The organism is Trueperaceae bacterium, assembly GCA_036381035.1.
GTDB lineage: Bacteria > Deinococcota > Deinococci > Deinococcales > Trueperaceae > DASRWD01.
This window is the reverse complement of sequence record DASVDQ010000065.1, coordinates 57,672-109,306: the sequence shown is the minus strand read 5'-3', so window position 1 is coordinate 109,306 and position 51,635 is coordinate 57,672. Positions and strand designations below refer to the sequence as shown.

Genomic DNA, 51,635 nt, shown 5'->3' with positions numbered 1-51,635 from the left:
TTGAACCAGTGACCCCTCGCGTGTGAAGCGAGTGCTCTCCCGCTGAGCTAACCGCCCACGTGGTCAGCATCCAGAAGTCTACTCGTTCCGGCGGGACCGGGTCAATCGACCTTTGGCGGCCGGTTCGTGCCGTTCTCACCGCTGCGACCGTCTCCGCGGGCGCAGCCACGGCTGCTCTCAACCCATCGCGCGCCCCGCGGGTCGGTTCCGAGGACGATATCAACCCTCACAGCGGGCTAGGCGCCGGCCCGCTAGGCTTGCCGCCTTCCCAGCAACCTGCAGTGCTTCCCTACCTGCGTCGCACCCGAAGCCCGCGGCCCGCTGGCGGCCGGCCACACGCCGCCGCCCACTGGAGGCATCACCGATGGCGACACTGACCCTGGGCAAGAGCGTCGGCGCCGGCGGCGCCAACGAGCCCGCCGACGTCACGGCGCTGAAGACCCACCTCGTGGCGCTGGGCCTCGACTGGCTCACCGTCGACGGCACGGCCGGGAATGACCTGACGCAGGCGATAAAGCTGCAGCAGTCGATCTTCCGCGGACGCAACGCGGTGAGCGGCGACGGCAGGGTGGACGTCGGCGGGCCCACGCTCGAGTACCTGAACTCGGCCGACGCGGCGCGGTGGCAGGAGATGCCGCCCGGCGGAGGCGCTGACGACGGCTTCGTGAACCTCGAGCTCCGCGACCTGGCCGACCACCACGACTTCGGTACCTCGTGGATGGCCGACACCCTCGCGGACGCCGGACGCTGGTACCACGACAACCACCTCGGCTCCACCCCCGGCGACGCGCCGATCACCGTCAACGACGTCAGCCTGCCCCGGGGCGGCCCGACGCCGGACCACGCGGGCCACGAGACGGGGCTCGAGGCCGACCTGCGCCTGCCGCGGACGGACGGCACGGCGCCGGGCGGCACCACGCACACGACGGCCACCTACGACCGCGACGCCACCAGGGCGCAGCTCAGGGCGCTCAGGCACCAACCGATGGTCAGCCGGATCTTCTTCAACGACCCCGTGCTGATCGGCGAGCACCTGTGCACGCGCGCGTCGGGCCACGACAACCACCTCCACGTCGAGATCAAGCCGCTGCCGGCCCTCGTGGGGTACGGCGACGACTACGAGTCGCTGCTGGACGCGGCGATAGCGAGTTTCGGAGGGACCGTCGTGGACCCCCGGGACCACGCCATGACGCCGGCGGGGTTCCAGGAGTACCTGACCGCCACGGGCGTCGCGCACTTCTCGGCGCGGGAGATGCTCACGCCGCACGACGCGCGCGTGGCTTCGGAGCTCGGCTACGAGACGTTCCTGCCGCCCCACGCCTGGTGGAAGCGCGGCGCCGCCCTGGCGCTGATCGCCGACGAGCTGCGACGCCTCGTCGGCGAGCCGGTGAAGATGCGCAACTGGTGGCGGCCGGTGGAGTACAACCGCCGCGTCGACGGAGCCGAGGGCAGCGACCACGTCACCGCCCACGGCGTGGACCTCGACTACCGCAGCGCCGACTCGCGTCGCCGGGCCGAGCGCCGGCTGCGAGAGCTGGACGCCGCCCACCCCGACCTCCAGTTCTCCATCGGCCTGGGCAACGTGACGACCCACGTCGGGGTCCTCTCCCCGGGCCGCCGACGCCAGTGGCGCTACGACAGCTACGTGGAGTGAGGGCTCCTCCGCCCATCGCCGTGGGACCACAGCTTCCTGAAGTCTCGGCCGGGGACGACCGGGCGCGCTCCGGTCGCATGGGAGGGTCGAGCGCCGCGGGCTCCTACCGGGGGCCCGCGGCGCTGCCAAGCCGACGGCGCGTCAGTCGACGATCTCGAAGGCGCCGAGGTAGGCGGTCTTGTCCAGATCGACGGTGCTGGCGGTCGGCGATGTCCCGTCCACGAGGTCGGCGGCCTGGACCACCATGAGCTCGCCGTCGTAGCCGATGGCCCAGAGGTCCCCGCGGGAGTCGAAGCCGATGGCCATGGCGTTGTGCGGTAGCCTCACGCCCTGGTCCGCGTCGCTGGACAGCGTCCCCGAGCCGCTCGCGTCCTCGGCCGGCACGTGCCCCACGAACGGGTTGCTGGGGCCGGTCGTGTACCACAGGTCGCCCGCGTCGTCGAAGGCGAGGTCGGAGACCGGCGTGATCAGGTTCACCGCCCTAGCGTTGATCGTCAGCGCGGGCTGGGGATCGGGCTCCGCGAGGTCGGCGGCGTCGTAGCGGTAGATGAGGTAGGGCGTACCGTTCGTCGCGTCGGCGCCGCTCACCCACAGGTTCCCGTGCGCGTCGAACGCGAGCCCGCTGACCTCGGGGACGTCGAGGGTCTGCTGCGGCGACTGCGAGCCGCCCTCGTCGAGCTGGTCCGCGGTGAACATCATGACCCGGCCCGCGGCCATCTCGGCGGTCCAGAGGTTGCCGTCAGGGTCGAAGGCGAGGTTGGACACCCAACCCCATCCGCCGCTGTAGGAGAACGGCGACGTGACCTGCGGGTCGGCCTCGTCGAGCTCGGTGGGGTCGACCCGCCAGACGTCGCCTTGGCCCGAGAGCCACAGCGCGCCGTCGGGTGCGCGGGCCACCGCCGACACGTCATCGCCCACGGGGTCGATCGCGGAGGTCGGGCTGCCGAGCCCGTCCCTCAGGGCGTCGTCGTCGAAGCTCCACACGAAGCCGCTGCCGCCGCTGTCTCGCAGGGGCAGCCACAGGCGGCCGCTGCCCGGCACCACCTGCAGGTCCAGCTCGACCACGGTCTCGCCCGGGCCGGCGACGGTCTGGATGACCTCGGGGGCGCGCAGCCTCCGGTTGATGTACCTGCCGGGCTCGATGAGCTCGGCGCTGAACGAGTACTCGCCGCTGCGCAGGGTCAGCACCTGGGCGCCGCTAGTGGACGCCACCAGCGACCCCCGTACCTCACCTCGACCGACGCCTCGGCGAGCACGCCGGCTCCGAGCCCCGGCGCCTCGAACCGCACCTCACCGCCTGCGAAGTCGACGGTGAACGGGACGCTCAGGCTCGCCCCGTGCGGGTCCGTGGCCGTCACCGTCACGTCCGCTGGTTCCCCGAAGCGCGACGGGAACCCCAGCGTCAACGTCGCGCCGCTCACGTCGGCCGTCACGTTGCCGGCGGGCGAGGTCACGCTCGCGGCGAACGTGAGCGAGGCCGCGCCGTCGTCGGGATCGTCGAAGGCGCCCGCCAGGTCGATGACGCGCGTGTCCTCGTCGCCGGCGACCGAGATGTCCGGCAGGCCGGTGCTGGTCGGCGCCTGGTTGGCCGGAGGTTGCCCGCCCCCGGTGCCCTGGAACTCGAACCTGCCGTCCCAGGTGGCCTTCTCCCCGCCGGGGTTCACGACCGCCACCACGCACTCGGCCGAGGCACCCAGGTCGGGAACCGTGCCGGTCAGCCGCGCCGTGCCGGGCGCCCCCGCGTCCGTCTCCAGGCTCACGCCCTCCAGGGCGACGCCGCACACCGTCGCCGTCGCGCCGGTCGCGAAGCCGGTGCCGGTGACCGTGAGGACGGTCCCCGGACCACCGCTCGTCGGCGACACGCTCGTTATCTCCAGCACCACCGGTTCGCTGCATGCGGCCAGGAAGAGGGCGGCGAGCGCCGCGAGACGCCCGCCGACGCGCGCACGGCGGCGCGCAGCCGAGACTTCTCCGAACTCCATCCCTTCTCCTCCCGTAGAGACTCGCCCCACCCGGCGACGACGGGCCCAACTGTGAGGCGCCGCCACGGAGCAGGACGGTGCGAACTTACCGCGCGTGCTGCTTCGAGTCACACGCAGGGGAACGCGGGCGACCGCGGGTGGGCAGGGGTCGCCTCGCGCCAGGCCCGCGCCTGGCCGCGGCCACCGGCGCGCCCGAGCCGTCTGGCCCGTTGGCCTCGCCCCACCGCGCACGGCCTCGGCCGTGCCCCTTGACACCCAGGGCCTCCCCGCCTACCCTTGGCATCCAAACTGGATACAGCCTGGATACGGGGGAGGACCGATGGCGACGACTACCGCGGAAGGCGGTGCGATGGCAGTCCTGGACACCACCAAGGCGACGGGCTCCGGCTCGCTGCAGGACGTCGCGCGCGAGGCGATCAAGGAGCGCATCCTGCTCGGCGAGCTGCCGGCCGGCAGCCCCCTCAGCGAGGAGGGCCTGGCGCGCGAGCTGAACATGAGCCGGACGCCGGTCCGGCACGCCCTGCAGGACCTCGTCGCGCAGGGGCTCCTCGAGCGCACTCCGGGGCGCGGGGCGGTCGTCAGGCGGATCGACATCAAGAAGATGCTCGACATCATCGACGTCCAGGAGTGCCTCCTGGTCTGGTGCGTCCCCCGCCTCTGCGACCTGCCCGACGTGGACCTGAGCGCGGTCAAGGACGCTTACGCGAAGCAGCTCGCGGGCCTCGCTAGCGGCGACAACCGCGCGGTCCTCCTCGAGTCGCGCCGGATGGACACGCACCTCGTCGGCCTGACGGGGAACCAGGAGATGGTCCGCTACATGCGCGAGATCTCCGACCTGCTCGTCCACGCGGCGTCGCAGATGGTGTCGTCGCGCGAGAAGCTCACGCAGGCCGTGAGCGAGCACGGCGAGATCATCGACGCCATCGAGGCCAGGGACAAGCGGAGGGCGAGGGAGGCCATCGAGGTGCACCTCGCCGGCGTCAAGCGTCGGTTCCTGGGGCTGGTCGAGTGAAGGGCGCTCCGGCCTGGGGACGAAGGGTAGCGGCGCGCGACGCGCCAGGGCCGGCGGCCGGACCGGGGCGGGCCGCTCCCAGTTCGCCGAACCTGGCGGTCCACCGAGCGGACAGGACGAGGAGGCGTAGCGGATGAGCGACGAGCGGGCCCACCTGGGCGCCAACCACGACGTGACCGTGATCAACGCCCGCGTCTGGGACGGCGTGAACCCGGGCTACCGGGAAGACGCCTTCGTCGCGGTCCGCCAGGGGCGCATCACCAGGCTCGGCGCGATGTCCGAGCTGCGCCGGGACGATTCCGCCGCGGTGCTCGACGCCGAGGGCCGCTGGGTGATCCCCGGCCTCATCGACTGCCACGTCCACCTGATCTACGACAGGTTCGGCACGTTGGGCGCCATCGACTCGCTGCCCCTCGAGTTCCACACGATCGTGGCGGCGCGCACGGCCCGCACGCTCCTCTCCTACGGCTACACCACCGTGAGGGACGTGGGGACGCGCGGGGCCATCGCGCCGGCCGTCCGCGACGCCGTCCGCGCCGGCATGGTCGACGGTCCGCGGATCCTGGCCGCCGGCCCCGTCATCTGCGGGACCGCGGGCCTGGCCGACTCCACGCCGCCGTGGATGACGAACTCCGCCAGCCTCGGCATGCCGGTGAACGGCGAGGCCGAGGTGCGCAAGGCCGTGCGCACGCAGGTCAAGCTGGGCGTCGACGTCGTCAAGGTCGGCCTCACGGGCGCCGAGGCGAGCGTCTACACCACGACCGAGCAGACCTCCTTCAGCCCCGAGGAGCTGCGCGTCCTCGTCGACGAGGCCAAGCGGTTCGGCAAGACCGTCGCCTGCCACGCGCAGTCGTACCTGAGCGCGAGGATGGCGCTCGACGCCGGCGTGACGACGATCGAGCACGGCACGCGCATGGACGACGAGACGGTCGAGCGCCTCGCCGCCGCCGAGGACGCCTACCTCGTCCCGACGCTGTGCACCCTCTACAGCGTGCTGGAGCTGGGCACGAACCCCAAGCAGGTCAGCGAGATGAAGGAGAACCGGGAGGTCTGGATCGACTCCTTCGAGCGCGCCCACCGCGCCGGCGTGAAGATCGCGGCCGGCAGCGACCTCGGCAACCGCTACCTGCAGGGCGAGCAGGCGAAGGAGCTCGAGCTGATGGTGCGGCACGGCATGTCGCACGAGGAGGCGCTGGTGTCCGCCACGCGCACGGCCGCCCAGGCCCTCCACCTGGGCGACAGGGTCGGCACCCTCGAGGAGGGCAAGTTCGGCGACCTGCTGGTGCTGGAGGCCGACCCCCTCGCCGACGTCACGGTCCTGCAGCGCCGCGCGACGATCCACCGCGTGGTGCAGGGCGGCCGCGTCCTCGTCCCCGGGGAGCTGGCGGAGGAGGTGAGCCGGTGACGCCCCACAAGACGCTCAGCCCCTACAACGACCGCTACACCTCGCTGGGCCCCGGCTCGCGCGTCGCGCTCAACGACTGCACGCTGCGCGAGGGCGAGCAGTCGCCCATCGTCAACTTCCGGCCCGAGCAGAAGCTCGAGGTCGCGCGCCGGCTCGTCGCGGCGGGCGTAGGCCGCATCCAGGTCGGCTACGCCGGCCTGTCGGAGTCCGACTGGAGGACGATCCGCCTCCTCCGCGACGAGGGCCTGCCCTGCGAGCTCGAGTCGGTCGTCCTGAGCTACCTCGACTCCTGGGAGGAGCAGGTCGAGGCCGCGGCCTCCGCGGGCGCGACCGTCGCGAACATCGTGCACGTGCCCTCCCCGCCGCGTCGCGAGCGGGTCTTCGGCGTCACGCCGGGCCAGATACGGGCGCGCACCGAGGAGGCGGTGCGCGCGGCCAAGGCCAGGGGTCTCTACGTCACGTACTCCCCCGCGGACACCACGCGCACCGAGCTCGAGCTGGCCCTCGACCTCGTGGCCGTCGCGGAGCGCGCCGGCGCCGACCGCATCGCCGTCGCCGACACGCTGGGGGCGGCGACACCCGGCGCGGTGAGGTTCGTCGTCGAGCAGGTCAGGGCCGCGACGTCATGCCAGGTCGCCTTCCACGGGCACAACGACTTCGGCCTGGGCGTCGCGAACGCCCTGGCGGCACTGGAGGCGGGCGCGGAGGTCGTCGACACGACCCTGAACGGCTGGGGCGACCGCACCGGCAACCCGCCCACCGAGGAGGTGGCCGCGTGCCTGCAGTTCCTCTACGGCGCGCTCCCCCAGGTGGACGTGGGGGCCCTCGCCCGGCTGGCGCGCGACGTCGCCGCGCTGCTCGGCGTCGACGTGCCGCCGACCAAGCCGATCACCGGCGAGGTCGCCTTCGCGCACAAGCTCGAGACCCACGTCAAGGCGGTGCTCAAGCACCCGCCGGCCTTCGAGGCCTTCGATCCCCAGCTCGTCGGCGCCAACCGGCAGGTCGCGATCGGCCAGTACAGCGGACCCGAGGCGATCCGCGCGCGGCTCCGGGCGCTCGGCATCGACTACGAGGGCGAGGCGCTCGCGCGGCTCACGTCCGCCGTGCAGGCGGCCGCCCGCGCGACGAACCGCGTGCTCACGAACGACGACCTGCGACGGATCGCCGCCGGCACGGGAGAGGGCTGACCGCCACGCCATGGACGCCCGCGGAGCCAGCCCAAAGGTAGAGGAGCCCGCCCCATGAACGAGACGGTCTTCCTCGCCGACCGCGTCATCGACGGGGTCTCCCCCGAGCCCGCCGAGGGGGTCGCCGTGGTGGTGCGGGGCGACGAGGTCGCCGAGGTCCTGCCCGCGGACCGGCTCCACGGCCGACGCCTCAGGGAGGCGACCGTGGTCGACGGGTCAGGAGCGACGCTGCTGCCCGGCCTCATCGACTGCCACGTGCACCTGGTCTTCGACAGGTACACGACCATGCAGGCGATCGACACGGGCTCCCTCGAGTCCGCCACGCTCGTGGCGGCGAGGAACGCCGCCCTCCTCCTCGAGCACGGGTACACGACCGTCCGCGACGTCGGCTCGCGCGGCTCGGCGAGCCTGGCCGTGTCCAGGGCCGTCCGCGAGGGGCTGCTCGAGGGACCGCGCGTGCTCGCCGGCGCCGAGCTCATCACGACGACGGCCGGCACCGCCGACTCCTACCAGCCGTGGATCACGAACGCGGCGGGCGTGGGCGTCGTCGTGGACGGCGTCGACGAGGTGAGGCGGGAGGTGCGGCGCCAGGCGAAGCTCGGGGCGACCCACGTGAAGCTCGGCCTGAGCGGCAGCGAGCCCAGCGTCTTCTCCTACACCTGGATGACGACGATGTCAGAGGAGGAGGTGGGCGCCGCCATAGCCGAGGCGCACCGCCTCGGCCTGCGCGTGGCCTGCCACTCGGAGGCCGAGGAGTCGTCGCTGTTCGCCGCGCGGCACGGCGCCGACACGATCGAGCACGGCACCCGCCTCACCGAGGAGGCGGCCGCGGCGATGCTGGCCGCCGGCAGCGTGCTGGTGCCGACGCTCTGCACCCTCCACAGCGTGCTGAGGCTGGGAGACGAGCTCCGACTGGGCGACAAGCAGCGCCTGGAGATGGAGGCGAACGAGGAACCGTGGCTGGACAGCGTGCGGTTGGCGCACGAGATGAAGGTCCCCATCGCAGCGGGAGGTGACGTGGGCAACCGATACAGGCAAGGCCAGAACGCCAAGGAGATCGGGTTCCTCAGGGACGCGGGGCTGAGCGCCATGGAGGCGCTGCAGGCGGCGACCTCCGTGGCGGCCAAGGCCCTAGGCCTGGAGGGCGAGGTCGGGCGGATAGCGCCGGGCCACCGGGCCGACCTCGTCCTCGTCCGCGGGAACCCGCTCGAGGACCTCTCCCTGCTCGAGGACGCCTCGCGGTTCGCGGCCGTCATGCGCGCGGGCCGCTGGAGCCCAGCGACTCGCGCCCGCCTCCGCGAGCGGACGCTCGCAGCGTGAAGGAAGGGACGAAGCGATGACCAGAAGCCACGAGACACGCCCCCGTGCCCAGCGAGCGGGATGGCGGGGCGGCCTGCTCGCCGCCCTGCTCCTCGCGCTCCTCGGGACCGCGGCGGCCCAGCCGGGCACCGTCCTGCGCCTCGCCATCCCCGCCGACCCGCTCATGAACCCCATCCTCGGCACCGACGCCGCGGCCGTGCCCATCAACAGGTTCTTCTTCAACGCCCTCACGCGGCCCGACCCCGAGACGTTCGAGCCGCGGCCCGACCTGGCGACGAGCTGGGAGGTGAGCGAGGACGGGCTGACGTGGACGTTCGAGCTCGTCGACAACGCGACCTGGCACGACGGCGAGCCGTTCACGGCCGAGGACGTCAAGTTCACCTACGACACGATCCTCGACCCGAACAACAACTCGCCCAGGCGCTCCGCCATCGCGGTCATCGAGAGCGTCGAGGTCGTCGACGACTACACGGTCAGGTTCCACCTCTCGAGCCCCCTCGGCTCGTTCCCGACGATCGCCTCCTACAACGTCGGCATCGTGCCGAGGCACGTGCTCGAGGGCCAGAACATCGCCGAGGCCACCGAGTTCAACACGCGCCACCCCATCTCGACAGGGCCGTATGAGATCGCCAGCGTCACTCCCGGCAGCCAGTACGAGTTCGTCGCTAACCCCGACTACTTCAAGGGCGCCCCGCCCATCGAGCGCGTGATCTTCAAGGTCCTGCCCGACGTGAACACGCAGGTCGCGCAGCTCCTCAGCGGCGAGCTCGACTACGCCGTCGTGCAGCCGACGAACCTGCCGGCGCTGCAGCGCTCGAACCGCGTGAAGATCCAGAGCGTGCCCTACCTGGGCTTCGAGCACATCTCGTTCAACTACGAGCACCCGCTGTTCTCCGACCCGCGGGTACGCCTGGCGATGATCTACGGCCTCGACCGCGAGGCGATCATCCAGAGCGTGATGGGCGGCGAGGCCGTCATCGGCGTGGGGCCGATCCCGCCGGTGTTCCCGTGGGCGTTCGACGACGAGCTCGAGCCCGTCCCGTACGACCCCGACCGCGCCAGGGAGCTGCTCGCGGAGGCCGGCTGGACGCCGGGTCCTGACGGCGTCCTCCAGAAGGACGGGGAGCGGTTCGCCTTCGAGATCGGCGTCGACCAGGGCAACCCGACGCGCGAGCGCACGACGCTCATCGCGCAGCAGGCCTACCAGGCGCTGGGCATGGACGTGGGCGTGCGGGTGGACGAGTGGCCCGTCTACGTGCAGAAGCTGCTCGGCGGCGAGTGGGTCGCGCACGCGGGCTTCTGGGTGCTGCCTCCCGACCCCGACCTCACGAACTACTACGCGCCCGGACAGGCGTTCAACACGGTCCACTACGACAACCCTCGCGTGACCGAGCTCCTCGAGGCGGGGCGCGCCACCTCCGACCAGGCCGAGAGGGCCGAGATCTACAAGGAGCTCCAGCAGGTGATGTACGAGGACCCGCCCGGCGTCGTCCTCTTCTACCCGCAGGACATCCAGGCGATGAACGCGCGGCTCACGACGACCCCCCTGCCGTTCCGCGAGGCGCTGCAGTGGGTCGAGCAGTGGCGGTACGAGGGCCAGTAGCTGAGGAGGGTCCAGCGGGTGGGGCGGAGGGCTAACCCCGACCGCCCCACCCGCGGCGTCCGGCGCTGTAGGGCATGGTCAGGTTCTTAATCCAACGGATCGTCGGCACGGTCGTGGTCCTGCTGCTCGTGTCGATCGGCACGTTCGTGCTGCTCCACACGGCGCCCGGCGGACCGACCGTGATGATCAACCCCAACCTCTCGCCAGAGGACGTCGAGAGGATCCGGGCGAACCTGGGCCTCGACCAGCCGCTGCCGGTGCAGTACGGTCGCTGGCTCACGACCCTGCTGCGGGGCGACCTGGGCACCAGCCTGCAGTTCGGGGCGTCGGTGCGGAGCCTGATCGGCGGGCGCCTGCCCAACACCGTCTACCTGGGCCTCGTCGCCTTCGTCGTGAGCGCGATCTTCGGCATCCTCCTGGGGGTGGTCAGCGCCCTCAGGCCGCGCTCGGCCCTCGACAACGTGATCACGGCCGTCGCCTTCGCGGGCTTCTCGCTGCCGCCCTTCTGGCTCGGCCTCACGCTGATCCTCCTGTTCTCCGTCACGCTCGGCGTGCTGCCCTCGTCGGGGATCAGGCCGTCCGACGGCAGCACCGGCTTCCTGGCCGTGGCGAAGCACTTCGTGATGCCCGTCATCGTGCTCGGGCTGCTGAACCTGGCCGAGATAACCCGCTACACGCGCAGCTCGATGATCGAGGCGCTGCGGGCGGACTTCGTGCGCACGGCGCGGGCCAAGGGCCTGCCCGCCGCGCGCGTCGTCTTCGTCCACGCGCTGCGCAACAGCCTGCTGCCGGTGCTGACGATCCTCGGCATCGTGCTCACCAGGCTCCTCGGCGGCACCGTCGTGACCGAGACCGTCTTCGGCTGGCCGGGCATAGGCCAGCTGGCGATCCAGGCGGCGAGCACGCGCGACTACCCGCTGATGATGGGCCTCACCCTCGTCGTCGCCTTCCTCGTCATCGTCCTGAACCTCGTCGTCGACCTCCTCTACGCCGTCGCCGACCCGCGCGTCAGGAGGACGTGAGGCCGTGGCGGCGTTCGCCAGGTTCCGTCGTCTGTGGATGGGGCCCCTCAGCGTGGCGGTCCTCGTGCTCATCGTCCTGTTCTCGTTCGCCGGCCCCCTCGTCGTGCCCCACGACCCGAACGCGATCGACGTGATCGACGCCTTCGCCCTGCCGTCGCGGGAGCACCCCCTCGGCACCGACGAGCTCGGCCGCGACGTCCTGGCCAGGCTGATGGTCGGCGGACGCATCACCCTGCAGGTGGGGTTCGTCGCCATGCTGGTGGCGCTCGTGATCGGCACGGCCGTCGGGCTGCTCAGCGGGTTCTTCGGCGGCTGGCTCGAGTACCTGATGATGCGCGTGACCGACATGTTCATGGCGGTGCCGGCGTTCTTCGTGATGCTGGCGATCCTGACGTTCTTCCCGCCCAGCCTGGTGACCCTGGTCGTGGCCATTGGCATCACGAGCTGGATGAACGTGGCGCGCGTCGTGCGCTCCGAGGTCCTGCGCATCACGAGGCTGGAGTACCTGGAGAGCGGCAGGGCGCTGGGCGCCGGGACCTCGCGGCTGATCCTGCGGCACGTCCTGCCCAACGCCGCCCCCACGGTGATCGTGGCCGCCACGCTCGGCGTGGCCTGGGCGATCCTCGTCGCCACCTCGCTGAGCTACCTCGGCATCGGCGTGCAGCCGCCCACGGCGAGCTGGGGCAACATGCTCACGAGCAGCCAGAACTACTTCTGGATCTCGCCCCTGCTGGTCCTGTGGCCGGGTCTCCTGATCGTCGTCACGATCCTGGCCGTCTACTTCCTCGGCGAGGCCCTCAAGGAGGCGCTGCAGCCCTGAGGCGTGCCGGCTCGCCAGGGGTCTGGGGCCCGGGGTCCGGCATGGGCCCTTGCTCCGCCGGTTCGCTAGGGACCCCAGCGCTGTCGACCCCTCGGGCGCGCTTGGAGAACACCGATTGCCCTAGCTTCCCTTCAGGCGCCTATGCTGGTTCAGGTCGGTCGAGGCAGGAGGCTCCTGGCGGCCGCGCGTCGACGACTCGCGTGCCCCCGACCCGGAGGCCCCCGACTCCGTAGGCACCGACCACGCGTCCCGCCCACCGACCAAGGCCGATGGGCGGGACGGAGAGCCGAGAGGACTGGACCGTCGGCTACTCCAGGTAGCTCGGGTCGTAGTACTTGCTCAGCTCGAACGGCGGCATCTCGCCGCCGTGCACGGCCTGCGAGATGACGAGGATGTTGCGCAGGCTGTCCTCGGGGACGGAGAGGTCGGGGCTTATCGCCTGCTGCTCGAGGACTATGAACTCGTACGCCTCCTGGACGATGTCCTCCTCGATGCCCGTGTACTCGCTGAGGATGCGCACGGCATCGTCGCGGTTCTCGGGCTCGTAGATCCACGCGGCCGCGTCGGCGAAGGCCCTGGTGACGCCCCTGGCGGCCTCGGGGTTCGCCTGCGCCCAATCGCGGTTCAGGATCAGGGGCGTCTCCAGCCAGTAGTCGGTGTAGACATCGAGCAGGTTGAAGCCCTCGCGCAGCGCCTGTATGTCGAACGGGGCGATGAGCAGACCGCCCTCGAGCTGGCCGTTCTGGAAGCCCACGAGACGGTCGCGGGAGTTCGGGATGCCCACGACCTGCACCTGGTCCGGCTGCACGCCGGCGTTCATCAGCATGTAGAGCAGCAGGTCCGAGGTGCCGCCGGTGACCGCGCCGCCGGTGACGCGCTTACCGGCCAGGTCCGCCGCCGTCTCGGTCGTGCCGATCAGCCTCAGGATGGGCTTGGCGAGGATCGCACCGGATATCACGAGCGGCGCGCCCTCGTCGATCGCCCGCATGACGTTGTCACCCAGCGCCACGCCGGCGTTCGCGCTGCCGCTGGCCACGGCCTGGGCGAGGGCGGCGCTGCTCTGCGCCTGCACCGTCGTCACCGACACGCCGTTCGCGGCGTAGAAGTCCTGGTCGACGGCGATGGCGTGGAGCCACAGCAGCGCGCTGGGCGCCAGGGTGGCGAGGGTGACCTCCTCGAGCTCGCCGTCTTGGGCTGCCGCCGGGGAACCCAAGACCAGCAGGACCGCTGCCACCGCTAGGAGAGACCTCTTCACGTGCTTCACGCTTGCCCCTTCCCTTCTAGGCCCGGTTCGTGGTCGCCGTCGGCCGAGCGCCGATGGGCGTCACTCCCATGCCTTGACGTACCTCCTGCTCGATCAGTCGCCAGATGTGGTCGACCAGCTCGAGGAACGCGGGTGTGCGCTTGACGCCCAGCTCGCGTGGCCGAGGGAGGTCGACCTCGACGACCTCGCGGACCGTGCCGGGGCGAGCGCTGAGGACGACCACCCGGTCGGACAGGTAGACGGCCTCGTCGATCTGGTGCGTGACGAACAGCACGGTCTTCCGCTGACCGCCCCAGATGCGCAGCAGCTCCGCCTGCATGATCTCGCGCGTCTGGGCGTCGAGCGCCGCGAAGGGCTCGTCTAGCAGGAGGATCTTCGGGTCCATCGCCAAGGCGCGCGCGACGTTGGCCCGCTGCCGCATGCCGCCCGAGACCTGGTGCGGGTAGTACGCCTCGAAGCCCGTCAGGCCGGTGAGGTCGATAAGCGCCTGCACGCGCGCGCGCACCTCGGCCTTCGGCCGGCCGGCGAGGTCCAGCCCGTACCCGACGTTGCCGGCGATCGTCCGCCAGGGCAGCAGGTTGTCCTGCTGGAAGACGAACGCGCGGTCGGGGCCGGGCCCGGTCACGGCCCTGCCGTCCACCTCTACCGTCCCCTGGCTGGGCGCCAGGAGCCCGTCGACGATGCGCAGGAGCGTGGACTTGCCGCTGCCACTGGCGCCCACGATGCCCACGAAGGCGCCGTGCTCCACCTCGAGGTTCACGTCCTCCAGGGCCGTGACGGTGCCGCCGCCGGGCGCCCTGAACACGCGTCCCAGGCCGCTCAGTCGCAGGGCGGGGGCCTGAGAGGCCTGCACGCCCGGGGCGGAGGAGGGCAGCGAGGGCTCGCTCACTCGCGCACCTCCCGCCACGGCGCCAGCCGGGCCTCCCACGCCCGCAGGGCGATGCTGCTGACCATCCCGAGTATCGCGAGCAGCACCACGTACCCCAGCAGGCGCGCCGTGGCGTACGTCTGGCTGGCCGAGAGGATCACGTAGCCGAAGCCGGCGAAGGCGCCGAAGAACTCGGCCACGACGACGCCGACGAGGGTGCGCGTGAAGGCCACGCGCATGCCGCCGATGATGAAGGGGATCGCGAACGGCAGCGACACCGTCCGGAACACCTGCCAGCGCGTGGCGTTGAACGACCGCGCGGCCTCGATGAGACCTGCGTCGGTCGAGCGGAGGCCCACCTCGGTGTTGATGACGATGGGGAACACGGCCACCAGCAGGATGATCGCGACCTTCGACTCGACGCCGAAGCCCAGCCAGGCCACGAACAGGGGGGCGAGCGCGACGATGGGCACCGAGTACGCGGCGGTCAAGAGGGGGTCGAGGACCTGCTGGACGACGCGGCTCGACGCGATGACGAGCCCCAGCGCCATGCCGATGACGACGGCCATGGGGAACGCGATCGCGATCTCCAGCAGCGTGACGCGAGCGTGGACCCATAGCTGGCCGGTCGTCACCTCCTGCACCAGCGCCGTGAGGACCTCGCTGAACGGCACGAGGATGAGCCTGTTGGTGACGAAGTAGCGCGCCACCACCTCCCAGACCGCGGCCGCCAGACCGAACGAGAGCACGAGGCGGAACGCCTTGGCAGACCACGAGGTGCCGCCGAACCAGTCGGCGAGCGAGGGCCTGTGCGGCGCGGTGGCCGCCTCTAGGCCGGGTCCTCTGCCTGGGTCTGCTTGCTTCGTCGCGGCCTCGCTCCGTTCGGGTTGGGCGGCCATCAGGCTCATACGGCTTGCCCCAACAGACCCTTCTCGTAGCTGGGCGTGTAGGCGACGGCCTGGGCGCCGTACCCTGGCTCCCCCGTCACCTCGCCGTCGAGGAAGACCGTCCTCCCGCGCAGCAAGGTGCGCCGCGGGACGCCCTTCACCCTCACGCCGGCGTACGGGGTCCAACCGTTCCGGCTGAGGACCTCCGCGTCGCTGATCTCGGACTCGGCCTCGAGGTCTGCCAGCACCAGGTCCGCGTCGGCCCCCACTTCGATGCGCCCCTTGTCCCGCAGCCTGAACAGCCGGGCCGGCCGCGTGGAGGTGGCGTCCACCACCCTCTCGTACGAGATCAGGCCCTTGTCGGCGGCATCGAGGAGGAGGCTCAGGTAGTGCTGCGTCGACGGCGTACCGGTGTGTGCCTTCCAGCCGTCCGTCCAGCCGACCTCCTTCTCCTCGCGGGTGTGCGGAGCGTGGTCGGTGGCGACGATGTCGATGGTCCCGTCGTTGAGCCCCTTCCACAGCGCCGGCGTGTTCTTCTCCGGGACGTAGTAGGAGAGGGCGTAGGAACCGAGGCGCTCGATGTTGGCCCAGTCGTTGCCCAGGAACAGCGCCCAGGGGTTGATCTCGGCGCTGACCCGCTGGCCCCTGCCCTTCGCCTCGCGCAGCAGCTCGACGCTGCCCTCGGTCTGGATGTGAAGCAGGTGCAGGTGGACTCCCGTGGCCCGTTGCAGCCGCAGCAGCAGCGCGATAGCGCTCTCCCAGATCAGCCCGTCGTGCGAGGCGTAGGCCTTGGCGTAGGCGAGGGCGTCCCTCTCACCGCGCGCCCAGAACCCCTCCTCGATGTGGCTCATCAGGGATTGGTCGTGGGGGTGCACCATCAGCGGGATATCCGCCGCCGCGCACGCCTCCATGATCGCCATGATCTTCCCGTGCTCGTGGACGCCGATCCCGGGCATGTGCGGGTAGTCGCGGCCGGTGTCCACGACCATGAAGATCTTCATCGCGGGCACGCCCGTGGCGGCCATGCGCGGGATCTGCTGCAGGTCCGTGCCCGCGGGGTTCACGTTCCAGTCCACGACCGCCTTCTGCCTGTAGAGCGCGAACATGGACTCGAGGCGCTCCAGCGTGGTGGGCGGCGGGTACACGTTCGGCATCGCGACCGTCGTGGTAACCCCTCCGGCCGCGCAGGCGCGGGTCGCCGACTCGATGTCCTCCTTGTGGGTGAACCCCGGTTCGCGGTGGTGGCTGTGCGTGTCCACGACCCCGGGTAGGACGGCGAGGCCGGTCGCGTCGATGACCTCGGCAGCGTCGGGCTCGCTGCCTGGCTGGTAGATGCCGGCGATCTTGCCGCCCCTGATACCGACGGACGCCGCGAAGCGCGACGTCGACGTGATGATGTGGCCGCCCTTGACGACCGTGTCCACAGCGCTCACCGATCGACTCTCCTAACCCTGTTCGCGTTGCGAGAACGATAGGACAGCTTGCGATGCTTGTCCAATATCACTATGGCATCCTGTGATATCGTTCTCGCATCATGAACCTGTCGGGCCTGCGGGCGTTCGTCGCGGTGGTGGACCACGGCGGGTTCAACGCCGCCGCCGACGCCCTCTCCGTCGCGCAGCCGTCCCTCACTCGGAAGGTCCAGCAGCTGGAGGCGGAGCTGGGGGTACGGCTCCTCGACCGTGGTCCGTGGGGGATCAGACCCACCAGCGCGGGCCGGACGCTTGTGGCGGGCGCGAAACGCATACTCGAGACGGTCGCCGAGGTCGAGGCCAGCGTGAGCGGACGGTGGACGGAGACCGTTCGGCTAGGCGCGGCCGCCACGGCCGCGGGCAGCTTCCTCGCCCGGCGCCTGTCGAGCTGGCTGCGCGCGCATCCCACGGCGCGGTTGGCGATGATCGAGGCCGGCGCTAGCCAGATGCGCTTCGTGCTCGAGAAGGGCGAGTGCGACCTCGGCATCGTCGCGGGACCCGTCCCTCCCCACTTCGACCACCGCTACGTCACCACGGTCACCGTGCAGGCTCTGCTGCCCCTGGGCCATCGGCTGGCGGACTCGGAACCGGGCGCGCCGCTCGACGTCACGGAGCTCCACCGCGAAGTCGTCGTGACGAACAGCGACGACTTCCTCTCGAACCAGCTTCTGAGGTCGGCCTGCCAGCTCGCCCGGGTGGAGCCCGACGTCGTCTACCAGTGCAGCGTGGGACAGACGTTGGCGGCCCTGGCCGAGAGCGGCCTGGGGATCGCGATCATGGGGGACTCGGTGGACCTGCGCGGCTACGACCTGCCGCGCCGACCCCTCCGCGGACACGACGGCAACCTGCTGAGCTTCACGCTGCACGTCGCGTGGCCCAGGCGCGCCGCCCTGTCCCCCGTCGCCATGTCGCTGGTCGAGACCCTGTGCGGCTAGTCGTCACGACCGACGGGCGAGGCACCCTCCCGCCGCATGTCGGCGAGGTCAGGCGGCGCCGGACGGCTCGCGCGCCAGCACCTCATGCCCGTCGGCTGTGATCGCCACCTCGTACTCGAACCTGGCGCCGTAGGAGCCGCGCTTGAGGATCCCCGGCTCCAGGCAGATCACGTCGCCCTCGACGAGGACCTCGTTCGAGGTCTGCATGACCAGCGGCGCCTCGACGGTCTCGAGGCCGATGCCGTGGCCGGTGAAGCGCGCGCGGTGCTCGAGGTGCCCGGCGCGCTCCAGCACGGCGTCGGCGGCGGCCACCACGTCCCTGACCGGCACGCCGGGTCCGCATGCGGCGATCGCGGCCTCGGTCGCTTCGCGCGCTACCCGCATCAGGTCGTGCAGCTCCCGCGTGCCCTCGCCGACGACCTGCGCGCGCAGGATGTCGAACTGGTAGCCGTTGACGGCGCCGATGTGGTCGATGCAGACGGTGTCGCCCTCGACCAGCACGCGGTCGGTGGCCGGCGGCCAGCGGTGCGGCCAGCCGGCGTACGGGCCGGAAAGGACCCTCATGTAGCGGACGAAGTCGGCGCCCGCGGCGATCGACGCGGCGATGCCCGCCGCCGCCACCTCCGACTCGGTACGCCCCGGCGCGATGGCCGCCAGCGCCGCAGCCATGCCGACCTCGGCGACCTCGGCGGCCCGGCGCAGCGCCTCCAGCTCGGCGGGGCTCTTCCTCCGCCTGGCCTCGCGGAGCACCGCGTCGGCGGGGACGAGCTCCACGCCGAGGCCGTCCGTCGCCTCCGCGACGAGCGCGTACGGCGCCACCTGCAGCCCGACGAACGCCAGCCGCTGGCCGGCCAGCCCTAGCCTCTGCAGGGTCCTGCGCAGCGCGGCGGGCACGTTCGAGGTCGCTACGACCTCGTCGGCGGCGATCCGCTCCGCCCGGTAGGCGACCGTGTCGACGATCAGGTGCGTGCCGCCGCTCACCGGCAGCACCACGGCCCCGTAGCCGAGGCCCCTGTGCTCGCCCTCGAAGTTCGAGGTCGGGAACGGCGGCTGGTGGCCGCTGAGGTAGAGGAGGTCGCCGGGGCGGTCGTAGAAGGGCCCTCCCACGACCACCAGGGCCCGGGCGCCGAGCGCGGACGCGCGCTCGCGGGCGTGCTCCTGCCGGCGCCTCAGCTCCTCGCGCGAGATGACTACGGGTGGGTTCACGCTGGCTCCTGTCGGTGTGAGCGTCGGGCAAGGCGGCGAAGGAACGTCGTTCCCGGCGCCACGAGGGCGGCCGGGAACGACCTAGCGGTGGCCTAGTAGTGCGCCAGCCAGAAGTACGGCATCTCGGTGCCGGGCAGCACCTTGATGTCCTGCAGCGCGGCGTCGTGGGCGAAGAAGATCGAGGCGCGGTAGGTGAACAGCCAGGGGGCTTCCTCCCAGACGATGCGCTGGATCTCCTCGTAGGCCTGCCGGCGGGCGTCGAGGTCGAACTCGGAGCCGCCCTCCTCGATGAGCCTGTCCACATCGGGGTTCGTATAGCCGCCCGGGTTCCAGAGCTGCCCGGCGTTGCTCGAGTGCAGCAGGCGGCGGAAGGCGTTGTCGGGGTCGCCGGTGGAGCCGCCCCAGCCGAGGAAGAACATGTCGAACTGACCGCGCTCGACGGTCTCGACGTAGGTCGGCCAGTCCTCGATGGCCTGCAGGTCGACGTCGAAGCCGGCGTCGCGCAGGTAGCCGGCGACGGCCTGGCTCACCTCGACGTCCGACGGGTACCGGGAGGTGGGCGAGAGCAGCGTGATCCTGGCGCCCACGGCGCCCGCCTCCTCGAGGAGCTGGCGCGCCCGCTCGGGGTCGTACTCGTAGAAGCCCACGGGTATCGACCACTGCACGGCCTCCACCAGCGAGCGCGAGGGCGTGCCGGCGCCGAACAGCACGCGGTCGATGATCGTCTGCTTGTCGACCGCGTAGTTGGCGGCCTGGCGGACGCGCGGGTCGCTGAAGGGCCCCTCGGTGACCTTCATCGGGTAGATCATGCTGCGGCCCACGACCTGGCCGATCGTCAGGTTCGGGTTCGCGGACAGGCGCTCGACGTCGGTCGGCAGGATGCGCAGGGCCACGTCGGCCTCGCCCGTGTCGATCGCCAGCGCGCGGCTGGTGTCGTCGGTGACGAACCTGAAGTCGATCGTCTCGAAGTACGGCTGTTCGCCGTAGTAGTCCTCGTTGCGGACCAGCGTGATGTGGTCGCCCGTCACCCACTCCTGGAACACGTACGGGCCCGAGCCGACGGGGTGCTGGCCCCAGTCGTCGCCGAGCTCCTGGTAGGACGTCGGGCTGATGATGGCGGCGTCGGGGTGGGCGAGGTTGTTGCGCAGCGCCGGGAAGAGGCCGTCGGTGACGAAGGTGATCGTGTGGTCGTCCACCACCCGCACCTCGGCGATCGGCTCGAACAGCGCGTACTGGCCGCAGCCCTCTGACCGCATGCGCTCGATCGTGAAGGCGACCGCCTCGGCGTTCACGGGCGTGCCGTCGTGGAACGTCACGCCCTCCCTGAGCTCGAACGTCCACTCGGTGCCGTCGTCGCTTATCGACTCTCCGACCACCAGGTCCGGCTCGGGCTCCATGCTCTCGTTGAACGTGAAGAGCCGGCTGAAGACGTGGTACTTGACCATGCTCTGGTCGCCGCTGACGGTCTCGCAGGTGTCGATGTCGGGGAACTCCGCGGGCACGAGGACGTCGAGCGTGGTGTCCTGCGACTGGGCCAGCGCCGTGCCGAACGGCAGCGCCAGCAGGAGCAGCGCGGCGCTCATGCCGGCGACGAACGCCGCTCCTCTGAACCTCGACCTTGTTGCCTCTGACTTGGACATCTGTTCCTCCCGGGGGGTAGAGGGAACGCCTTGACTGCTGCGACGTCTAGAGACCTGCCTGCACCTCCTTCGCGAGCGGGTTCAGCGGGCTGAGAACGGGTCGGCGCGGTCCCGCACGTAGTCGCCGACGAGGTTCAGGGCGAACATCACGAGCATCAGCGCCAGGCCGGGGATCACGATCAGCAGCGGCGCGCGCAGCATGTAGGGGCGGGCGGCGTTCATCATCGCGCCCCACTCGGGCAGCTCCGGCGAGATGCCGACGCCGAGGAACGTGAGCGTGGCGCCGATGAGGATGGCCGTGGCCATCTGCAGCGTGGCGATCACCATGAGCGCGCTGGCCAGGTTCGGGAAGACGTGGCGCCCCAGCACCCTAGCGGCACGGGACCCCAGCGCCCTCGCTCCCTGGACGTACTCGCGCTCCCTGAGCGCCAGCGTCTCCGCCCGCGCCACCCGGGCGAAGATCGGGAACGACCTGAGGCCGACGGCCAGCACCAGGCTGGAGAGGCCCGGGCCGAGGATCGCCACGATCACCAGGGCGAGGATGATGCCGGGGAAGGCGAGGAAAACGTCGATGACCCGCGTGACGACCTGGTCCAGCCAGCCGCGCTGGTAGCCGGCGAGCATGCCGAGGGGCACGCCCGTGAGCGCGCCCACGGCGATGGCGCCGAGGCCGATCACCAGCGAGTAGCGGCTGCCCGCGACGATCCGCGAGAGCATGTCGCGGCCGAGCTGGTCGGTGCCGAGGGGGTGGGCCCGCGAGGGGCCCTCGAGCGACTCGATGAGGCTCTGCGCGTAGGGGTCGGGCAGCCCGAAGAGGTGCCCGAACAGGGCCGTGACGACGAAGGCGACGAGGATGACGATGCTGACGGTGACGCCGAAGGGCGGCAGGCGGCGTCGCCGGCGGGTGCTCGCGGCGGCGGCCGGGACCGTGGTCATCGCAGGGCGATCCTCGGGTCGAGAGCGGCGTAGACGAGGTCGACGGCCAGGTTCACCAGGGCGAAGATCAGGGCGTAGACGAGCACCAGGCCCTGGATCACCGGGAAGTCACGGAACTGGATCGCGTTGACGAGGAGCCTGCCCGTGCCCGGCCAGGAGAAGATGATCTCGATGACGATGACGCCGGAGAGCAGGCGCCCGAACTCGAGCCCCGCGACGGTGATCGGGCTCATCAGCGCGTTGCGCAGCGCGTGCTTGAGGACCACGCGCGAGCCGGCCGTGCCCTTGGCGCGGGCCGTGCGCACGTAGTCCTGCGACAGCACCTCCAGCAGGCTCGCCCGGGTGAGCCGGCTGATGAACGCCACGCTGGTCAGGGAGACCGTCGCGGCCGGGAGCACGAGGTGCTCGAGGCCGCCGCGGCCCGAGATCGGGAACAGGCGCCAGTAGTAGGCGAAGGCCAGGATGAACAAGAGCCCCGTCCAGAACGTCGGAGACGACACGCCGAACAGCGAGACGAAGCGCGCGAGGGCGTCGACGGTCCCGCCCGGCCGCAGCGCGGCCAGCACGCCGAGCCCGACGCCGACGACGAGGCTGAGCAGCATGGCGGCGCCGGCGAGCTCGAGGGTCGCCGGCAGGCGCCGGCCGATCTCGGACCAGACCGGCTGCCTCGACCGTATCGACGTGCCGAGGTCGCCCGTCACCAGGCCCCTGAGGTACACGCCGTACTGGGCCAGGAGGGGCTCGTTGAGGCCCAGCGACTCCCGGATCTGGGCCATCAGCTCCGGCGTCGAGTCGGGCCCGGCGATGGCGGTCACCGGGTCGCCCGGTATCAGCCTGACCATCGCGAAGACGATGAACGAAACGATCAGCAGCGTCGGCAGGAGGTTCGCGAGGCGGCGGAGGGAGTAGATCAGCACGGCGCACCCCGGTTCCCCACCCCATCAGGGTGGGTACGGAACCGCTCGTGGACTGGCCGCCGCGACACCCGGTCTCCACCTGCCCTCTCTTCGCTCGTGCAGCGCTAGGCAGCCGCCACGGCTTCGCCCTCCGGCAGGACCTCGCGCAGCACGCGCAGGAGGTTCTCGCCGAGGATGTTCGCGATCGCCGTCTCCCCGAAGCCGCGCCCGCGGAGCGCCTCCTCGAGAAGAGGCAGCGACGCCGCGTCCGGGATGGGGTACGGCACTGCCAGGTCGACCTTGATGCCCTCGTACTTGCGCTGCCTGCGGTGCTCCTCGGCGACGGGTCCGTAGGAGAAGTCGGGGCCGATGCCGACGTGCTCGTCGCCCACCAGCCCGACCATGTGCTCGATGTGGTCCACGACCGTCGCCACGGTCGGCGTCCCGGCTGCGAGGAAGGCCGGCATGAAGGCGACGCCGACGACGCCGCCCGTCTGCGCCACCAGCTTTATCTGGTCGTCGGTGAGGTTCCTGGGGTGGTCGTGCAGGGCCTTGGCGTTGCTGTGCGTCGCCACCACGGTGCCGCCGTAGACGTCGATGGCCTGGTAGAAGCCCGCGGGCGCCAGGTGGGAGAGGTCGAGCACCATGCCGAGCCGGCGCATCTCCCGCACGACCTCACGGCCGAAGGTCGAGAGGCCGCCGGCGCTCTCGCCCTCGCCGACGCCGTCGGCCAGCTCGTTGCGGCCGTTCCAGGTGAGCAGCAGGCACCGCACCCCGAGGCGGAAGAACTGCCGCAGCACGGCGACGCTGCCCTCGAGCGGGCGGCCGCCCTCGAGCACGAGCAGGAAGCCGATCCGGTCTGGCGGCAGCGCCGCCACGTCCTCCCTCGTGCGCAGCACCGTGACCTCGGGCGTGGCCTCGATGGCCCCGAGCGCCACGTCCATCGAGGTGAGCGTGCCCCGCAGCGGCAGGTCGGAGCCGCTGGCGTGGCTGCGCGAGTCGCCGCCGACCGCGAAGAAGACGCCGCGCACGTTGCCCGCGCGCAGGCCAGGCAGGATGGACCGCGCCAGAGGCGCCTCCTCCCCGCTGCGCACGCGGTGGAGCAGCTCGTAGACGTCCCAGTGCCCCAGCACGGTCGGCGTGCCCACGACCCCTACCCTCTGACGTGCCGCAGGACGAACTCGTTCCTTATGGTCCCGATGCCCTCGATCTCGCACTCGACCACGTCGCCGTCCTCGAGGAAGACCGGGGGCTTCTGGATGATGCCGATGCCCAGGGAGGTGCCGGTGGTGATGAGGTCTCCCGGCTCCAGCGTGATGCGCGCCGAGATGTACTCGATGACCTGGGCGACGGTGTGCACCATGTCGCTGGAGTGGAAGTCCTGCTTCTGGACGCCGTTCACGCGGCACCTGATCCGCATGCCCTGCGGGTCGACGGAGTCGTCGGCGACCAAGATGGCCGGGCCGATGGGCGCGAACGTGTCGACGCCCTTGAGGGCGAGCACCACGCTGCCGCTCTCCGGCGGACGCGGGATGATCTTGGCCGTCACGTCGTCCATGACCGTGTAGCCGCCCACGTAGTCGAGGGCCTCGTGCTCCTCGACCTGGGAGCAGCGCCGGCCGATCACGACGGCCAGCTCGGCCTCGAAGTCCACCTTGTCGATGACCTTGGGGACGACCACGGGGTCGAACGGCCCGGTGATGGAGGTCGGCATCTTCACGAAGAGCTCGGGCTCGGGGCCCGGCGTGACGCCCTCGTTCTCGCACAGGGCGCGGTAGTTGTAGCCGAGCCCGATGACCTTGCTCGGCCGCCGGATCGGGGCCTCGAGGCGCACCTCGCTCAGAGGCGTCCGGCGGCCGGCGCCGTCCCGCGCCGCCTCGCCGAGGCGCCTGAGCGTCTCGCGGGGTAGCTGGATGAGGCGCTCCATGCTGGCCGCGTGCGCCGGGTCCTCGCCGACGCGCGCCAGCAGGCTGGCCGCGTCGACCACGTGCTCGTTCTCCAGCACCCCCACCGACGTCAGACCCGCGGCGTGGGAGCGGTAGTTGACCAGCCTCATGACGGCTCCTTCCCCGCGCCCTCCGTGCGCCGACGGGCGCGCTCGTGGGCGGCGATGGCGTTGTCGCGTACGCGCCTGATGTGCTTGTCCAGCTCCTCGTGCGCCTTGGCGAGGTCGTCCGCCAGCACGGCGTGGGCGATGGCCTCGTGCTCGGCGATGACGGCGTCGAGGTCCGGCGCGTTGAACAGGTCGAGCCGCGCCACCGTGAGCACGTTGGCCAGCCGCCCGGAGAACTCGCTCAGCCACCTGTTCCGGGAGGAGTCGACGAGGAAGCCGTGGAACCGCCTGTCGACCTCGAACAGGAAGCTCGCCGGCCGGCCCCTGGCCTCCTCGGTCCTCAGCGCGAGCTCGAGGAGGCGCTCCTTGTCGGCGCGGGACATGAGCGGGAAGGCCTCCTCGAGCGCGAGGTGCTCGATCGCGGCCCTCACGGAGAACGCCTGCCTGATCTGCCGCTCGGCGATCTCGATGACGCGCACGCCCCTGCGGTCGGCGTACTCGACCAGGCCGTCGCCGTGCAGCAGGCGCATCGCCTCCCTCACGGGCGTCGGGCTGACCCCGTAGCGCTCGGCTATGGAGAGCTCGTTGAGGCGGTCCCCCGGCTTGAGCCGACCCGTGAGGATCTCGTCCCGCAGGCGCAGGGCGACGCGGGAAGCGAGGGTCTCGCGGCTGATGGTGGGGCTCTCCGACATCTATGGCCGCCTCTCGAGGTGGTCGTCCGCGAGCCCGGTTCCCGGTCGCTCGAGGCAGGCCCGCAGCGGTGGGCTCGCACCCCACGTGCGCCGTCGCCGGTCCAGCGCCTGCGGTCGCAGGTCCTACACCCCGGGCCTCGGGTCTGAGGTCAGGAGGTTTCTATAGAATGTAGATTATTGAGGCCGGCGACGGCTGTCAACCGCGCGGTCGGGTCGAGGGGCGCGTGCCGTGAAGCCTTCGCGCGCAGCGGGAGGGCCCCCTGAGCGGTCCTCGTCGGGGCCGGCGGGAACCTCTCCTCCGCAAGGCGCCGCGCCCTCCAGCGGTATAAGTGCGTGAGGCCGCGGGCGGCACGGCTACGTGGGGAGACCGCGCCCGGGCCGGCGGGAGCCCGGACATGTTCGACGCGATAGCCGAGCTCAGGGAGCGCTGGAGCCGGGGCGAGACGACGACCAACTGCTGGCTGACCATCCCGCAGCCGTTCGTCGCCGAGATCGCCGGCCGTAGCGGGTTCGACTCGCTGTGCATCGACATGCAGCACGGCCTCGTCGACTTCGACGCCCTGCCCGGCATGCTGCAGGCCACCACGGCCGCGGGAAGGCCGACCCTGGTCCGCGTACCTTGGAACGAGCCGAGCATCATCATGCGGGTCCTCGACATGGGCGCCGCCGGCGTCATCGTGCCGCTCGTCGAGTCGGCCGAGGAGGCGAGGCGCGCCGTGGCGGCCTGCCTCTACCCGCCGCGCGGGAACCGCAGCTTCGGTCCCGCGCGGGCGGCCGTAGTCGTACCTGACTACTTCCGGCGGGCCCAGGAGGGCCTCCTCGTCTTCGCGATGATCGAGACGAGGAAGGGGCTGGAGAACCTCGACGACATCCTGGACACGCCCGGCCTGAGCGGCGCCTACATCGGGCCCGCCGACCTCAGCCTCTCGCTGGGGTTCCCTCCCGAGACCGACAGCGTCAGGACCGCGCACCAGGACGCCGTCAAGAGGGTCGTCGCGGCGTGCCACGAGCGGGGCCTCGTGATCGGGCTGCACACCAACGGCCCCGAGTTCGCCGCCGTGGCGGCCGGCTGGGGCGTCGACCTCGTGACCATCGCCAGCGACTCGAAGGTACTGGCGAGCGCGCTGGCCGTCCGGGTGGAGGAGTTCGGCAGGTTCAGGGAGCGGAGCGCGGCGCGGGAGGCTTAGGGCCAGGTCTCCGAGCGGGCGCAGGGCGGGCCCCAGCGGTCCGCGCCGGTCGGGCCCGGAGCCCGGCTCGCGGCTCCCGCCCTCAGCGCCCACCTAGCTGTCGCGCTCCTCGCCGACGCTAGGCGGCGTCGGCCCGTCGAACGCCGCCAGCAGCGCGATCCGCTCGTCCTCCGCGAGGACGACGACGTCCATGCCGCTCGCCACCGTCTGTCCGTCGGCGGCGAAGGCCCACGTCCAGCTCAGGACGTTCCCCACCCTCTCCATGACGCTGGTGTGACGAACGGTGGTCCCGGCCAGGCGACCCCGCGAGGCCGCGATGTGCTCGCTGATGGCCTCGTGGCCCACCACGGGGCGGCCGAGCCACGGCGACACGAAGACACCGTCGGGGGCGAAGGCGCGAGCGACGTGCTCGGCGATGCGCTCAGGCGGGTCCGTCCAGGCCACCTCGTACGCGGCGACGGCCGGGTGCGCGCAGCAGTATCTCACGCTCGGGGCTTATCCTCCGCCGGTTCGGTGGCCGCGGACCATGGTGCGGCGCCCGAGCGGGGCGACCGACGAGCCTCGGCCGGCCCGGCCCCGCCGGCGGGCTGCCGCACAGAGGTGACAGCGTGAACGACGTCAACGGCGTGATGCTGCAGTTCTTCCACTGGTTCCTGCCCGCCGACGGGACCCTGTGGCGCCGGCTCGAGGAGCGCGCGGAGGAGCTCGCGGACGCCGGCTTCACGGCCGTATGGCTGCCGCCCGCCTGCAAGGGCGCGGGCGGCGCGAGCGACGTCGGCTACGCGGTCTACGACCTCTTCGACCTGGGGGAGTTCGACCAGAAGGGCTCGGTGCGCACGAAGTACGGCACCAAGGACGAGTACCTGAGGGCGATAAGGGCCGCGCAGACCGCCGGCGTCCAGGTGTACTCGGACGTCGTCCTCAACCACCGCCTCGGCGGCGACGAGCCGGAGGAGTTCTCGGCCACGCCGATGGACCCGCGGGACCGCACCAAGCCCATCGGCGAGCCGCGGCGGATCCGCGCCTGGACCCACTTCCGCTTCCCGGGCCGCGGCGGCGAGTACTCGACCCTCGAGTGGCACTGGTGGCACTTCAACGCCGTCGACCGCGACGAGAACGACCCCGAGCTCGAGGCCGTCTACCTGTTCGAGGGCAAGAGCTTCCAGCACGACGTCGACCTCGACTTCGGGAACTACGACTACCTGCTCGGCTGCAACGTCGACATCCAGAGCGAGGACGCGCGCGCCGAGCTCCTGCACTGGGGCAGGTGGTACGTCGAGACCACCGGCGTCGACGGGTTCCGCTTCGACGCCGCCAAGCACGTGCGGCCCGGCTTCTTCCTCGAGTGGCTCGAGCACGTGAGGGCCGTCCGCGACCGGGACCTGTTCGCCGTCGGGGAGTACTGGACCTACGACAGGGATGCACTGCGACGCTTCCGCGACAGGACCGACGGGCGGGTCGCGCTCTTCGACACGATCCTGCACGACAACCTCGTGTCGGCCAGCCAGGACCCCGAGGGCTTCGACCTCCGCACCCTCTTCGACGGCACGCTGGTGCAGGAAGACCCCACCGGCGCCGTCACGCTCGTCACGAACCACGACACCCAGCCGCTGCAGACGAACGAAGCCGTCGTGGAGCCCTGGTTCGTGCCGCTGGCGTACGCGCTGGTCCTGCTGCGCGAGGGCGGCTACCCCGTCGTGTTCCTGGCCGACTACGACGGCGCCGAGTACGAAGGCGAGGGGCGCGACGGCCAGCCCCACCACGTGGTCATGCCGAGCCACCGCTGGCTCATCGACAGGTTCCTGCGGGTGCGGCGCGAGCGCGCCTACGGGGAGCAGCGCGACTACTTCGAGGAGCCGCGCTGCATCGGCTGGGTACGGACGGGCGACGAGCAGCACCCCGGCGGCGCGGCCGTGGTGCTGAGCAGCGGCGAGCCTGGAGCGCGCCGCATGCAGACGGCGAGCCCGCGGACCGAGTTCGTCGACGTCACGGGCCACGTGGAGGGCACCGTCACGACGGACGACGACGGCTGGGCCGAGTTCCGGTGCGCCAGCGGCTCCGTGTCCGTGTGGGTGCCCGCGTTCGCGTGGGACGGCTAGGGGATCGAGGCGCCGCGGCACGCCGGGGACCGGTGGAAGGTCGAGGCGCCGCGGTACGCCGGGGGCAGCTCGGGGCATAGGCGTCGCGGAACGCCGGCGCCAGCTCAGGGCATAGGCGCCGCGGTACGCCGGGGACGGCCGAGGCCGATCGCCCTCCACGGGCCCGGCCCCTTCACCGACCCTTGATCCTCCCGCGCGGCCCCAGCCCGGCGGACCTAAGCTGGGCCTCATGCAGCACACCCCACGCAGGTCTCCGGGCACCCTCGCTCGCGGGCGTAGCTCCCTCGGCGCCGTGGACGCCGGCATCGTCGCGGCGGCGTTCCTGCTCGCGGCCGGACTGGCCGTCGCCGCCTACATCGCGGTGCGCGGCGTCGAGCACGTGAAGGGGTACGAGTCCTCGAGGCTCGAGGTAACCGGCTCCGCCGACCGCGCCGTCGTCTCCGACCAGGTCAAGTGGGTCGGGTCGTTCTCCCGGCGCGTGGACGCCTCGTCCCTCGGGGAAGGCTACCGGCAGATGGCCGCCGACCTCGACGTGGTCCTCGACGTGCTGGCGGACGCCGGCTTCGCCCGCGAGGACCTCAGCATCCAGCCCGTGTCGGTCTCCGCGGTCTACCGCGAGTGCTACAACGCCGACGCCGCCTGCGTGCGCGAGGTCGTGGGCTACGAGCTGTACCAGTGGTTCACGCTGACGTCCGACCAGGTGCAGGTGGTGACCGACCTCGCCCAGGACGCGCAGCCGTTCGTCGACGCGGGGCTCACGTACCAGACGACCTCGCTCGAGTACTACTACTCGGGCCTCACCGACCTCAGGCCCGAGCTCCTGGCCGAGGCCATCCGCGACGCGCAGCGCCGCGCCGAGGCGATCGCCCAGGCCACGGGCGCCAGGGTGGGTCCTCTGCGCTCCGCAGACAGCGGCGTCTTCCAGGTGACCCAGCTCAACTCGACGGAGGTCGCCTCCTACGGCATGTACGACACCAGCACCATCGAGAAGCGCGTGACCGCCGTGGTGCACGCCAGCTTCGAGCTCAGGTAGTCGACCCTCCCAGGTCGTCGTCGCGCCCGGCGCGGACGCGCGACCACTGCGCGGTGGGGCGGCCGTTCTGGCGGAACGCCGAGCCGTCGCGCGAGCTCCAGCGCTGCGGCCAGCCCTCGGGCGAGTCCTCCCACAGCTCCTGCCGACCGTAGACGGTCAGGTCGAGCAGGCCGTACGACGGCGACATGACCTCGTTACCGCGACCCGTGGTCCAGTACGTCTCGAACACCCTGTCGCCGACGCGCAGGTAGCAGACGAGGATGCCGAAGTGCCGGCCGGCGATGAGGCGCTCGACGGACTCCTCCGGCACCGAGTACCAGGGCTGCACCCAGCCCATGAAGTCGTGGTAGCGCTTGCTCACCTCGTAGGGACCCTGGCAGAAGGTCGCGTAGGTCACGTCGCGCGAGTGCAGGTAGGAGAGCTCCTGCACGTGGGTGGTCGAGAACGTGCAGCCCTCGCACTGCTCCGCCGCTGGCCTGCCCGCGTGCCACATGTGGAAGTAGGCGATGAGCTGCGAGCGCCCCTCGAAGACGTCGATCAGCGGCACCGGGCCGTTCGCGCCGACGAGCGGCGTCCGCGCGTCGACCTCGACCATCGGTAGCCGCCGCCGCTCGGCCGCCAGCGCGTCGCCGGCGCGGGTGTGGGCCTTCTCCTTCACGCGGAGCTCGTCGATCCGCGCCTGCCAGGTCGCCCTGTCGGCCACCTCGGGGACCGGGGCGTCGAGGTAAGGGGTCCTGTCCACCGGGAGACCCTAAACCGCTCGCGCCCAAGGAGCAACCCCGGGGACGGGCATCTGATGAGTACCCCGCGGCGCGCGCCTGTTGGAGCGATCGACGGATCGGAGGGTCAGCGGCTCGGGCCGCCGATCGACTGCGACGAGGCGCGCGCCGACACCCAGCTGTTCGTAGACGACCACGACTACGACGTCATGGAGGACGCGTACGGCGAGGCGATGGAGGAGCTCGAGACGTTCGAGGGCGTCGGCACCGACGGCCAGCAGGGCGACGCGGCCGTGCTCGCGGACCTGAGCGCCGGGGGCATGACGCCGCACCTGACCGAGGCGAGCCACACCTTCGACGAGTTCCTCGCCAGGCACGACCTCGAGCTCTGCCGACCGGCGGGGTCGGACTCGGGGAGCGCTGGGCTCTCTCAGCGCGACCTGGGACTACCCCTTCCCCTGCAGCCTCGCGAGCAGCGCGTCGAGGGCCTCGTGGCTCTGCGCCATCCCGGCCTCCATGCCGGCCTGCATCATGCCCTCGAGGTCCTGCTCGTCGAACGTCCGCGAGGTGATGACCACCCTGGTGGCGCGCCCGCCGTCGACGTCGCTGAGCTCCGTCGTGTCCACCGACACGTGACCGGGAGCGCCGTCCCACTCGAACGTCTGCGAGATCAGGGTCTTGGGCTCGATCTCGCGGAAGCGCCCCTCGAACCCCGCGCTCCCGCCTTCCCAGTGCTCGACGACGCGCCAGTGGCCGCCCTTCACGAACTCGAAGCGCTCGACGACCAGCCTGTGGCCGCGGCCCCACCACTGCGCGAGGAGCTCGGGCTCGGAGTACGCGCGCCAGACGAGGTCGCGCGGGGCGTCGAACACGCGCTCGACGCGGATCGTGCGTCCGTCGACGCGGCTCAGCGTGTGCTTGTAGGTGGCTGCCTTCGTGCTCATGGCTCCTCCTTGGTTCGGGCCTACTTCGCGAGGCGGTCCCGTCGCTCTGGGCGGCCCTGTTCCTCTCGGCGGCCCTCCTCCTCGGGGCCTTCCTCGGCCTTGAGACGCTCGAGCAGCTTGCCGAGGTGGTCTAGGCGCTCCTCGAGGACCCGTTGGTAGTTGGCTATCCAGGCCGCCTCCCGCTCGAGGCGGCGTGGTCCGATGGTGCAGACCCGCGCCCTGCCCTCCTTCCGCGTGGTCACGAGCCCGGCCGACTCCAGCACCGCCACGTGCTTCTTGGTGCCCGTGAGCGAGATGCCCGCCTGCGCGGCGAGCTGCCCGATCGTCGCGTCACCCTGCCCGAGCCTCTCGAGGAAGCCGATGCGCGTGGGGTCGGCCAGGGCGGCGAACGTCTCGTGGACCGGAGGCTGATACTGAACCATCTGGTTCAGTATGGGCTCCCGAGGCCCGTTCGTCAAGCAGACCGGGAACCGCCGCGGCGTGGCGGCGCCGAGTCGCGCCTCCCGCGCACCAGAGCGCCGCGACCGTGCGACACTCGACCGGCCATGCCCCACGACCAGCACGCCCCCGACGAGGTCTTCAGGACCGCGAGGCTGCGCGCCCGCCGCTGGCGCGAGTCCGACCTGGAGCCGCTGCTTCGCGTCTACGGCGACGCCGACGCGATGCGGTGGGTCGGCGACGGCTCGCCGCTGACACCGAGCGAGGCCGCGCGCTGGCTCGAGGTGACCGCGGACAACTACGCCCGGCGCGGGTACGGGATGTTCGCCCTCGAGGCGCTAGCCGGCGGTGAGGTGGTGGGTTTCATCGGCATCGTGCACCCGGGCGGCCAGGCGGAGCCGGAGGTGAAGTACGCCTTCGCCCGCGAGCACTGGGGGCAGGGCCTCGCGACCGAGGCCGTGCGCGGCGTCGTCGCGTACGCCCGCTCGGCGCACGGCATGACGCGGCTGATCGCCACCACGGCCCCGCAGAACGCCGCCTCGCACCGCGTGCTGGAGAAGTCCGGGTTCGTGCGCGGCGAGCTGCGCGAGAACGAGGACGGCAGCCATACCCAGTCGTTCGAGTGGCGGGCGGGCTGAGGGGGCCGGGCCCGACCGGCCGCGCTTCGCCGCATCGTGGTTCCGCTTACAATGACGCGCCGCTCGCAGCAGGACCTCGCGATCGGCGGGAGGCCCTGCATGGGAACGTTGCTGGCGGTGTTCCTGGTGATCTCGCTCAACCTGGCGCCGCCGGGCGCACAGACGGTGACCATCGACGACTACGTGGTCGAGGGCGTCGGGATCTTCCCCGACCCCACCCGGTTCCTCCTCGCCAGGACCGACGAGGCCGCATGGCTGCTCCACGACGCCCAGGGGGCGCCCTGGCTCGTGGTCGCGGTCGAGGGACCGTGGCTCACGCTGTCGGGGACCGACGGCACGGTCTTGGACCGGGTCGACGTCGGGGCCGCGTTGGGCCTCCCGGCCGAGGCGTGGTGGTCGGGAGAGGAGGTCGCTCCTCCCGGCGCCTCCCCGCTCGTGCTGGCGCACAGGCCCGACGGCGTCGACGTGAGCCTCGACGGGCTGCTCGCCGCTCGGCTTCGCTGGTAGGCCCGCTGGCTCGCCACCGCGGCCAGGCCCTCTCCGCGGTCGGACCGCCCGCTACCCCGTCCTCATGGCGCGCGACCCGGCACGGCGGGGTCCCGGCAGGCGACGCGGTCGTTCACGGCCAGCTCGGGCCCGTACGTCCACTGGTCCACGACGTCGCCGCCGCGCATCAGGAAGATCGTGTCGCCCGAGTTGTTCCACGCCCCCTGGCCAGGGTTGACCACGCGCAGCTCGCCGGCCGGCTGCAGGCCGCCGGGCAGCCGGAACGTCGACCTCGAGCCCTCGTCCCACAGGTAGTAGCCGGTCGTGTCCGTGGGCTCGGCGAGGACCACTGACACCCACTCGGCGCCCTCGTCGTTCGGGGTCGACGGGTTGACGAGCGCGCAGTGCAGGCGCACCGGGCCGGTACCCCCCTGTGCCGGGACCGCCGCGGTCGCCGCTCCCTGGGCCGGCCCCTCTCCCCCAGCATGGCCCCCTCCATGCCCAGGGCGCGCCGGGTCCTCGGCTCCTGCCGGGCGTTCCTGCGCCTGAGCCCAGAAGCCGGCGCCACGTGCCGCGGCCTCCGCCCGCGCTTCCGCGTACAAGGGGGCGTAGGCGGTGTTGGGAGGGATCGTCAGCGTGTCGGCCCAGCCGCCCGCGACCAGCGCGAGGTTCACCTGCGTCGCCCGCACGCCGCCCAGGTCCCAGCGGCCGGCGGGGTCCTCCACGTACAGGTAGGCGAGGAGGCGCGCGTAGCGGTCCTCCGGCTCCGTGCCGATCTCCGCCCACACCATCCGCCCGCCCAGCAGCGCGTTGAGGCGCTCCCGAGCCTCCAGGCCACGGGTGCCGTCCGACATCTCGGGCGCGTCGATGCCGATCAGCCTCACGGTGCGCGGACCCAGGTTCGAGCCGAGCACGACCGTGTCGCCGTCCACAACGTCCAGCACTCGCACCGGCCCGTGCAGCGACGACAGCGGGCGCAGGTCCTGGGCGACGGCCGCAGACGCCAGCAGCGAGACGGTCCCGACGGCGATCGCCGAGAGCAACCGGTTCACTGCCTAGATGTTCGCCCGTGGGGCGTCACCAGGGCCATACGGTGACGCGAGGGAGGGAACACGATTCCGTCAGCCCCGGGGTCCGAAAGCCACGCCGGTGAGCTCCTCGGACACGGCCCAGAGCCGCTCCTGAGCCCCCACGTCCAAGGTGGCCCGCGGCGGCCGGACGCTGACCGGGCGGCCGCGCACGAACCAGCGCGGCGCCCACATGTCGCCGTTCTCGGCGTCCGGGGAGAGGGCGGCGTAGACCTGCGGCAGGGCGCCCATCTGCGCGTCCTGGCCGATGGAGGGGGTGATGCGACCGAGGAACACGCGGTCGCGCCAGGGGAGGCCTTGGGCCTCCTCCAGGAGGCGGCGCTGAAGCTGCGTGAACACGATGCCGGGGTGGGCCGCGTGCGCCGTCGCGTGGCCCGGCGCGCCCGGGCCCGCTGCCTCCCGGCCCTGGGCGCGTGGGCCCGCCTCCGCGCGACCGGTGGCACCGGCGTCCGCGGCGACCCGACCGCCAGAGCTCGTCGCGCCCCGAGCCGCCACGCCCGCTCCCGCCGACGCGAACCGGCGCGCGAGCGCCTGGACGAAGGTCACGTTGGCCAGCTTCGCCTGGTTGTAGGCCGTCCAGCGGTCGTAGCGGCGCTCGCCCATCAGGTCGTCGAAGTCGAGACGCCCGAAGTAGGCGGCCGAGCTCGTCACGACCACGACCCGCGCCCCGGGCCGCGCGGCGAGACGCTCGTAGAGGCGCCCGACGAGCGCGAAGTGCCCCAGGTGGTTCACGCCGAGCTGCGACTCGAACCCGTCCTCCGTCAGCGACCGGTCGACCGCCATGATCCCGGCGTTGCACACGACGATGTCGATCTCGCGCCGGCCCAGCCGCCCGGCGCAGGCCTCGACCGAGGCCAGCGAGGCGAGGTCGAGCCGCTCGACCCTGACGTCGGCGTCCGGCACGTCGGAGAGGACGTCGGCCCTGGCCTCCTCGGCCTTGGCGTAGTCCCTGGCGGCGATGATCACGGACGCGCCCCTGTGGGCGAGGAACCTCGCGGTCTCGCGACCCAGCCCGGCGTTACCCCCCGTCACGAGGGCGGTACGGCCGGCGGCGCTGGGCAGCGCGGCGAGGAACGGCAGAACGTGCGGCGCGATGGGCATGCCCGTCAGGAGCCATGGTGCAACTCACCGCTGCCCACGTGCAGTGAACGGGTCGCCACTCGCTCGACGAGCCTCCTGTCGTGCGACGCCAGCAGCACGGTCCCCGCATACCGCTCGAGGAGGTCTTCGAGCGCCTCCACGGCGCGGAGGTCGAGGTGGTGCGTCGGCTCGTCGAGCACCAACAGGTGCGCGTCGCTGACGGCGATCCGCGCGAGCGTCAGCCGCCTCCTCTCGCCGCCCGAGAGCTCCGCGACCCGCCGCCCGGGCCCCGACGGCACTCCGACCTCCGCCGTGACGCGCCACACGTCGCCGTCCCTGAGCGCGGGGTTCACCTCGCGGAGCACGTCGCCGACGGTCAGGTCGGCGCCGGCGCCGGCCCACGGCTCCTCGACCTGCTCCGTGACGGACATCCGCAGGCCGACGCCGTGCCGCACCGTCCCGGCCTGGGGCCGACGCGCCCCGCGCAGCACCTCGAGGAGGGTCGTCTTGCCGACGCCGTTCGGGCCGAGGAGCGCCAGCTTGTCGCCGCGCATCAGGTAGAGGTCGAGGCCGTCGACGATGGTGCGTCCGCCGCGCCGCACGACGAGGCCCTCGGCGACGATCACCTCCGACGGCCCGGGCGAGCTCGGCGCGGCGACGAAGGACAGCCGCCTGTTGTCCTCCCACGGCTTCCCCTCCACCGCCTCCCGCTCCAACCGCGTGGCGAGTGCCTTCGCCCGCCGCGCCAGGCGCCTCGACACCGTCTCGGCCTTCGCCGTGGCGTACAGCAGGTTGCCGTCCTTGACGCGGTTCTTGTTGAAGCTGCCGGCCGAGCGCGCCGCGGAGCGGTGACGGTGGTACTCGCTCTCGAGCTGCCTCCTGCGCGCGGACTGCGCCTTGTGGCGACGTAGCCGCGCGGCGTCCTCGGCGGCGCGCCTGGCGCTCGCCTCGGAGTGGTTCCCGGCCTCCAGGCGCAGGGCACCGCGTTCGAGGAACGCCGTCTCGGTCGCGACGGCGTCGAGGAAGGCGCGGTCGTGCGAGACGAGCAGCACGGCGCCGGGCCACGCCAGCAGCACGCCCTCGAGCCACTCCATGCCGGCCACGTCGAGGTGATGGGTCGGCTCGTCCAGTAGCAGGACGTCCGGCTCGCGGGCGAGGATCGCCTCGAGGCGAGCCCTCTGACGCTCGCCTCCCGAGCCGGGCCTAGCGTCGACGGCGCGGACGCCGTCGGCCGCCCCGGACGCCTGCCGGCCATCGCCGCTCCGGCGCCGCCCGTCGCCGTGGGCCATCGCGCCCAGCGGTGCGGCCGACCGTTCGAGCTCCTGCGGCAGCCAGGCGACGGTTCCGCGCCGCTCCACGCGCCCGCGTGCGGGCTCTACCTCGCCCACCGCCAGGCGCATCAGGGTCGTCTTGCCGGCGCCGTTCTCGCCGACGAGAGCGACGCGGCTGCCAGGCGCCAGGTTCAGGTTCACGTCCTCGAAGAGGGGGCCGCCGGGCAGGTCGTAGCCGACGCCCACGAGGGTCAGCAGTGACATGTTCGCTCCAGGGTCGGGTCGGGTAGCGGTGCGGTACGGCGCGCGGCTGCGCCGCCGCCGCGTCCGACGAGGCACCGGCGGCTCCACGCCGCCGGCCGAGGCGCGCCGACGGCGCGCCGCTAGGCTTCGCTTCGCTGGTGCTTCAGAGTCCCTGGTCGCTCATGTCACCTGCCGCCACGCGCGAGGACGGAGCGGGGCCCCCGGTAACCGGGTCGGGCCAGCGGGCAAGCTAGCGCACCTCGCCGCCTCGGTCAACGGGGCGGGCGACCGCGGGACCGAGCACACTGCGGTCCGCGACCCCCGTTACCCTCATGGCATGCGCTCCCTTCATCGGCGGGCTGCCGTCGTGTTCGCGGCCCTCGCCGCCCTGGCCTGGGCCCAGGACGGTTCGGACCCGGCCCCTGCCCAGCCCGTAGAGGCACAGGAGGAGCTGGACGCCGCCATCGCCGAGTTCCAGGCGGCAGACGCCGCCCTGAACGAGGCCTACGCGCGCGCCGAGGAAGCGCTCTGGCCCGCGGCCTTCGACCGGCTGCGGCTCGACCAGAGGGACTGGCTGGCCGCGCGCGACCTCTCGGCGGAGGCCTACGCGCGGATCCAGAGCGGCCCCGACGTCGCCGACGTCCGTGCGACGAGCCACTTCCACGAGTACAGGACGATCCTGACCGAGGACCGCACCGAGCTCCTGGTGGCCCTCGCCGCCTACTACGAGGACCCCGGGGCCCAGGTCTGGGAGGGCCTGTGGGTGGACGGTGCCGGCGGGCGCCTGGCCGTGCAGGAGCTCGCGGACGGCAGGCTGAGGTTCCAGCTCTCCGTCGTGCGCTCGCCTGCGCTGCACACGGGCTGGCTCGAGGGCGTGGCGGAGCGCAACGGCGACCTCGCCCGGTACCAGACGGAGTTCGCGACCGCCGACGGCGAGGAGACGGTGTGGGCCTTCTTCGTGCGCGACGGGCCCTACCTGCTGGTGCGCACGGCCAACGCCTCGTTCTTCGCCGGCGCGCGGGCCTACTTCGACGGCGACTACGTCAGGCTCCGCGACCTAGAGCCGTTCGACCTCGACTGAGCCGAGGGGCGAGGGACCGCCGGCTAGCATGGCGCCACGGACGACACCGACGGCAAGGCTCACACCATGACCACCTCCCAACGGCCGGGGCGCCGCGAGCCGGGCCTCATCGCTGCATACCCGGACGCCGGACCCGCCGTTCACAGGGAGTCGGCCCTGGCGCAGAGGCTCTTGGCTACTGCCGGCGTCGAGGTGTCCGAGGCGATGGCCTGCGGCCTGGGCGGCGGCATCGGCTTCATGTACGCCGTGTTCGAGTACGAGGCGTTGCCGCACCCGCTGCTGACGTTCGTCACCCAGCACCATCCGCGACCGTGGGTCGAGGAGGTCGCCGAGAACCTCGGCCTAGACGTGAACGGTCGCACCTCATCGGCGGCCAGGGCGGCCCTCGCCAAGCTGGACGCCGCCCTGGCCGCCGGCACGCCCGCACTCCTCACCGTCGGCCGGGCCGGCCTGCCGTGGCACGAGAACGTAAGCCCGCTGGAGGCACAGGACCCCCACTCGGTCGTCGTGGCCGGCAGGGACGGCGACGAGTACCTCGTCGACGACTGCGACGAGTCGCTCCGCCGGGTCTCCCCAGCCGCCCTCGCCGAGGCCTGGGCCCTCCACCGCAAGGGCCGGTTCGCCGTGCGGACGCTGGCCGTGCCCGCCGGCGGCCCCGCGGACCTGACCGCGGCCGTGCAGTCCGCCGTGACCACCGCGGTCGCCCACATGACGGGGCCCGTGCTCGGCAACGCGTTCGACGTGAACTTCGGCCTCTCCGGCCTGGAGAAGTGGGCGAGCGAGGTGGCCGACGACCGCACCAGGAGGGGCTGGCGCGCCCGCTTCGGCGGGGGCGAGGCGTTCGCGCACGCCATGAGGAGGGTCGTCGACTGCTTCACGACGCAGTACGGCTCGCGCGGCGCGACGCGGCCGCTCTACGCGGAGTTCCTGCGGGAGGCCGACGACGCCACGCCGCTCGAACTGGGCGCCGCGGCCGACGCCGCCGACGAGAGCGGCAGGCTGTGGGAGGACGTGGTCGAGGTCGCGGCGTCGGCCGTCGAGCCGGAGCGGGCGTTCGCCGCGATCGGGGACCTGGCGCGGAGCCTGCTCGATGTCGAGCGGCGCCTCGTCGCCCTCCTCGGGGAGGCCGTGACCGACTAGCGTCGCGCCGCGCTGTGGGAAGGCGGTGGCCGCTAGGGCTAAGCTCGGGAACGGTGACAAGAGTGACACGGAACGCCACGGATGCTGCTCGCGAGGGAGGCGACGCGCCCCCCGAGGACCGCGGCGACGGCGCGTCCGCCGCGAAGACGCCCGGCACCGGCGGCGACGCGACCGGAACGCAGGGAGCCCGCGGGACCCTCGTCGCGAACCTCGCGGCGATAAGGACACGGATCGAAGCCGCCTGCCGCCGCGTCGGCCGCGACCCGGCCGAGGTCGAGCTGCTGCCGGTCAGCAAGACCCAGCCGGTCGAGCGCCTACGGCTCGCCTACGACGCCGGCGTGCGCAAGTTCGGCGAGAACAAGGTGCAGGAGGCCAGGGAGAAAGCCGAGGCCCTCTCCGACCTCGCCGACGTCAGGTGGGCCGTGATCGGGCACCTCCAGACGAACAAGGCCAAGTACGTGGCACGCTTCGCTCACGAGTTCCACGCGCTCGACAGCCTGAAGGTCGCGGAGGCCCTCGACCGCAGGCTCCAGGCCGAGGGACGTGGCCTCGACGTCTACGTGCAGGTGAACAGCTCGGGCGAGGCGAGCAAGTTCGGGCTGGCGCCGGAGGAGGTGCCGGGGTTCGTCAAGGAGCTGCCCAACTACACGGCCCTGCGCGTCCGCGGGCTCATGACGCTGGCGCTGTTCTCGGCCGAGGTCGAGCGGGTCCGCGCGTGCTTCGTGCTCACGCGCGAGCTCAGGGACCGCCTCAGGCAGGAGGCGCCCGCCGGTCTCTCGTTCGACGGGCTCTCGATGGGCATGTCGGGCGACTTCGAGGTGGCCATCGAGGAGGGCGCGACCGTCGTGCGCGTCGGCGAGGCGATCTTCGGTCCACGCGGCCTGCCGGACAGCCACTACTGGCCGGAGGCGGGCCAGGAGCGGTGACGGACGGTCCCGCGCGGCGTCGGGTGGACCGCGACGCCCTCACGCCGCTGCCCGTGGACGTCGTCAGCGTCCAGTCCCAGGTGGTCTACGGCTGCGTCGGCAACAGCGTCGCCGTGCCCACGCTCCAGGCGCTCGGCCTCAACGTCGCGGCGGTGCCGACGGTCCTGCTCAGCAACGTGCCGCACTACGACACGCTGCACGGCGGCCCGGTGCCCACCGAGTGGTTCGCGGGGTACCTGGACGACCTCGAGAGGCGCCGTGCCCTCGAGCGCGCCCGCGTCGTCCTCGTCGGCTACCTGGGGCCGCCCGAACAGACGGCGGTCCTGGTCGAGTGGCTCAAGCGGGTGCTCGTGCGATACCCGCACCTGCGGCTCGTGGTCGACCCGGTCATGGGCGACACGGACGTCGGCGTCTACGTGCACCGGGACATCCCCGCCCTGCTGCGCGACGCCCTCGTGCCCATGGCCCACGGGATCGCTCCGAACGCCTTCGAGTTCGAGCAGGTCGTCGGTCGCCCCGTCACCACCTACGAGGAGACGGTGGCAGCGGCGCGAGAGCTCCTGCGGGCGAACCTCGACTGGGTCGTCGTCACCAGCGCCGCGCCGGCCGAGACGCCGCCGGGTCGCCTGCGAGTGGCCGTCGTCACTCGAGAGGGGTCGGACCTGTTCGAGCACGAGCACGTCGAGACGGTGGCGAAGGGCACCGGCGACCTGTTCACCGCGGCGCTCGTCGGGGCGCTGCTGCGCGGCCACCCCGTGGAGGCGGCGGCGCGCGCCGCCGCCGAGCGCACCGTGGCGGTCCTCAGGCGCACCGCGGACCTCGGCTGCGGCGAGCTGGTCCTGAGCTGACGAGGCGCGCCGCGGACGGCGCTGAGTACGTCGCGCTCGGCCGGCGCGTGTCCCCCGAACTCGGAAGCCCGATGATGGCTCATGCTGAGGATCGGGTCCGTGGTCTGGGGCGTGCGCGACGTCGCGCGCGCCGTCGAGTTCTGGTCCGCCGCGCTCGACTACGCGCCGCGGGGAGGCGACTCACCCGACTGGGTCCTGCTGAGGCCCCGGCGCGGCACCGGCGTCCAGCTCGCGCTGCAGGAGGTGAAGGCCGAGGCGGCCGAGCGGAGGCGCCACCACCTCGACCTCTACGCCTACGACCAGGAGGCGGAGGTCGAGCGCCTACTCGGCCTCGGCGCGAGCCGCGTCCCCTGGCGGTACGAGCCCGACGACGACTACGTCGTCCTCAGCGATCCGGACGGCAACTACTTCTGCGTGATCGCGGCCGGTGAGGCCGCGCGCGACCCCGGGCTCAGGGTCGCGGAGGGCCGCGCCCCGCGCTTCGTGAGCGGCCTGGACGACCTCCCGGGCCCGACCGAATACGCCGACCGCGCGGTGCGCGCACTCGTGGCCCTGCACGAGCGCGAGCTGCGGGCCTTCCTGCCCACCTGGCGGCGCTTCGCCGCGTCAGGACTGCCACTGCCGGACACCGACGACACCGACTACCTCTCCAACGAGCACCTGCTGCTCCACGTCGTGCGCGCCGCCGGTCGCTACCTCACCTGGGTATGCAGGCAGCTCGGCCTCCCCGACCCCGGCGTGCCCGAGGCGCCCGGCGTCGAGGAGATCGCGGACCGGGCCGAGGTGTTCATGGAGCGGGTCCTGGGGCTCTGGCGCACGTCCCTCACCGCGGTGCCGGCCGACCGCCTGGAGGACAGGGCGCACACGTCGAACTGGGGCGCCCCGATGACCATCGCGTCGATGCTCGAGCACGCGGTCGCGCACCCGATGCGCCACACCTTCCAGCTCGAGGAGCTGATGCTGCGGGCGGAAGCGGGCCGGTGAACGCGGACCGGCGAGCGGCCTGACTCACGGTACAGCCGCCCGCGTCCGTCGGAAGGGGCCGCCGCTCGTCCCGGCCAGCCAGGACCCCCACGCGCCCTGTCCGGCTTCGGGGCCAGCCCCTCGCCGCTCATCGACCGCGGGCCGCGCCGGAGCGGGGTTACGCTCTGCGGATGAGCGAAGCGAAGGTAGCCGGACCGCCGGCAACGGAGAGACGGCCCGTCACCGACGTCCTGCACGGGCGCGAGATCGTCGACGACTATCGCTGGCTGGAGGGCGAAAACTCCGACCCCGACCGGATGGGGCTCGTCACGCCGGAGGTGGCGGCATGGACGGATGCCCAGAACGCCTACACCCGAGCCGTGCTCGACGCCCTCCCGAGACGCCGCGAGGTGGAAGATCGCCTCAGGCCGCTGCTGCAGATCGGCACGGTCTCCGCGCCCATCCAGCGCGGGGGGCGCTACTTCTACACCAGGAGGGAGGGAGACCAGAAGCAGGCGAGGGTCTACTTCCGCGAGGGCCTCAGGGGCGAGGAGCGCCTGCTCATCGACCCGGAGGCGATCGACCCGACGGGCCTCACGACGGTGTCGTGGCTCTCCCCCAGCCCCGACGGCCGCCAGCTCGCCTACGGCACGTTCTCGGCCGGCGACGAGAACACCAGGCTCGAGCTCCTCGACGTCGACTCCGGCGCGAAGCTGCCCCTCGAGATACACAACAAGGTCAGGCCGCCGCAGTGGCTGCCGGACGGCTCCGGCTTCGTCTACTGGAACCTCGCCGACCCGAACGACCACTACACGGGCCGCGTGATGTTCCACGCCCGGCCGGCCCAGCCGCAGGCCGCTGACGACAGCTCCGCCGACCGGGTGATCTTCCGCCAGCTCACCAAGGAGGAGGACGAGAGGCTCGCGACGACGTGGGGTCCGAACGGCTTCCTGTCGCGCGACGGACGTTGGTTGCTCCTCTCCTACTTCGTCGACACGCGCTCCAACGACCTGTGGCTCGCGGACTTCGAGGCGTTCCGGCGGACGGGCGTGCTCGAGCGCAGGGAGGTCAGCGTCGGCACGCCGGGGCAGGGGTTCGGCTCGGTGGTGCCGGGTCCTGACGGCGACGTGCTCGTGCTCCACACGTACAAGCACGCCCCGCGTGGCCGCGTCGTCATCGCCCCCGTCTCGGACCCCGGCGAGGCGAGCTGGCGCGACCTGGTGCCGGAGCCGGAGGAGGGGAGCATCGAGACCGCCGGACTGGCCGAGGGGCACGTCGTCGTCACGTACCTCGAGCGCGCGGTGAGCCGCGTCGTCGTCTACGACCTGACCGGGAGGCGGGTCGGCGAGGTGCCGCTGCCGGCCATGGGCACCGCCGTGGTGGCGACGAACCGGAGCTCTACCGAGGCGTTCCTGACGTTCACGAGCTTCGCCCACCCGCCGGCCGTCTACCGCTTCGACGTCCGCGACCCCGGGGGCACGTTCGAGCTGTGGGAGAGGCCCGAGGCGCCCGTCGACCCCGACGCCGTGGAGGTGAAGCAGGTCGAGTACGCCTCGAAGGACGGCACCGTGGTCACGATGTTCGTGGTCCACCGCAAGGGCCTCGAGCCCGCGGGCGACGCGCCGACGATCCTCTACGGCTACGGCGGCTTCGGCGTCAGCATGGCTCCGGCGTTCTCGCCCACGCTGGTCCAGTGGTTCGAGGCAGGCGGCGTCTACGCGCTCCCGAACCTGCGCGGCGGCGGCGAGTACGGCGACGCCTGGCACGAGGCCGGCACCCTGGGCCGCAAGCAGAGCGTCTTCGACGACTTCATCGCCGCCGCCGAGTGGCTGATCGCGCACGGATACACGCGGCCGGAGCGCCTCGCCATCGCCGGCGGCTCGAACGGCGGGCTGCTCACCGGGGCGGCGCTCACGCAGCGTCCCGACCTGTTCGCCGCGGCGCTCGTCGCCGTGCCGCTCCTCGACATGCTGCGCTACCAGCATTTCCTGATGGCGCGCTACTGGGTGCCGGAGTACGGGTCCGCGGAGGACCCGGAGCAGTTCGAGTGGCTCATCGCCTACTCGCCCTACCACCGCGTGCGGGACGGCGTGCGCTACCCCGCCGTGCTGCTCACGGCCGGCGAGAACGACACGCGCGTGCACGCCATGCACGCCCGCAAGATGGCCGCCCGGCTGCAGGCCGCCACGGCCAGCGACCCGGTGGAGGACCCGGTGCTGCTGTGGGTCGACCGCTCGGCGGGCCACGGCCAGGGCAAGCCGCTCGACCTGATACTGCGCGACGCCGTCGACCAGCGCATGTTCGTGATGTGGCAGCTGGGGATGCTCGACGCGCACCCGCGGCGGCCGTCCGGCCCGTGAGCGGTCTTCAGGCGCTGAACCTCGGGCTGCGGTTCCTGCTCGAGCTCGCCGCGCTCGCCGCGGTGGCCTACTGGGCCCTGCGCACCCAGACCGGGGCCCCGAGGGTCGTGCTGGCCGTCGCTGCGCCCGTCGCCCTGGCGGTCGTCTGGGGCCTGTTCGCCGCGCCCAAGGCGCCGCTCAAGGGAGGGCTGGGGTTCCAGCTCGCCGTAGAGGCTCTCGTCTTCGGCGCCGCCACGGCCGCCCTGTTCCTGGCCGGGCGACCGGTCTGGGGCGTCGCCTACGCCGCGCTCGTGGTGCTGAACCGCGTGCTGGTGATCGCGTGGCGGCAGTAGGCGCGCCGGCCGCTCGGACTGACGCCGAAGCCGCCCAACCTGCCTAGACGTCGCGACCTGGCGCTCGAACCGCTCGAGCCGCCCGGACCGCCCGTCTCGCCCAAGCTGCCTCGGCCCCCGAGCGGCCGTCCAGAAGCGGTCGGTTGACTTTACTAATCCACTTAGGTTATGACCTAAGCATGTTAACCACCGAGGCTCGCGCGCCCGCCACCGGCGTCGCGTTCACCGCCCCACAGACGCGCTTCCTGGAACTCGAGGAAGGGCGCATCGCCTACGACGTCGTGGGCGACGGCCCGCTCGTGGTCATGCTCCCCGGCCTCGGGGACCTCAGGCAGGAGTACCGGCTCCTCGCTCCGCTGGTCGCCCGCGCCGGCTACCGCGCGGCCACGGGCGACCTGCGCGGCCACGGCGAGTCGAGCGTCGGCTGGCCCGGCTACGACTCCGAGACGGTGGGCCGGGACCTGCTGGCGCTGATCGACCACCTCGGCGGCCCCGCCTTCGTGATCGGCAACTCGTTCTCCGCGGCCGCGGCGGTGTGGGCGGCTGCCGAGAGGCCCTCGGCGATCGCCGGCCTCGCGCTGCTGGGCCCGTTCGTGAGACCCCAGAGGACGAGCGCCGCCATGGCGTTGGCGCTCAGGCTGATGCTGAGCGGTCCGTGGCGGGTGCGGGCCTGGGCGGCGTACCACGCGACGCTCTTCAAGTCGGGCAAGCCCGCCGACTACGCCGCCTACAGCGCAGCGCTGCGCCGCAACCTCTCCGAGCCGGGGCGGTTCGAGGCCGTGAGGGCACTGACGTTCCGCTCCGACGAGGAGGTGGAGGCACGGCTCGCGCGCGTGGTCGCGCCGGCGGTCGTCGTCATGGGCGGTGCAGACCCCGACTTCCCCGAACCGGAGCGCGAGGCCCGCGAGGTCGCCGAGGCGCTGAAGGGCCGGTACGTGATGCTCCCGGGCGTCGGGCACTACCCGCAGGCCGAGGCGCCGCAGGCGACGCTCGACGCGCTGCTGCCGACCCTCCGCGAGGCCTTCGCCGGCGAGGGCCAACGTGGCTAGGCCGGCCGGGGGACGCGCCCTCACGCGCGACGCCGTGGTCGATGCCGCCGCCGCGCTCGTCGACGAGCGTGGGCCCGACGGACTGACGCTGTCCGAACTGGCCAAGCGGCTCGGGGTCAGGTCGCCGTCGCTCTACAACCACGTCGACGGGGTAGAGGGCCTGCAGCGCGAGCTCCGCCTGCGGGCGCTCGCCGACCTGCGGGAGGCGCTCGCCCGGGCCGCTCTGGGTCGGTCGGGCCGCGACGCCCTCGCCGCGACGTGCCGGGCCTACCGCTCCTTCGTGGTCGAGCACCCCGGCCTCTTCGCCCTCACGACCCGCTCGACCGAGGGGCCTGACGCCGAGGTGCGTGCGGCCGGGGCGGACACCGTGCGGATCGTCCTGGCCGTGCTGCGCGGGTACGGCCTCGACGGCGACGACGCCGTCCACGCCACGCGGATGCTGCGCTCGACTCTCCACGGCTTCGCCGCGCTGGAGAGCTCCGGCGGGTTCGGCCTCGCGCTGTCCGTCGACGACAGCTTCGAGTTGACCGTGGAGCTCCTCCACCAGGCCCTCCTCGCCCTCGCCGGAACGAGGAACTCGCGACATCCCGCGACCCCGACCCCTGCCTAGAATCGGTGGGCATGAGCCTACCGACCACGAACCGCGCACGAGCCGCGGCGCAGACTGAGGGGCACGAGGACCACGGCGCGCGGGTCGCCGCGTTCCGCGAGCGGTACGTCGGCAAGCTCGCCGCCCCGCACGGCTGGTGGGCCATCGCCTCGCTGGACTGGCTCGAGCCAGGGGAGAGCCTGCTCGGCTGCGGCGCCGACGCCCGCCTGGCGCTGCCGGCCGGAGCACCCGAGCGCGTCGCGCGGCTCACGCTAGTGGACGAGCGGGTCGTCGTGGCGCCGCTCACCGGCGGCCTCGAGCTCGACGGCGAGCCGCTCACCGAGCCCAAGACGACCGACGGCGTGGGCGCCCTCACCGTGCCCGCCGGCGAGGTGCGGCTGCTCGTGAGGCTGATCAGGCGCGGCGAGCTGTTCGGCGTGCGGGTCTACGACCCCAGGCTGTCGGCGGCGCGTGACCCCGCCGCGAGCGTCGCCTGGTTCGACACCGACCCGGCCTGGGTGATCGAGGCCGAGTTCCTGCCCCCGCTGCCGGACGAGACCATCCCCATCGTCAACGCGCTGGGTCAGGTCTCGGACGCCGCGGTCGCCGGCCGCGCCGTGTTCGAGCGCGGCGGCCAGCGCCACACGCTCGTCGCCACCCCGGCGGGCACGCCCGGCAGGCTCTTCTTCAACTTCCGCGACGCCACGAACGTGCGGGAGACCTACGGCGGAGGCAGGTTCCTCAACGTCGACGGGCCGGTCGACGGACGCATCGTGCTCGACTTCAACCTCTGCCACCACCCGCCGTGCGCTCACACGCCCTACGCGACGTGCCCCGTGCCGCCGGAGGAGAACCGGTTGCCCTTCGAGGTCCGGGCCGGCGAGCGCTACCCCGAGGGAGCCAGCGTCCGCGACTGAGCCGCTCGGCCCGGCTCGCGTCGGGCGCGACGCCAAGCGGAGGGCCGTCACGAGCGCGCCGGCGAGCGCCATCGCCCCGACGTCGCCGGGCGCGGCCGCCTGCACGGCGAGCATCACCGGCCAGCACGTGGCCACGCAGGCGAGCCCGTGCAGCCAGCCCGCGGCAGCGGCCGGCGGCGGTGGCCGCCCCGCCTCCAGGCTGGCCGAGGAGAGCGCGCCCGTCGCGATCGGATGGAGCCGCCTCGACCGGTCCGCGGGAGGGAACCCGCCCGCCACCACGGCCAGCCAGACCGCGGCGATCGCCACGGTCGCCGCCGGCAAGGCACGGGCGGACCAGCCGTCCTCCGCCAGAAGGGCATGCAGCGCGAGGTCCAGTCCGGCGAACGCGAAGCCCGCCAGCGACCAGGCGCCGAGGTAGCCCGCGAGCCAGCCGGCGGGTCGCGCCGGCGCGGCCAGCACCAGCGACGCGGGCAGCATCATGGCCGCTACCATCAGCGTCCAGCCGGCGGCGTAGCCGAGCGCTGCCGCCGGCAGCGGCACGGCGCCGAGGGAGAGGGCGTCGTGGTCGAGGGCCCACGCCAGCGGCGAGCCCTCGACCAGGAGCAGGAGCGTCCAGGCGGCGGCAGCGGCCGCCAGTGGCGCCAATGACCGCCGCGACCGGATCCCCGCACGCCGGCGCAGCGGCAGCGCGGCGTAGGGCCCGGTCACACCCAGATGTCCGAGGTCGCGTCGCCGCCCGGGTAGCGCATCTCGTGCGCCCGCGCGGGGCCCCCCGGCTCGGCCCCGAAGTCGACGAAGAAGTCCTGGGCGAGCGCCAGCCCGCCCCTCTCGGCGTCGACGTCGAGCCTGACCATGTGCGAGCCCTGCCTGCCGATCTCCGGGTAGAACTGCTCGTCCCAGGAGGAGAGCAGCGAGTTCGTGACGTAGAGCCGCTGGCCGTCGAGCGAGAGCTGGAGCATCTGCGGACCGCCGCGCAGGCGCGTGCCGCGCACCTCCGGGCTCCGGCCGAGCACGCCTCCGAGCCAAGTCTGGCCGACGAGGCGCGGCCTGGCGGGGTCGGTCACGTCGTACTGGCGCACGTCACCGTGCAGCCAGTTCGAGAGGTAGAGGAAGCGGTCGTCGAGCGACAGCAGCAGGTCGACGGTGAGGGGCGGCACCGGGAACGGCCAGCCCTCGACCTCGACCGGCTCCATCTGCACGACCTTGCTCACCTCCCAGCGGCCGTTCGGCTTGTGCCAGTGCCAGAGGGTGCTCGACAGCGCGGCGCACACGTAGCCGTGGGTGCTGTCGGGGGCGTGCAGGAAGCGCACCTCGAGCGGCACCAGGCCCTCGCCGCCCAGGTCGAACGTCTGCTTCACCTTGCGCTGGTGCCAGTCCCAGAACGTCACGCGCTGTCCGTAGAGGCCGGCCGCGACGTCGTCGAGCTGGAACCCGTCCGCGTACGTGACCGGAGCGGCGAGCTCGCTCGAGACCATGACGCCGTGCCGCGGCTGGTACCAGAAGTCGTAGTTGAAGCTCATGCCGGTGGCGTCGCGCTCCCAGCGACCCACGACCTCGAACTCCTGGTCGAGGAGCAGGAACCCGCCCGGGGCGCGGCCTTCGGCGTCGCCGAGCATCGAGACCATCACGTGTCCGTCGGCGAGGCAGTGGACGCTGTGCGGTGCGCTGAGGCCGAAGCGCTTCACCTCTTCCGGCTCGATGACCTTGTGGAGCCGTGGCGCGCGCTCGTCCCTCGCGTCGACGACGTAGATGCGGCTCGAGCGGAAGCCGGGCATGATCAGGAAGCGCCGCTCCTTGCCCTCTTCGCCGTGGCAGGAGCTGCAGGCGTTCCAGCCGAAGTGGTGGAGCTCGTCGCCGGCGTAGGGCATCTCGAGCCTGTGGATCACCTGCGAGTAGGTGGGAGAGGCCGGGTCGACGTCAACGGTCGCCAGGTAGTCGGGGCTCCCGGAGGCCGTGCCGACGCGGACCGCGACCGTGTACATCACCCGCTCGCGCGGGCCGGCCATCGCTTCCCGGGGAGAGGCGTAGCCGGGGCCGCAGGCGTGCCCGAGGTGGTCGTCGGCCGCATGGTGCCCGCGGTGGGCGTCGTGCGCGCGGTGGTCGTGGTCCATGGGTCACCCCTTCCAGGGGGCGACACGTGTCGGCTTGCGGGCCGGTTGGTCCGGGCGCCGCGGCTAGCTGCCCGGATGCTAGGCGCCCGCGGCGGCCCCGGTCTTGAGTCCTGCCTACCAGGCCGGCCTGGTACGCGGGTACCAGCCGGAGCGGCGCGCGCACCAACGCCGCGGCCGACGCGTTTCCGCGCGCCGGCTGCGGGCCGCCGACCCGGCGCCGACCGGCAGGGCGCGACACGAGCGGGGCCGCCCCGGGCGACCCGGTACGGTCCGTCGGCTCAGCGCGTCGGTCGCGCGGGGCGGTCCGCGTAGCGCGGCGTCCCGGTGCCGAGCCCGGCCTCGCGGGCGAGCACCACCGCCTGCGGCCGGTACGCCACGTTCAGCTTGCTGAAGACGCTGTTGAGGTGGTTCCTAACGGTGCGGGGGCTGAGGCCCAGCAGGCCCGCGATCGTGGCGTTGTCGTGGCCGCGGGCGACGAGGTCGAGGACGTCGAGCTCGCGGAGCGTGAGCTCGGACAGGTCGGGGCCGAGAGGGGCCCCGGCGGGCGAAGCCTCGTCGGCGGAGGGCCGACGGCCCGCCGGCAGCGCGCCAGCGGCGACCGCAGCCGGCCCGCCGGTCCCGGGGGAGCCGTCGCGGACGAGGGCGGCGATGCCGGCCAGGAGGGCGCCGAGGCGCTCGTCGTCGGTGACGAGCAGGCACAACCGCAGCGACCGGCCGTCCTGGCCGGTCGCGGACGGGCCGAGCAGCCACGCCAGGACATCGGCCGCGTCGGTCGCCTCGTGCTGAGCGCGGGACCGCGGCGCGAAGCGCCTGCCGACGGCCCTGTGCCCGGCGCCGGACCGCGGGCCCGCCGAAGACGGCCCGGCGACGGACCGCGGGCCCGCCGAAGACGGCCCGGCGACGGGCCGCCGTGGCGCCGAGGCCGGCGCGGCGTCGGGGCGCAGGGCCACCGAGGTCGACGCGGCGTCGGTACGCGACCTGGTCCTCGCTCTCACGCCCCAGACCTCGCTCTCACGCCCTAGACCTCGCTCTCACGCCCCAGACCTCGCTCGCGAGCCCTCGGCCTCGCTCTCCCGCCTCAGCCCTCCGCCGTTACGCCCGACCCTCACAGCAGCGCGGCGATCCTCTCGGCGGCCCGCCGCGCGCCGCCGCCCTCGACCGGCGCGTACTGAGGAGGAGCGTCCAGCAGCCGCGCGAGCCGGTCGGCGAGCAGCTCGGGCTCGGCCTCGGCGAAGCTCACGCGCGCCCAGGCCGGCACCCCGTAGCGCTCGAGGCGATGCGCCACGTGCCGGTTCTGCTCGAAGTGGAGGCCCAGCGGGAAGTAGAGGAACGGCACCCGGGCCGCGACGAGCTCCATCGTCGTCGACAGGCCGCCCTGCACGAACGCCGCGTCCGCGGCCGCCAGCATGCGGTAGAGGTCGTGGACGTAGCCCCGGTACTCGACGCCCTCCATAGCAGGCATGGACGCCGGGTCGATGCGCGGGCCGCACACGACGACGAGCCTGAGCCCCTGCACGCGCTCCCGCATGGCGGGGAACGCCGAGGCGATGCGCCTGAGCAGCGAAGCGCCCACGCTGGTGCCACCCACCGCCGCCACGGCCACGCGCTCGCCCATCCCGAAGCCGAACTCGGCCCGCAGGTCTCGGCGGTCGCCGAGGTCGGCCGGGTCGAAGTAGCGCACGTACCCGCCCAGCGTGAAGTGCTCCGGCAGCCAGTCGCGGATCAGGGGGAGGCCCGGGCCGAACGCGTCCGGCACGATGTCGGCCTCCTCGCCGATGTAGATGGCCACGTCGCGCACGCGCCGGAACCGCTCGACCTGCTCGATCATCTCGGCGTTGTAGTCGGCGGTGACGTAAGCCTCGCGTCCGCCGTCGTCCTCGACCATCGGCAGGTAGCCCACGAAGTCCGTCAGCCACGCGAAGGGCGCGGTCTTCAGCTCGGGGTTCTCGTGCAGGTAGTAGTCGACCTCCCACGCCTCGTCGCACACCCAGAGGTCGTAAGGCTCGGCCGACGCGACCTCGTGGAAGACGTGGAAGTTCGCCAGCAGGATCTCGTCCATCTGGCGGATCGCCTGGAAGACGTTCAGCTCGTGGTGGGCGCCCATCAGTGACTCGATGTGGGGCGACTCGCCGGCCAGCAGGCGGCTCGCCGGGTGGATCCTCTCGCCGTTCGCCTCCAGCACGCGCGTGACCGGGTGCTGTGCCAGCCAGTCGACCTCGAGGTCGGGCACGAGGCGCCGCAGCTCCTTGGCGATCGCGACGTCGCGCTGCGAGTGGCCCAGGCCGATGGGGCTGCTGATGAACAGGGCGCGCTTCTTGGTGCGGGCCAGGGCCCTTCGCCACGACGTGCGGCCGCCCGGGCGGGCCCCCGTTCCCCTCTCGATGAACTCCTGGAACATGAGGTTGCTCCTCACCGGGTCGCGCACCACGGGCACGTGGCCGCTCCCCTCGAACACGACCAGCTCCGAGCCGGGGATGGCCTCGTGCACGCGCACCGCCGTGGCCAGCTCGATGGCCGGGTCCAGCTCGCCGTGGACCACCAGCACCGGGCAGGGGATGCGCGCGAAGTAGTCGTTGGGGTCGCTCGACGTCAGCTCCAGGCAGGAGGCGAGCATGTGGCGGCCCTCGGCCTCCCGCGCCCAGGCCGTCAGGTCCTCGACCGCCTTGGTCGAGTGCGGCTCGACGAGGTCCTCGTTGGCCTGCCAGGCGGCCACCTCGGGCCACCTGTCGCGGATGTCGGCGCCGCGCCAGTCGACGGGCGCGCCCGGCTCGACGGGGGCCATGAAGCGCTCGAGGACCGCCTCCACCTCGTCCGGCGCGAAGACGCGCGTGTTCTGGAAGGTCGGGAACGACCCGACCGTGATCAGGTGCGAGACCAGGTCGGGCCGGTGCGCCGCCAGGGGACCGAGCCAACGCAGTGCCCAGGTCATGCCCACGAACGCCGCGCGCCGGACGCCGACCTCGTCGAGCACGGCCAGCAGGTCCTCCTCGAAGCGCTGCGGCGTGTAGCCGGTGTCCGGCCGGTCCGACCCGCCGCTGCCGCGGGCGTCGTACGTCACGACGCGGTAGCCGCGGTGGGCGAAGAACGGCACCTGCATCTTCCAGAGTCGTCCGTGCGCGAACAGCCCCGCGGGCGCGAAGACCACGGTCCTCTCGGCGTCCTCGGGCCCGAAGACCTCGTAGCGCACGCGCACGCCGTCGCACGGGTTGACCGCGAAGCCGGAGGAGCGCGGTTCAAGC

The 51,635-nt window shown here is 72.5% G+C and carries 48 protein-coding genes (2 of these 48 cut by a window edge); 24 read left to right on the top strand and 24 right to left on the bottom strand.

Annotated elements, in window-relative coordinates; translation table 11 throughout:
• Positions 1-364 precede the first annotated feature (364 nt).
• Positions 365-1,654 (top strand): D-Ala-D-Ala carboxypeptidase family metallohydrolase, encoded by a 1,290-nt coding sequence (locus tag VF202_08115; GenBank protein ID HEX7040059.1) that lies wholly within the window; start codon positions 365-367, stop codon positions 1,652-1,654.
• A gap of 141 nt (positions 1,655-1,795) precedes the next feature.
• Here the strand turns inward: VF202_08115 and VF202_08110 are convergent, their stop codons facing one another.
• Positions 1,796-2,866 (bottom strand): hypothetical protein, encoded by a 1,071-nt coding sequence (locus VF202_08110; GenBank protein ID HEX7040058.1) that lies wholly within the window; start codon positions 2,864-2,866, stop codon positions 1,796-1,798.
• Positions 2,836-3,636 carry an IPT/TIG domain-containing protein gene (locus VF202_08105; protein HEX7040057.1) on the bottom strand — a complete coding sequence of 267 codons (801 nt, stop codon included), beginning with the start codon at positions 3,634-3,636 and terminating at the stop codon, positions 2,836-2,838. Before VF202_08105 ends, VF202_08110 begins: the two co-directional genes overlap by 31 nt.
• A 349-nt stretch (positions 3,637-3,985) precedes the next feature.
• Between VF202_08105 and VF202_08100 the strand changes: the two genes are divergently transcribed.
• The 7 genes from VF202_08100 to VF202_08070 all read left to right on the top strand — a co-directional run bounded on the left by VF202_08100 (position 3,986) and on the right by VF202_08070 (position 12,005).
• On the top strand, positions 3,986-4,648 hold the full coding sequence (locus tag VF202_08100; GenBank protein ID HEX7040056.1) for a GntR family transcriptional regulator: 663 nt from the start codon (positions 3,986-3,988) through the stop codon (positions 4,646-4,648).
• A gap of 133 nt (positions 4,649-4,781) precedes the next feature.
• Positions 4,782-6,053: an amidohydrolase family protein gene (locus tag VF202_08095; GenBank protein HEX7040055.1), complete on the top strand. Its 1,272-nt coding sequence runs from the start codon at positions 4,782-4,784 to the stop codon at positions 6,051-6,053.
• On the top strand, positions 6,050-7,240 hold the full coding sequence (locus tag VF202_08090) for a LeuA family protein (GenBank protein ID HEX7040054.1): 1,191 nt from the start codon (positions 6,050-6,052) through the stop codon (positions 7,238-7,240). Before VF202_08095 ends, VF202_08090 begins: the two co-directional genes overlap by 4 nt.
• Positions 7,241-7,294: 54 nt before the next feature.
• Positions 7,295-8,560, top strand: a complete 1,266-nt coding sequence (locus VF202_08085) for an amidohydrolase family protein (protein HEX7040053.1) — start codon at positions 7,295-7,297, stop codon at positions 8,558-8,560.
• Between the two features lie 16 nt (positions 8,561-8,576).
• Positions 8,577-10,163, top strand: coding sequence for a peptide-binding protein (locus VF202_08080; protein HEX7040052.1), 1,587 nt, complete (start codon positions 8,577-8,579; stop codon positions 10,161-10,163).
• A 74-nt stretch (positions 10,164-10,237) separates the two neighbouring features.
• Positions 10,238-11,185, top strand: a complete 948-nt coding sequence (locus tag VF202_08075; protein ID HEX7040051.1) for an ABC transporter permease — start codon at positions 10,238-10,240, stop codon at positions 11,183-11,185.
• 4 nt (positions 11,186-11,189) lie between these two features.
• The gene (locus tag VF202_08070; protein HEX7040050.1) at positions 11,190-12,005 is read left to right on the top strand and encodes an ABC transporter permease; all 816 of its coding nucleotides are present in this window, start codon (positions 11,190-11,192) and stop codon (positions 12,003-12,005) included.
• 307 nt (positions 12,006-12,312) lie between these two features.
• Here the strand turns inward: VF202_08070 and VF202_08065 are convergent, their stop codons facing one another.
• Genes VF202_08065 through VF202_08050 form a run of 4 tightly spaced genes read right to left on the bottom strand, consistent with a single transcriptional unit; the run spans position 12,313 to position 16,457 of the window.
• Entirely contained in the window at positions 12,313-13,269 is a 957-nt protein-coding gene (locus VF202_08065; protein ID HEX7040049.1) for an ABC transporter substrate-binding protein, read from the bottom strand.
• 16 nt (positions 13,270-13,285) lie between these two features.
• Complete coding sequence (locus VF202_08060) at positions 13,286-14,158, bottom strand: ABC transporter ATP-binding protein (protein HEX7040048.1); 873 nt, start codon at positions 14,156-14,158, stop codon at positions 13,286-13,288.
• A complete protein-coding gene (locus VF202_08055; protein HEX7040047.1) occupies positions 14,155-15,036 on the bottom strand; it encodes an ABC transporter permease in 882 nt (293 codons plus the stop codon). Before VF202_08055 ends, VF202_08060 begins: the two co-directional genes overlap by 4 nt.
• Positions 15,037-15,041: 5 nt before the next feature.
• Positions 15,042-16,457, bottom strand: a complete 1,416-nt coding sequence (locus tag VF202_08050; GenBank protein ID HEX7040046.1) for a dihydroorotase family protein — start codon at positions 16,455-16,457, stop codon at positions 15,042-15,044.
• A 101-nt stretch (positions 16,458-16,558) separates the two neighbouring features.
• Between VF202_08050 and VF202_08045 the strand changes: the two genes are divergently transcribed.
• Entirely contained in the window at positions 16,559-17,431 is an 873-nt protein-coding gene (locus VF202_08045; protein HEX7040045.1) for a LysR family transcriptional regulator, read from the top strand.
• A gap of 48 nt (positions 17,432-17,479) precedes the next feature.
• Here the strand turns inward: VF202_08045 and VF202_08040 are convergent, their stop codons facing one another.
• The 7 genes from VF202_08040 to VF202_08010 form a co-directional block, all read right to left on the bottom strand.
• On the bottom strand, positions 17,480-18,637 hold the full coding sequence (locus VF202_08040; GenBank protein ID HEX7040044.1) for a Xaa-Pro peptidase family protein: 1,158 nt from the start codon (positions 18,635-18,637) through the stop codon (positions 17,480-17,482).
• Between the two features lie 92 nt (positions 18,638-18,729).
• Complete coding sequence (locus tag VF202_08035) at positions 18,730-20,277, bottom strand: ABC transporter substrate-binding protein (GenBank protein ID HEX7040043.1); 1,548 nt, start codon at positions 20,275-20,277, stop codon at positions 18,730-18,732.
• 81 nt (positions 20,278-20,358) lie between these two features.
• Positions 20,359-21,213, bottom strand: a complete 855-nt coding sequence (locus VF202_08030; GenBank protein HEX7040042.1) for an ABC transporter permease — start codon at positions 21,211-21,213, stop codon at positions 20,359-20,361.
• Positions 21,210-22,130: an ABC transporter permease gene (locus VF202_08025; protein ID HEX7040041.1), complete on the bottom strand. Its 921-nt coding sequence runs from the start codon at positions 22,128-22,130 to the stop codon at positions 21,210-21,212. The genes VF202_08030 and VF202_08025 overlap by 4 nt, the downstream gene beginning before the upstream one ends.
• A gap of 104 nt (positions 22,131-22,234) precedes the next feature.
• Positions 22,235-23,257 (bottom strand): membrane dipeptidase, encoded by a 1,023-nt coding sequence (locus tag VF202_08020; GenBank protein ID HEX7040040.1) that lies wholly within the window; start codon positions 23,255-23,257, stop codon positions 22,235-22,237.
• Positions 23,258-23,262: 5 nt separating this feature from the next.
• The gene (locus VF202_08015; GenBank protein ID HEX7040039.1) at positions 23,263-24,165 is read right to left on the bottom strand and encodes a fumarylacetoacetate hydrolase family protein; all 903 of its coding nucleotides are present in this window, start codon (positions 24,163-24,165) and stop codon (positions 23,263-23,265) included.
• Entirely contained in the window at positions 24,162-24,854 is a 693-nt protein-coding gene (locus VF202_08010) for a GntR family transcriptional regulator (GenBank protein HEX7040038.1), read from the bottom strand. Before VF202_08010 ends, VF202_08015 begins: the two co-directional genes overlap by 4 nt.
• 395 nt (positions 24,855-25,249) lie before the next feature.
• On the opposite strand from VF202_08010, the gene VF202_08005 reads away from it, so the two are divergent.
• Positions 25,250-26,041 carry an aldolase/citrate lyase family protein gene (locus VF202_08005; GenBank protein ID HEX7040037.1) on the top strand — a complete coding sequence of 264 codons (792 nt, stop codon included), beginning with the start codon at positions 25,250-25,252 and terminating at the stop codon, positions 26,039-26,041.
• 93 nt (positions 26,042-26,134) lie between these two features.
• Here the strand turns inward: VF202_08005 and VF202_08000 are convergent, their stop codons facing one another.
• The gene (locus VF202_08000; protein ID HEX7040036.1) at positions 26,135-26,527 is read right to left on the bottom strand and encodes a nuclear transport factor 2 family protein; all 393 of its coding nucleotides are present in this window, start codon (positions 26,525-26,527) and stop codon (positions 26,135-26,137) included.
• Between the two features lie 122 nt (positions 26,528-26,649).
• Between VF202_08000 and VF202_07995 the strand changes: the two genes are divergently transcribed.
• Both VF202_07995 and VF202_07990 read left to right on the top strand, forming a co-directional pair.
• Positions 26,650-28,140, top strand: coding sequence for an alpha-amylase (locus VF202_07995; GenBank protein ID HEX7040035.1), 1,491 nt, complete (start codon positions 26,650-26,652; stop codon positions 28,138-28,140).
• Positions 28,141-28,369: 229 nt separating this feature from the next.
• A complete protein-coding gene (locus VF202_07990) occupies positions 28,370-29,173 on the top strand; it encodes an SIMPL domain-containing protein (GenBank protein ID HEX7040034.1) in 804 nt (267 codons plus the stop codon).
• Here VF202_07990 and VF202_07985 read toward each other — a convergent pair.
• The 3 genes from VF202_07985 to VF202_07975 form a co-directional block, all read right to left on the bottom strand.
• Complete coding sequence (locus tag VF202_07985; protein HEX7040033.1) at positions 29,166-29,915, bottom strand: DUF899 family protein; 750 nt, start codon at positions 29,913-29,915, stop codon at positions 29,166-29,168. The two genes, VF202_07990 and VF202_07985, sit on opposite strands and share 8 nt — an antisense overlap.
• A gap of 423 nt (positions 29,916-30,338) precedes the next feature.
• Entirely contained in the window at positions 30,339-30,836 is a 498-nt protein-coding gene (locus VF202_07980; protein ID HEX7040032.1) for an SRPBCC domain-containing protein, read from the bottom strand.
• A 20-nt stretch (positions 30,837-30,856) separates the two neighbouring features.
• Entirely contained in the window at positions 30,857-31,258 is a 402-nt protein-coding gene (locus VF202_07975; GenBank protein ID HEX7040031.1) for a metalloregulator ArsR/SmtB family transcription factor, read from the bottom strand.
• Positions 31,259-31,381: 123 nt separating this feature from the next.
• Between VF202_07975 and VF202_07970 the strand changes: the two genes are divergently transcribed.
• Positions 31,382-31,912, top strand: coding sequence for a GNAT family N-acetyltransferase (locus VF202_07970; GenBank protein ID HEX7040030.1), 531 nt, complete (start codon positions 31,382-31,384; stop codon positions 31,910-31,912).
• A gap of 99 nt (positions 31,913-32,011) precedes the next feature.
• Positions 32,012-32,419, top strand: a complete 408-nt coding sequence (locus VF202_07965) for a hypothetical protein (protein ID HEX7040029.1) — start codon at positions 32,012-32,014, stop codon at positions 32,417-32,419.
• 62 nt (positions 32,420-32,481) lie between these two features.
• On the opposite strand, the gene VF202_07960 is transcribed toward VF202_07965, so the two are convergent.
• From VF202_07960 to VF202_07950, 3 genes are all read right to left on the bottom strand, one after another.
• Complete coding sequence (locus tag VF202_07960; GenBank protein HEX7040028.1) at positions 32,482-33,450, bottom strand: thermonuclease family protein; 969 nt, start codon at positions 33,448-33,450, stop codon at positions 32,482-32,484.
• Positions 33,451-33,519: 69 nt separating this feature from the next.
• Positions 33,520-34,587: an SDR family NAD(P)-dependent oxidoreductase gene (locus VF202_07955; protein ID HEX7040027.1), complete on the bottom strand. Its 1,068-nt coding sequence runs from the start codon at positions 34,585-34,587 to the stop codon at positions 33,520-33,522.
• Positions 34,588-34,592: 5 nt separating this feature from the next.
• Positions 34,593-36,101, bottom strand: coding sequence for an ABC-F family ATP-binding cassette domain-containing protein (locus VF202_07950; GenBank protein ID HEX7040026.1), 1,509 nt, complete (start codon positions 36,099-36,101; stop codon positions 34,593-34,595).
• Between the two features lie 316 nt (positions 36,102-36,417).
• Between VF202_07950 and VF202_07945 the strand changes: the two genes are divergently transcribed.
• The 10 genes from VF202_07945 (at position 36,418) to VF202_07900 (ending at position 46,285) form a co-directional block, all read left to right on the top strand.
• Entirely contained in the window at positions 36,418-37,161 is a 744-nt protein-coding gene (locus VF202_07945; protein ID HEX7040025.1) for a lysozyme inhibitor LprI family protein, read from the top strand.
• Between the two features lie 66 nt (positions 37,162-37,227).
• Positions 37,228-38,301: a BtrH N-terminal domain-containing protein gene (locus VF202_07940; GenBank protein ID HEX7040024.1), complete on the top strand. Its 1,074-nt coding sequence runs from the start codon at positions 37,228-37,230 to the stop codon at positions 38,299-38,301.
• 53 nt (positions 38,302-38,354) lie between these two features.
• Positions 38,355-39,227 carry a YggS family pyridoxal phosphate-dependent enzyme gene (locus VF202_07935; protein HEX7040023.1) on the top strand — a complete coding sequence of 291 codons (873 nt, stop codon included), beginning with the start codon at positions 38,355-38,357 and terminating at the stop codon, positions 39,225-39,227.
• Positions 39,224-40,075 carry a pyridoxine/pyridoxal/pyridoxamine kinase gene (gene pdxK / locus VF202_07930; protein HEX7040022.1) on the top strand — a complete coding sequence of 284 codons (852 nt, stop codon included), beginning with the start codon at positions 39,224-39,226 and terminating at the stop codon, positions 40,073-40,075. The genes VF202_07935 and pdxK overlap by 4 nt, the downstream gene beginning before the upstream one ends.
• 81 nt (positions 40,076-40,156) lie before the next feature.
• On the top strand, positions 40,157-41,059 hold the full coding sequence (locus VF202_07925; GenBank protein ID HEX7040021.1) for a VOC family protein: 903 nt from the start codon (positions 40,157-40,159) through the stop codon (positions 41,057-41,059).
• A 170-nt stretch (positions 41,060-41,229) separates the two neighbouring features.
• On the top strand, positions 41,230-43,398 hold the full coding sequence (locus VF202_07920) for a prolyl oligopeptidase family serine peptidase (GenBank protein HEX7040020.1): 2,169 nt from the start codon (positions 41,230-41,232) through the stop codon (positions 43,396-43,398).
• Entirely contained in the window at positions 43,395-43,730 is a 336-nt protein-coding gene (locus VF202_07915; protein ID HEX7040019.1) for a DUF2568 domain-containing protein, read from the top strand. Before VF202_07920 ends, VF202_07915 begins: the two co-directional genes overlap by 4 nt.
• 179 nt (positions 43,731-43,909) lie before the next feature.
• Positions 43,910-44,779, top strand: a complete 870-nt coding sequence (locus tag VF202_07910) for an alpha/beta hydrolase (GenBank protein HEX7040018.1) — start codon at positions 43,910-43,912, stop codon at positions 44,777-44,779.
• Positions 44,772-45,389 carry a WHG domain-containing protein gene (locus tag VF202_07905; protein ID HEX7040017.1) on the top strand — a complete coding sequence of 206 codons (618 nt, stop codon included), beginning with the start codon at positions 44,772-44,774 and terminating at the stop codon, positions 45,387-45,389. Before VF202_07910 ends, VF202_07905 begins: the two co-directional genes overlap by 8 nt.
• An 11-nt stretch (positions 45,390-45,400) precedes the next feature.
• Positions 45,401-46,285 (top strand): DUF1684 domain-containing protein, encoded by an 885-nt coding sequence (locus VF202_07900; GenBank protein HEX7040016.1) that lies wholly within the window; start codon positions 45,401-45,403, stop codon positions 46,283-46,285.
• 704 nt (positions 46,286-46,989) lie between these two features.
• On the opposite strand, the gene VF202_07895 is transcribed toward VF202_07900, so the two are convergent.
• On the bottom strand, positions 46,990-48,396 hold the full coding sequence (locus tag VF202_07895; protein HEX7040015.1) for a selenium-binding family protein: 1,407 nt from the start codon (positions 48,394-48,396) through the stop codon (positions 46,990-46,992).
• Between the two features lie 278 nt (positions 48,397-48,674).
• On the bottom strand, positions 48,675-49,391 hold the full coding sequence (locus tag VF202_07890; GenBank protein ID HEX7040014.1) for a LuxR C-terminal-related transcriptional regulator: 717 nt from the start codon (positions 49,389-49,391) through the stop codon (positions 48,675-48,677).
• Positions 49,392-49,501: 110 nt separating this feature from the next.
• Positions 49,502-51,635: the 3' portion of an alpha/beta fold hydrolase gene (locus tag VF202_07885; protein ID HEX7040013.1), read on the bottom strand. 8 nt of this gene lie beyond the right edge of the window; only the last 2,134 of its 2,142 coding nucleotides appear in the window; its start codon lies off the right edge, out of view; the stop codon is at positions 49,502-49,504.
• Positions 51,630-51,635: the end of an alpha/beta hydrolase gene (locus VF202_07880; protein HEX7040012.1), read on the bottom strand. Its footprint extends 909 nt past the window's final position; 6 of the gene's 915 nt are visible here — the last part of the coding sequence; its start codon lies off the right edge, out of view; its stop codon occupies positions 51,630-51,632. The genes VF202_07885 and VF202_07880 overlap by 14 nt, the downstream gene beginning before the upstream one ends.

What these genes read in the sequence shown, in the direction of transcription:
- VF202_08015 (HEX7040039.1), bottom strand. Translation starts at nt 24,165, where the DNA reads ATGAGGCTGGTCAACTACCGCTCCCACGCCGCGGGTCTGACGTCGGTG.
- VF202_08030 (HEX7040042.1), bottom strand. Translation starts at nt 21,213, where the DNA reads ATGACCACGGTCCCGGCCGCCGCCGCGAGCACCCGCCGGCGACGCCGC.
- VF202_07920 (HEX7040020.1), top strand. Translation starts at nt 41,230, where the DNA reads ATGAGCGAAGCGAAGGTAGCCGGACCGCCGGCAACGGAGAGACGGCCC.
- VF202_08045 (HEX7040045.1), top strand. Translation starts at nt 16,559, where the DNA reads ATGAACCTGTCGGGCCTGCGGGCGTTCGTCGCGGTGGTGGACCACGGC.
- VF202_07895 (HEX7040015.1), bottom strand. Translation starts at nt 48,396, where the DNA reads ATGGACCACGACCACCGCGCGCACGACGCCCACCGCGGGCACCATGCG.
- VF202_08075 (HEX7040051.1), top strand. Translation starts at nt 10,238, where the DNA reads ATGGTCAGGTTCTTAATCCAACGGATCGTCGGCACGGTCGTGGTCCTG.
- VF202_08115 (HEX7040059.1), top strand. Translation starts at nt 365, where the DNA reads ATGGCGACACTGACCCTGGGCAAGAGCGTCGGCGCCGGCGGCGCCAAC.
- VF202_08080 (HEX7040052.1), top strand. Translation starts at nt 8,577, where the DNA reads ATGACCAGAAGCCACGAGACACGCCCCCGTGCCCAGCGAGCGGGATGG.
- VF202_07955 (HEX7040027.1), bottom strand. Translation starts at nt 34,587, where the DNA reads ATGCCCATCGCGCCGCACGTTCTGCCGTTCCTCGCCGCGCTGCCCAGC.
- VF202_08100 (HEX7040056.1), top strand. Translation starts at nt 3,986, where the DNA reads ATGGCAGTCCTGGACACCACCAAGGCGACGGGCTCCGGCTCGCTGCAG.
- VF202_08105 (HEX7040057.1), bottom strand. Translation starts at nt 3,636, where the DNA reads ATGGAGTTCGGAGAAGTCTCGGCTGCGCGCCGCCGTGCGCGCGTCGGC.
- VF202_08005 (HEX7040037.1), top strand. Translation starts at nt 25,250, where the DNA reads ATGTTCGACGCGATAGCCGAGCTCAGGGAGCGCTGGAGCCGGGGCGAG.
- VF202_08085 (HEX7040053.1), top strand. Translation starts at nt 7,295, where the DNA reads ATGAACGAGACGGTCTTCCTCGCCGACCGCGTCATCGACGGGGTCTCC.
- VF202_07980 (HEX7040032.1), bottom strand. Translation starts at nt 30,836, where the DNA reads ATGAGCACGAAGGCAGCCACCTACAAGCACACGCTGAGCCGCGTCGAC.
- VF202_08095 (HEX7040055.1), top strand. Translation starts at nt 4,782, where the DNA reads ATGAGCGACGAGCGGGCCCACCTGGGCGCCAACCACGACGTGACCGTG.
- VF202_07990 (HEX7040034.1), top strand. Translation starts at nt 28,370, where the DNA reads ATGCAGCACACCCCACGCAGGTCTCCGGGCACCCTCGCTCGCGGGCGT.
- VF202_07940 (HEX7040024.1), top strand. Translation starts at nt 37,228, where the DNA reads ATGACCACCTCCCAACGGCCGGGGCGCCGCGAGCCGGGCCTCATCGCT.
- VF202_08055 (HEX7040047.1), bottom strand. Translation starts at nt 15,036, where the DNA reads ATGGCCGCCCAACCCGAACGGAGCGAGGCCGCGACGAAGCAAGCAGAC.
- VF202_07910 (HEX7040018.1), top strand. Translation starts at nt 43,910, where the DNA reads ATGTTAACCACCGAGGCTCGCGCGCCCGCCACCGGCGTCGCGTTCACC.
- VF202_07945 (HEX7040025.1), top strand. Translation starts at nt 36,418, where the DNA reads ATGCGCTCCCTTCATCGGCGGGCTGCCGTCGTGTTCGCGGCCCTCGCC.
- VF202_07950 (HEX7040026.1), bottom strand. Translation starts at nt 36,101, where the DNA reads ATGTCACTGCTGACCCTCGTGGGCGTCGGCTACGACCTGCCCGGCGGC.
- VF202_07900 (HEX7040016.1), top strand. Translation starts at nt 45,401, where the DNA reads ATGAGCCTACCGACCACGAACCGCGCACGAGCCGCGGCGCAGACTGAG.
- VF202_08010 (HEX7040038.1), bottom strand. Translation starts at nt 24,854, where the DNA reads ATGTCGGAGAGCCCCACCATCAGCCGCGAGACCCTCGCTTCCCGCGTC.
- VF202_07970 (HEX7040030.1), top strand. Translation starts at nt 31,382, where the DNA reads ATGCCCCACGACCAGCACGCCCCCGACGAGGTCTTCAGGACCGCGAGG.
- VF202_07965 (HEX7040029.1), top strand. Translation starts at nt 32,012, where the DNA reads ATGGGAACGTTGCTGGCGGTGTTCCTGGTGATCTCGCTCAACCTGGCG.
- VF202_07925 (HEX7040021.1), top strand. Translation starts at nt 40,157, where the DNA reads ATGCTGAGGATCGGGTCCGTGGTCTGGGGCGTGCGCGACGTCGCGCGC.
- VF202_07975 (HEX7040031.1), bottom strand. Translation starts at nt 31,258, where the DNA reads ATGGTTCAGTATCAGCCTCCGGTCCACGAGACGTTCGCCGCCCTGGCC.
- VF202_08035 (HEX7040043.1), bottom strand. Translation starts at nt 20,277, where the DNA reads ATGTCCAAGTCAGAGGCAACAAGGTCGAGGTTCAGAGGAGCGGCGTTC.